A 57,091-nucleotide genomic window follows, 5' to 3' on the forward strand; every position below is an offset into this window, starting at 1 on the left:
CGCCAAGTGCGCCGACCGTCGCCGTCGATCACACAAATTTCCGTCTCCTTTTGCGATACGTCCAAACCAACATAAAGGGTCATCACATGCTCCTCGTTTGCACTGAGGAGAACATTCTGCCTCAGCTTCGCGCGTGCGATTAGGCCATGTGGTTGATCAGATACCCCTCCCGCTTGAGCAGAACATGCAGCCGCTGGTAACAGAAGCGGCGGCGTTCCTGGGCAATCGCCCTCATGCGCTGACGAAGGCTGGCATCGTCAGCCAAGGTCGTCCGATATCTCATGGTCATGCGGCAGCAGCCGATGGCTTTACACGCCCGCCGTTCGCTCATTCCGTGGGCATCCACCAGATGAGCGACAGCTTTCCGTTTCCCAGCGGGCGTCACCACTTCTTTCCCAAGAGGTCCTTCAGCGCCGCATTGTCCAGCATGGCGTCGGCCAGGAGCCGCTTCAGCTTCGTGTTCTCGTCCTCCAGCACTCTCAGCCGCTTGGCCTCGGAGACGTCCATCCCGCCGAACTTGGCCTTCCATTTGTAGATGCTGGCGTCGCTGACACCGTGCTTGCGGCACAGATCGGCCACCGAAACCCCGGCCTCGTGCTCCTTCAAGATCCCGATGATCTGCTCTTCCGTAAAACGATTGCGCTTCATGCTCTGGTCCTCGTCTTGGGCCAGAGCAAACTTCACACTGGATTAAGCCTGTGGGGCAAGGTCACGTGCGCTGAACTCTCTCGAACCGATCGTGTTTGCGATCGCTCGATGGGTGCGCCAAGCAAAGCTGCCGCACCGGAGTGACGTCGGCGCGCGGGGAAGACTTTAGCCATCTCGCTGGCGGAGAGCGCAAGTGATTGTTTTGTTTCAGACAGGGCTTTAGCGGGTAAGCCTGTCGGTGCCACGCAGGGTCAGTTTTATAACAATTCGCATCCTATCAGCTATCTAGCTCTACAGACGTGGGTTTTTGTATTCAACCAGCACTGGCACACTCGTTGCAGACCCCTGCGCAACAGGCGGCTGTCAGCCCTTTGCACGACATGCAGACGGGCAGGCCGCCCCTGATGGCACGCGAGCGAGTAAAGAAGCCGATATGACCAATCGCTGGAGGGCAGGCATGACATCACCGAGACGCGTCTTGGTCAGCGATTCCGTCGACAAATCAACAGCGTCACACATGGTGCTCGCAAGCGCTTAGCCGAGATGAGCTGCAACATCCTGATCGGCCGCTGGATCCGGAAGCCCGCGAAGTTGCGTTCGGTAGGACCGGCCAGGGAGATTTGCACGCTTTACACCGCAACGCCGGATCGGAAATCCGTCGATCTACCGGAAAAGCGTCGCTTCTTCATTTGAGACGACAATGGAAAGGAAATTTGTATGAGCCGATCAACTACCGAAAGCGTCGCAGAGATCAAGGCGCGCAACAAGCAGCTAATTGATGAGGTGTTGAAGGTCTACCCAGAGAAGACCGCCAAAAGGCGCGCCAAGCATCTGAGTGTTCACGAGGCGGGAAAGTCGGATTGTGGCGTCAAATCCAATATCAAGTCCATTCCGGGCGTAATGACCATCCGCGGCTGCGCCTACGCGGGCTCCAAGGGCGTGGTCTGGGGGCCGATCAAGGACATGATCCACATTAGCCACGGTCCGGTCGGCTGTGGTCAGTACTCATGGGGCTCGCGGCGCAACTACTACGTCGGCACGACCGGCATCGACACGTTCGTGACACTGCAGTTCACTTCCGATTTCCAGGAAAAGGATATCGTGTTCGGCGGAGATAAAAAGGTCACCAAACTCATCGACGAGCTGCAGGAGCTGTTTCCTCTCAACAGGGGCATTACCATTCAGTCCGAATGTCCAATTGGTTTGATCGGTGACGATATCGAGGCAGTCTCCAGAGAAAAGTCAAAGCAATATGGCGGCAAAACCATCGTGCCTGTGCGGTGCGAGGGTTTTCGTGGAGTGTCACAATCGCTCGGCCATCACATCGCGAACGACGCCGTTCGAGATTGGATCTTCGACAAGAGCGCCCCAGAAGCCAGCTCTAAATTTGAGCCGACCCCATATGACGTCGCCATCATCGGTGACTACAACATCGGCGGCGACGCCTGGTCGTCACGGATCCTGCTCGAAGAAATGGGCCTGCGCGTCATCGCCCAGTGGTCCGGGGATGGATCTCTCGCTGAATTGGAGGCGACGCCGAAAGCGAAGCTCAACATATTGCATTGCTATCGCTCGATGAACTACATCTCACGGCACATGGAGGAAAAATTTGGGATTCCCTGGTGCGAGTACAACTTCTTCGGGCCTTCCAAAATCGCGGAGTCGCTGCGCAAAATTGCAAGCTTCTTCGATGATAAGATCAAGGAGGGCGCCGAGCGCGTCATCGCGAAATATCAGCCGCTGGTCGATGCGGTGACCGCGAAATACCGGCCGCGGCTCGATGGCAAGACCGTAATGCTGTTCGTAGGCGGCCTACGTCCTCGCCACGTCATCGGCGCGTATGAGGACCTCGGCATGGATGTTGTCGGCACAGGCTATGAGTTCGGTCACAACGACGACTATCAGCGCACCGCCCAGCACTACGTCAAGGACGGCACGCTGATCTACGACGACGTCACCGGCTACGAATTCGAGCGCTTCGTAGAAAAGATCCGGCCCGACCTCGTCGGCTCCGGTATCAAGGAAAAATACGTCTTCCAAAAAATGGGCGTGCCGTTCCGCCAAATGCATTCCTGGGACTACTCGGGTCCTTACCACGGTTATGACGGCTTCGCGATCTTCGCCCGAGACATGGACATGGCAATCAACTCCCCGATCTGGGGGAAGACCAGCGCACCATGGAAGGACGCTCCGCGGCCGAGCCTCATGGCGGCGGAATAGGAAAGCCGACGCTCGGGCCCTTTCTTCCGCAGAGGAGGGAAGGGCAGGAGAACGAACACAAGAACCTGAAGAGTGCCATGATGACACAGAACGCCGAACACATCCTCGACCACTCTGAGCTTTTCCGGGGAGACGAATACCAGCAGATGCTGGCCAATAAGAAGGCGCTATTTGAGAATCCGCACGATCCCGCCGAAGTCGACCGTATCAGAGAATGGTCCAAGACGCCCGAATACCGCGAGAAGAACTTCGCCCGCGAGGCGCTAACTGTTAATCCGGCGAAGGCTTGCCAGCCGCTAGGTGCGGTGTTCGCCGCGCTCGGGTTCGAGCGCACACTGCCGTTCGTCCACGGCTCCCAGGGTTGCGTCGCGTATTATCGGAGCCATTTGTCGCGGCACTTCAAGGAGCCGACCTCGTGCGTCTCCTCGTCCATGACGGAAGACGCGGCTGTGTTCGGGGGGCTCAACAACCTGACCGACGGGCTTGCCAACAGCTACAACATGTACAAGCCGAAGATGATCGCGGTCGCCACGACCTGCATGGCGGAAGTCATTGGCGACGACCTCAACGCCTTCATCAAAACATCGAAGGAAAAAGGTTCAGTCCCCGCGGACTACGACGTACCATTCGCTCACACTCCTGCATTCGTCGGTAGCCACATTACGGGCTACGACAACACGCTCAAGGGCATCCTCGAGCATTTCTGGGATGGCAAAGCCGGCACGGCGCCTAAACTCCAGCGCAAAGCGAACAACTGGATCAACTTCATCGGTGGCTTCGATGGCTACACTGTCGGAAACATCCGTGAGATCAAGCGCATCTTCGAGCTGATGGGGATCGGCTACACGATCCTCGCGGATAACAGCGATGTGTTCGATACCCCCACCGACGGCGAGTTCCGCATGTATGATGGCGGCACCACACTAAAGGATGCCGCGAACGCAGTCCATGCGAAGGCAACCATTTCCATGCAGCAATATTGTACGGAGAAGACGTTGCCCTTCATCAAGGGGCACGACCAGGAGGTCGTCGCCTTCAATCACCCGCTGGGTGTCAGCGCCACGGACGATTTCCTGATGACGCTGTCGCGTATCACCAACAAGGCAATTCCCAATGCGCTGGAGCGGGAGCGCGGGCGTCTGGTAGACGCAATGGCTGATTCTAGCGCGCATGTTCACGGCAAGAAGTTCGCGATCTACGGCGATCCCGACCTCTGCTATGGCCTGGCCGCATTCTTGCTGGAGCTTGGCGCTGAGCCGACGCACGTGCTCTCGACCAACGGAAGTAAGGCCTGGGAGCAGAAGATGCAGGCGCTGTTCGCGAGCTCGCCGTTCGGTAAAAACTGCCGCGCCTTCCCGGGCAAGGATCTCTGGCACATGCGTTCGCTCCTGTTCACAGAACCAGTCGATTTCCTGATCGGTAACACCTATGGCAAGTATCTCGAGCGTGACACTGGAACGCCGCTAATCCGCATCGGGTTTCCCATCTTCGATCGCCATCATCACCATCGTTATCCAGTGTGGGGCTATCAGGGTAGCATGAATGTGCTGGTCAAGATTCTCGACAAGATCTTTGATGAGATCGATCGAAAAACCAGCTCAGTTGGCAAGACAGACTACAGCTTCGACATCATACGTTGAGGCGAGCGCCCCGCCTCATTGTCCGCAGGAACAGCGGCGCTGTGGCGGGGATCCCGGGTTATCCGCCGGACCATCCTCTTGGTCTGTGCGAATGTCTTGACATCCCCGAAAGAGACGCCATGACTTCGCTTCCCACGACCATACAGGACGTCTTTAACGAACCGGGCTGCGCCAGGAACGCGAGCAAGTCGAACGTCGAGCGCAAGAATGGATGCACCAAGCAGCTGAAGCCGGGCGGCGTCGCCGGTGGGTGTGCCTTCGATGGCGCCAAAGTCGCACTGCAGCCCTTCACCGATGTTGCCCATCTTGTGCATGGTCCAATCGCCTGTGAGGGCAATTCCTGGGACAATCGCGGTTCCGCCTCCTCCGGCTCCGATCTGTGGCGCAGAAGCTTCACCACAGATATGAGCGAGACCGACATCGTGTTCGGCGGCGAGAAGCGGTTGTACAGGGCAGTCAAGGAGATCACAGAGAAATACGACCCGCAGGCCATCTTCGTCTACCAGACATGCGTGCCCGCAATGATCGGTGACGACATCGATATGGTCTGCAAGGCGGCCTCCGCCAAATTTGGCAAACCGGTCATTCCCATCAATGCACCGGGATTTGTGGGGTCGAAGAACCTTGGCAACAAGCTCGCGGGCGAAGCACTGCTGGAGCACGTCATCGGTACCGGAGAGCCCGATTACACCACTGCGTATGACATCAACATCATCGGCGAATACAACCTGTCCGGCGAACTCTGGCAGATCAAGCCGCTGCTCGATGAGCTCGGAATCCGGGTCCTGTCGTGCATCTCGGGGGACGGCAAGTATCGCGAGGTCGCTTATTCGCACCGAGCCAAAGCCGCGATGATGGTCTGCTCAAAGGCAATGATAAACGTCGCACGCAAGATGAGGCAGCGCTACGGCATCCCGTTTTTTGAAGGCTCGTTCTACGGTATTGAGGATTCCAGCGATTCACTGCGCCAGATCGCGCGCATGCTGATCGAACGCGGCGCGCCGGCTGAGCTGATGGAGCGCACGCAAGCCCTGATCGCACGCGAAGAGACCAAAGCCTGGGCTGCGATTGAACGTTTCAAACCACGCTTTGCCGCCAAGAGGGTTGTTCTCATCACCGGTGGCGTGAAATCCTGGTCGATGGTGGCCGCTTTGCAAGAGGCCGGGCTCGAGATCGTCGGCACGTCCGTGAAGAAATCGACCAAGAAGGACAAGGAACGTATCAAGGAATTAATGGGCCAGGACGCCCACATGATCGAGGACATGTCGCCTCGCGAGATCTACAAGATGCTGAAGGACGCAAAAGCCGACATCATGCTCTCCGGCGGCAAGTCGCAATTCGTCGCACTAAAGGCGGCGATGCCGTGGCTCGATATCAACCAGGAGCGCTGCCACGCCTACATGGGGTATATCGGGATTGTCAATCTCATGGAGGAGATCGAGAAAGCGCTCTACAATCCGATATGGGATCAGCTCCGCCAACCCGCGCCATGGGATGAGTTCGACCGGAAGCGTCAGGCAAGGACAGTTGCGCAGATGTATGCGCAAGCCGCTGATCCAGTTCGGGACGCGAGCAAGAACGGCGTCAATACGATAAGTTCCTCCAATGAAGGTGAGGCCGGCGGTGGTGAGAGCGCGATTGAGGCGCATGGCCCGAATCTCGCCAAGCCCGCCAGGCCGTGCACCAATTCCACCGCACGGTGCGTTGCTTGTAAGGACATTCGTTCCGATCTGCAGCCCCCGGCACTGCAGGCGGCGGAGTAGGGGAACGACATGGCGATCGTCACGACCTCGAAGAAAGCCTGTTCGGTCAATCCGCTCAAAATGAGCCAGCCGATCGGCGGCTCATTTGCCTTCCTGGGCCTGCGCGGCGCGATGCCGCTTTTGCACGGCCCGCAAGGTTGCACCTCCTTCGGGCTGACGCTGTTCGTGCGCCATTTCAATGAAGCCGTGCCGATGCAGACGACCGCCATGAGCGAGGTTGCCACCGTGCTCGGTGGCCACGAGAATCTCGAACAGGCGATCCTCAACATCTACAATCGGGTCGAGCCCGAGATCATTGGCATCAATTCGACTGGCGTCACCGAGACCAACGGCGATGACGTCGAAGCCTTCATCCGGTTGATCCGACAGAAGCATCCGAAGCTCGAAAAGCTCCCCCTTGTCTACGTCTCGACCCCGGATTTCAAGGATGCCTTTCAGGATGGCTGGGGCAAGACAGTGGCGCGGATGATCGAGGTGCTTGTGGCTCCGGTCGACACAGCGAGACCGCGCGATATCTCCCGCGTCAACGTACTACCTGGTTGTCACCTCACGCCCGGCGATCTCGACGAGCTTCGCACGATTTTTGAGGATTTTGGGCTCAAGCCCTCGTTCCTGCCGGACGTTGCCGGTTCGCTGGACGGTCACATCCCCGACGAATTCACGCCCACCACGATCGGGGGCATTGGAGTGGACGAGATTGCGACCATGGGGCAGGTGGCCTGGACGATCGCGATCGGCGCACAAATGCGCCGTGCGGCCGAGGCCATGCAGGTGCGGACAGGCACGCCGTTCCGCCTGTTCGAGCGGCTCTGTGGCCTTGTCCCAAATGACGAATTCATCGCCTTCCTGAGCCAGATCAGCGGCCGGTCGGTGCCCTGGAAATATCGCCGGCAGCGTGGACAGCTGGCAGACGCCATGCTGGATGCACATTTCCATATCGGCGGCCGCAAGCTCGCGATCGGCGCCGAGCCGGACTTGTTATTCGATCTCTCCAGCTTGCTCCACGAAATGGGCGCACAGGTAAGTGCTGCGGTGACGACGACGAACTCACCGGTGCTCCAGCGGGTCAGGACCGAGGACGTCCTGATCGGCGATCTGGAGGATCTTGAAGAGCTTGCCAGGTCGCGTGACTGCGACCTCTTGATGTCGCATTCACATGGCCGCCAGGCCGCTTCGCGACTCAATGTCCCGTTCTTCCGGGTCGGCTTTCCGATGTTCGATCGCGTTGGCGCTGCGCACCTCACGATCGCTGGCTATCGCGGCACGCGCGATCTGATCTTTGACATCGCCAATCTGATCATCACCGACCGCGAAGCCAACCATGGGCCGACGCCCGACACCTGGCGATCAACCTGCGGCGGGCCGCAGGCCAATCCGCCCCAGTTGCATTGAGCAGGTAGAGAAAACAACCCGGATGAAAGTTGCATTCGCCACTCAGGACTTGAAGCACGTCGATGCCCACTTCGGCTGGGCCAAGAACATCGCGATCTACGAGGTCGACCCGGACGGGCATCGGTTTATTGGGGCGATCCAGTTCGACGGTGACCTCACCGAAGACGGCAATGAGGATAAGCTCGCGCCGAAGATCGAGGCGATCAGGGAGTGCGCAATCCTCTATGTTGCGGCGATTGGCGGCTCGGGTGCTGCGCGAGTCGTCGCCAGGAACATCCATCCCATGAAGGTGCTGCAGCCAGAGCCCATCCACGATCTTTGCGTCAAACTCGAAACCGTGCTGAAGGGGTCGCCGCCGCCCTGGCTGCGGAAGCTGCTCACCAAAAGCCGTGAACGTACGGTGGATTTCGAAGCCTGAAGGAACAAAGATGGCCGATCCGTCTGAAGTCACTCCAGCCGCCGCCGCGGCGGAGGGGCCATTTCTGAAAGAGCTCATCAAGATCTGGCGCGCCCAGGACACCCACGGCGCCTCGGAGGGCAAAACGGATCTCGAGCTGCTCGAACCCTACGTTCTCGACAAGCGCAAGCGCCGTGCGCTGCCGATCGTCGGCAATCCCGACCCGGACACGACATGGCGGCTGGAGCTGTTCTTCGACGCCGTTGCGCTCTCGATCGAGAAGGCGACCGGTGTGATGATCTCGCCAATGCTGAAGATGCATCACGAAGGGTTCGGTCGGATCGTGCTGATCGGCGGCCGGCTCGTTGTCGTGAGCAAGCACCTGCGCGACGTGCATCGCTTTGGTTTCGACCATCTCTCTGATCTCGCCAATCAAGGCGACAAATTCGTCAACAGTGGCGTTCAGATGATCCGTAAGTTCCCGGAAGTGGCGAGTTGTTGAGGCAAGTGTGAGCGACATCGAAATTCTGAAAGCGGAAATAAAGAAGCTGTCGGCCAAGGCGACTCAGGCCAAGATGGACCTCCACGACCTCTCCGAGGAGCTGCCGGTCAACTGGTCGTCGATCCTGAGCGTGGCCCAGAAGGCCCACGCTGCCTTCAGCGAGCTCGAAAGCAAACGCCAATATCTCCAGGCGCTGGACAAAACATAACGGACGGTTAGCCATGTCATTCAGGACCCGCGACGGTCGCAATTGGAGGCCGGACTACCTGGTTGCTATCGATCCCAAGAAGTGCATCGGCTGCGGCCGCTGCTACAAGATCTGCGGCCGTGAGGTCATGACGCTGAAGGGGCTAAGTGAGGGTGGCGAGATCATCGATCTCGACGAGGACGACGATGAGCTCGAAAAGAAGGTCATGGTGCTGAAGGACGAAGGCGCTTGCATCGGCTGCAGCGCCTGCGCCCGGGTGTGCCCAACAAACTGTCAGACCCACACACCACCTGGTTGACTTAGCTTTCTCCGACGAGATCGACGAGCCAGTTGTCAGATAGTAGCTGGTAGGGAACGCCCAGATCCTACCTGTTCTGGCGTGAAGCCGGCAGTTTCCGAATCGGCCGCGACCTCGCATGGGCCCCCGCGGCGAAGGCCGGCAGGATCGTGAAAACGACAACGCCGACACCGTCGTTGAAGAGTGACTCGCCCTGCATCTCGACCTTTCAGGTGCCTTTACATTTTGAGCGTATGACCGCCACCGCATCGGTCAGGCTGATGAGCGCGCCAAACACCAGCGCCCAGGACAGCGGCAGCGACTGACCAAGGAGACCAGCGGCCTGCCAGAATAGAAAGCCAACGATAAACGTCGACGTGATGGTGGCGAAGTGGCAAGCACGATTGCGGGTACGGCGCGGCTTACCAATGTTGCGAGATCGACGTGGAGCGCTCCCGCGAAGAGCTAGAATTCTAGCATCCCGTTCATGACGACCGACGTGAAGTCGATCTGGAGCACTGTCTTTGTTAGCGCTTCGAACAGATGCTGTTCTGGCAACGAACGCAGAGATCCCGCGTTTACCTGACGCTTCTAGCTCGATCGCAAGGCTCGCGAATAGTGATGACGAAACAGTGGATCAGCATACCGTAAACCCTGTGCAAAAAAGCGGGCTTCGTGCCCCAACCATTTATTGGGAACGGCGTGCGTGGATCTCATCATGGCTTGGCTGCAACAGCGGCGAGAGGCCGGATATACTAAGCAACTGGAATCGTCATTCAGGAGAACTGATAAAGAAGGTGTCGCCGGTCTGACGTCTGATGACTATCCGACACTGTCCTGTCGCCTTTGTTGGTCCGCGACACCGGCCTATTTCGCCGAGCTCTTGTCTGGCCTCAGGCTAATCCGCTGAAAAGCAATCACAATCTTTTCTTCTGCTGGGTCGGCCAAATTGGCACGAGTTTTGAAACCCTTCGTTGCGAGCTGGGAGCCGCCGACCGACCTTCATTTCGTGGATGACACCGCGATCGATGGAACGAAGAAAGAAAAGCAAAATGGCAAATCCGCATCAGATAGCATTCTATGGGAAGGGGGCCTCGGCGAAATCGCCCCCTAACAAACAGGCTCGCCGCCCGCACTACTGCATCGTCGTGGCGCTGGCCAGGCTTGAACTCAAGGTGGTGTTCGGTTCGATCTTCCCGCGCTTTCCCGCGCTGCGCCTGGCCGTGGCGCCCGAAGGAGCGAAGTTGCGCAAGGAGATCATCACTGGCGGGTTCGAGGGGTTCCCGGTGCTCTGGTGATGCTCGGACGCCGCCGGGAATCGCGATGTTCTCCGCAATTTGCCGGCGCGCCTGGCGCGCGCCGATCAGATCAGCCAGCCAACAGGTAACCAAGATGGACGTGCAAGAAACCACGGCAGCATGCCGGGACGCCTTCGCCGAACTGGCGTCGCCAGCGCGCATCCACGACCCGTATCCGTTTATGCACTGGTTGCGCGAGCACGATCCGGTGCATCGCGCGGCGTCGGGCCTCTTTCTGTTGAGCCGCCACGCCGACATCTATTGGGCGCTCACGGCCACGGGCGATGCGTTTCGGGCACCGGCGCCGGGCGAACTGGCGCGCCACTTCCCGCGTGCGGCGACCAGCCTATCACTCAATCTGCTGGCGTCTACACTAGCGATGAAGGACCAGCCGACGCATACGCGTCTGCGCCGGCTGATCTCGCCCGATTTCACCATGCGCCAGATCGACAACCTGCGGCCGAGCATCGCGCGCATCGTCGCAGCGCGCCTGGATGGCATGGCGCCCGCGCTGGAGCGCGGGGAGGCGGTGGACCTGCATCGGGAATTCGCGCTGGCCTTGCCCATGCTGGTCTTGGCCGAACTGTTCGGCATGCCCCAGGACGACATGTTCGGGCTCGCCGCCGTCATCGACCCCATTCTGAAAGGCCTGGGCCCGCACGCCAGCGACGCCCAGCTCGCCACGGCGGACGCGGCCAGCGCCAGGGTGCAGGCCTACTTCGGCGACCTCATACAGCGCAAGCGCACCGATCCCCGCCACGACATCGTGTCGATGCTGGTCGGCGCACACGACGACGATGCCGACACGCTGTCGGATGCGGAGTTGATCAGCATGCTTTGGGGCATGCTGCTGGGCGGCTTCGCAACCACTGCTGCGACCATCGACCATGCGGTCCTGGCGATGCTGGCGTATCCCGAACAGCGGCACTGGCTTCAGGGAGACGCCGTGGGGGTGAAGGCATTCGTCGAAGAAGTCCTGCGCCGCGACTCGCCCGTCATGTTCAGCGCCACTCTGCGTATCGCCCAGCGCGACATCGAATTGGGCGGCGTGGTGATCCCGAAGAACGCGGACGTGCGCGTGCTGATCGCGGCCGGCAATCGCGACCCGGACGCCTTCGCCGATCCCGACCGCTTTGATCCCGCGCGGTTCTACGGCACCAGTCCTGGCATGTCGACCGACGGGAAGATCATGCTGAGCTTCGGCCACGGCATCCGCTTTTGCCTCGGTGCGCAACTGGCCAGGGTGCAGTTGGCCGAGAGCCTGCCGCGGATCCAGGCGCGCTTCCCCACGCTGGCATTGGCCGAGCCGCCGACGCGGGAGACCTCCGAGTTCCTTAGGACGTTCCGCGCGCTGCCGGTGCGGCTGCATGCGCAGGGGGGCTGAGATGCGCATCTTGGTCGACCAGGATATGTGCGCAACCAGCGGGCAGTGCGTGCTGACGCTGCCGGGCACCTTTCGCCAACGCGAACCCGACGGCGTGGCCGAAGTGTGCGTGGCGACGGTCCCGCAGGCGCTGCACGCCGCCATGCGACTCGCGGCCAGCCAGTGCCCGGTCGCCGCCATTCGGGTCATCGAAAGCGACGCTGGTGATGACGAGCGCGCCAGCGTCGGCCCTGCGCCTTCTCCTGCGGGGGCCGAGCGGCATGCCGCGAAAGACCAACGCAATCCAGGAGGACACGATGGCACGGTTTGAAGGCAAGGTGGCCGTGGTGACCGGCGCCGGCGCCGTTGGCAAGGCATGCGCCCTCGCCATCGCACGCGAGGGCGGCAGAGTGGTAGTGGCCGACATTGATGGCTCGGCGGCCATCGCCTGCACCGCGCAGGTCGCGGCCGAAGCGGGCCACGCGCTGGCCCTGGCCATGGACATCGCCGATGCGCGCAGCGCTGCTCGAGACTGCGGAGCGGCACTTCGCTGGGGTCGACCTGCTGGTGGAGCGACATGCATCTGACCCCGCGCCACCGTGCGATCCTCGACCTGGACCTGGCGGTCTGGGATCAGAACATGGCGACCAATCTGCGCGCCATGCTGCTCTGCTGCCGGCAGGCCATATGCCCGCGGCGGTGGTGCGATCGTCAACATGTCGTCGTGCCAGGGGCTCAGCGGTGACACCGCGCAGACGTCCTACGCCGCGTCGAAGGCGGCGATGAAAATGCTGTCGGCCTCGCTCGCTACCCAGTACGGTCATGCGCAGATCCGCTGCAACGCGATTGCGCCGGGTCTCGTCATGACGGAGCGTCTCCTCGCCAAGCTGCACGAGTGCATGCAACGGCATCTGCGCCGGCACCAGCTCCTGCCGCGCGTCGGCTGCCCCGAGGGACGTGGCCGCGCTGATGGCATTCCTGCTCTACGACGATGCTGCGTTCATCACCGGCCAGGTCGTGTGCATCGACGGCGGCATGCCGGCGCATGTGCCGACGTACGCCGACGGTGGCAACAGCCGCGCCGCGCGGCCTGCCGGCACACCGCCGAAGCGGCCGCGGCGCCGCGCTGCTGATGGCCATGCTGCTCAACCCGCTGGACCGTCGGCACCGGCTGCGGCACGACATCCCGGTCGTGCCCGGCGCTTTCCCCCTGGTCGGGCATCTTCCCGCCATCGTCTGCGACCTGCCGCGCCTGCTGCGGCGCGCGGAACGGACGCTGGGCAGCCACTTCTGGCTGGATTTCGGCCCTGCCGGACACCTGATGACCTGCGTGGATCCGGATGCGTTCGCACTGCTCCGGCACAAGGACGTGTCCTCGGCGCTGATCGAAGAGATCGCGCCCGAATTGCTTGGCGGAACGTTGGTTACCCAGGACGGCGGCGCGCACCGGCAGGCGCGCGATGCGATCAAGGCGGCGTTCCTGCCCAAGGGGCTGACCCAGGCCGGCATCGGCGACCTGTTCGTGCCCGTCATCCGGGCACGGGTGCAGGCGTGGCGCGACCGCGGCGACGTAACCATCCTGCGCGAAACCGGCGACCTGATGCTCAAGCTCATCTTCAGCCTCATGGGAATCCCCGCGCAGGACCTGCCGGGATGGCATCGCAAGTACCGGCAAGTGGTGCAGTTGATCGTCGCGCCCCCAGTCGACCTGCCCGGACTGCCCTTGCGGCGCGGCCGCGCCGCCCGCGACTGGATCGACGCGCAGTTGCGCCAGTTCGTCCGCGACGTGCGCGCGCATGCCGCGCGCACGGGGTTGATCAACGAGATGGTGAGCGCTTTCGATCGCAGCGAAGATGCGCTCTCCGATGACGTCCTGGTCGCCAATATCCGCTTGCTGCTGCTTGCGGGTCACGACACCACTGCCTCGACGATGGCCTGGATGGTGATCGAGCTGGCGCGGCAGCCTGTGCTGTGGGACGCCCTGGTCGAGGAGGCGCAACGCGTGGGCGCGGTGCCGACCCGGCACGCGGACCTGGCGCAGTGTCCGGTCGCCGAGGCGCTGTTCCGCGAGACGCTGCGCGTGCATCCGACGGCCACGCTCCTGCCGCGTCGCGCGCTGCAGGAATTGCAACTCGGCCAACGGCGCATTCCCGCGGGCACCCATCTGTGCATCCCGCTGCTCCATTTCTCGACCTCGGCGCTGCTGCACGAGGCGCCTGATCAGTTCCGCCTGGCGCGGTGGCTGCAACGCACGGAGCCGATCCAGCCGGTGGACATGCTGCAGTTCGGTACCGGCCCACACGTCTGCATCGGCTACCACTTGGTATGGCTGGAACTGGTGCAGTTCTGCATCGCCTTGGCGCTGACCATGCACAAGGCCGGGGTGCGGCCGCGGTTGCTGAGCGGCGTCGAAAAAGGCCGGCGCTATTACCCGACCGCACATCCGTCCATGACAATCCGCATCGAATTCTCATGAGCTGGCATCGCATCCCCGTGTGGCGAGGCAGCGGCGCCGGCGACGCGCGGCATTGCTGCACTCGGCGCGTGCGCTCGGTGCGACGCCGGCAACACCGCGGCGGCTCGGCGCTCGCCGTGGCCGTGTCAGGTACAAGGACATGAACAACATGCAGACCGGTTCTACGCTACAGGACGACCGAACTGGCGTTTCCGCGCTCGGCGGATTGGGCGCGCAGGTGCGCGGCGCGTCCGGCAGGCTGCTGCCGGAGATCTGGATGCAGGACGGCGCAAAGCGGGTCGAACAGACGCTGGCGCGTCTTCTCTGCGCCGAAGACAACGGTGAGACCGAGCTGATGGCGGCGATGCGCTACGCCACCTTGAATGGCGGCAAGCGCACCCGCGCCTTGCTCTGTCTGGCTGCCGGCGCACTGGCTGACACGCCGGCGCACATGCTCGACAACGTCGGCGCCGCCCTCGAGATGATGCATGCCTGTACCCTGGTCCACGACGACCTGCCCGCGATGGACGACGACGTGCTTCGCCGCGGCCTCCCGACCGTGCACGTCAAGTTCGGCGAAGCCACTGCGATCCTGGTCGGCGATGCGCTGCAGGCGCACGCCTTCCTGACCCTGGCGAGCCTGGATGCGCCGGGCGACAACCGTATCGCGCTCGTGCGCGAACTGGCGCAGGCGGTGTCCGCCGAGGGTGCCGCAGGCGGGCAGGCCATGGATCTGTCGCTGGTCGGAAAGCACGTCGAGCTGGACAGGATCGTGGCGATGCACCGGATGAAGAGCGGAGCGCTAGTGCGCGCGTCCGTTCGCATGGGCGCGCTATGCGCGATCGCGGAGGATGCCGCGCACGCTGCGCTGTACTGTGCGCTCGATCGCTACACCGCCTGTTTCGGCCTGGCGTTGCAGGTGGTCGACGACATTCTCGACGCGACAGCTGATACCGCGACGCTGGGCAAGACCCCCGGCAAGGACGCGGCGGCGCAGAAGCCGACCTGCGCGTCGATCATGGGGCTGCAGGCAGCGCGCCAGTTCGCGCTGGATTTGTTGCGCGACGCCGGGGAGGCCATCGCTCCGCTGGGCCCTCGTGCGGAACGGTTGGCGCAGATGCTGCAGCGGGCCAACGCGTATCTGTTCAAGCACGCGCCATGCGCATGAGCGCGCCCGTCCGCATGGAGTCGCCCCTGCCGCTGCGATCGCCCGGCGGCAGCGGTGCATGCTGCACTGTGTCCGAGTCCGCGGCGCCGATCGCAGCGGTTGCCCAGCACGGCCGCGGCGCGCTGCGCGCAAGCCTATGCGGCGGACCGGCGCCAGCATCGGCGCGTCGCCGCGCCGGAGCAGGGCGACCGTCCGGCACCGCCCATGCGCCGGGCCGCGACGGGCCTGCGGCGACGTGCGCGGCGTCTGCCCGAACCGTCTGCAGAAGGAACATCCCGAGTGAACGCGCTGTCTGAACAGATCCTTTCCGAATTGCGCCACCTGCTGAGCGAGATGAGCGACGGCGGCAGCGTCGGCCCGTCCGTCTATGACACGGCGCGAGCTCTACAGTTCCGCGGCAACGTCACCGGTCGGCAGGACGCATACGCGTGGCTCATCGCGCAGCAACAGGCCGATGGAGGATGGGGAAAATCGGACTTCCCGCTGTTCCGCCATGCGCCCACTTGGGCGGCGTTGCTGGCATTGCAGCGTGCCGATCGTCTTCCCGGCGCTGCCGACGCAGTCCAGGCTGCAACCCGGTTCCTCGAGCGCGAGCCCGATCCCTACGCGCAGACGGTGCCGGAAGACGCGCCGATCGGCGCGGAGCTGATCCTGCCGCAGTTGTGCGGCGAGGCCGCATCCTTGCTGGGCGGCGTGGCGTTTCCGCGCCACTCGGCGCTGTTGCCGTTGCGGCAAGCGTGCCTAGTCAAGCTGGGGGCGGTGGCGACGTTGCCGAGCGGCCATCCGTTGCTGCACTCCTGGGAAGCCTGGGGCACGTCGCTAACCACCGCATGCCCGGATGACGACGGCAGCATCGGCATCAGTCCGGCGGCCACCGCGGCGTGTCGTGCGCACGCCGTGACACAGGGGAGCACGCCGCAGGCCGCGCGCGCCGACGCGTATCTGCAGGCGGCATCGCGGGCGACGCGCAGCGGCATCGAAGGTGTCGTTCCCAACGTCTGGCCGATCAATGTGTTCGAGCCATGCTGGTCGCTGTACACCCTGCATCTGGCCGGGCTGTTCGCGCATCCCGCGCTCGCCGAGGCGGTGCGCGTGATCATCGCGCAGCTCGACGCCCGTCTGGGCGTGCGCGGTCTGGGACCGGCCTTGCACTTCGCGGCCGATGCGGACGACACCGCCGTTGCGTTGTGCGTCCTGCGCCTTGCAGGCCGCGACCCGGCGGTCGATCCGTTGCGCCATTTCGAAATTGGCGAGCTGTTCGTCACCTTCCCCGGCGAGCGCAATGCCTCGGTGTCGACCAACATCCATGCCCTGCATGCGTTGCGACTGTTGGGAAAGCCCGCCGCCGGCACCAGCGCCTACGTCGAGGCCAATCGCAACACGCACGGTCTATGGGACAACGAAAAATGGCACGTTTCGTGGCTGTATCCCACCGCGCATGCGATCGCTGCGCTGGCGCAAGGCAAGCCCCAGTGGCGCGACGAGCGCGCGCTGGCGGCGCTGCTGCAGGCGCAGCGCGACGACGGCGGCTGGGGCGCCGGTCGCGCGTCCACATTCGAGGAAACCGCCTATGCGCTGTTCGCGTTGTACGTGATGGACGGGAGCGAAGAGCCGACAGGGCGCCGGCGCATCGCGCAGGCGGTGGCGCGTGCGCTGGAGTGGATGCTCGCCCGCCATGCGGCGCATGCATTGCCGCAGACGCAGCTGTGGATCGGCAAGGAACTGTATTGCCCCACCCGGGTCGTGCGCGTGGCCGAACTCGCCGGGTTGTGGCTGGCGCTTCGTTGGGGGCGGCGCGTCCCGGCCGGGGGAGCAGGAGCGGCGCCATGATTCAGACCGAACGCGCGCTGCAGCAGGTGCTGGAGTGGGGTCGTTCCCTGACCGGGTTCGCCGACGAGCATGCCGCGGAAGCGGTCAGGGGCGGCCAGTACATCCTGCAGCGCATCCACCCGAGCCTGCGCGACACCAGCGCCCGCACCGGCCGCGATCCGCAGGACGAAACGCTGATCGTGGCGTTCTATCGCGAACTGGCGCTGCTGTTCTGGCTCGACGATTGCAACGACCTTGGCCTGATCGCGCCGGAGCAGCTCGCTGCGGTGGAGCAGGCGCTGGGGCAGGGCGTGCCGTGCGCGCTCCCCGGATTCGAAGGCTGCGCTGTGCTGCGTGCTTCGCTGGCCGCGCTCGCCTACGATCGTCGCGACTATGCTCAGCTTCTTGCCGATACTCGGTGCTACTGCGCGGCGCTGCGCGCCGGACACGCGCAGGCGGCAGGGGCGGAATGCTGGTCCTACGCCGAATACCTGCACAACGGCATCGATTCGATCGCCTACACGAACGTGTTCTGTTGCCTGTCGTTGCTGTGGGGGCTGGACATGGCGACCTTGCGCGCGCGTCCGGCGTTTCGCCAGGTCCTGCGGCTCATCTCCGCGATAGGGCGCCTGCAGAACGATCTGCATGGACGCGACAAGGACAGGTCGGCCGGCGAGGCCGATAACGCGGCGATCCTGCTGCTGCAGCGCTATCCGGCTATGCCTGTGGTGGAGTTCCTCAACGACGAGCTGGCCGGCCATACGCGCATGCTGCACCGGGTGATGGCTTCAGAACGCTTTCCCGCGCCGTGGGGACCGTTGATCGAGGCCATGGCGGCCATCCGCGGGCAGTACTACCAGACCTCGACCAGCCGCTACCGCAGCGACGCTGCGGGGGAGGCCAGCGTGCGCCGGCCTGAACGCGCGGGAGGCGGCGGCGTGCGCGCGCTGCCGTCGGTCCGATCCGACGCAACGCTGTCGCCCGATGCGACGGATGGAGCGAGCATGAGCGACACCGCCCTGAGCCGGCGCAAGGACGACCATCTGGACATCGTGCTGGATCGGCGAACGGCGCCGGCCACGATCGCCGCCGGCTGGGAGTACATCCGTTTCGAACACTGCGCATTGCCCGAGTTGGACCTGACGCAGATCGACCTGCGCGCCTCGCTGCTGGGCAAGACCATGCGCGCGCCGCTGCTGATCAGCTCTATGACCGGCGGCACGTCACGCGCCGAGGCCATCAACCGGCATCTGAGCGAGGCAGCGCAAGTCTTGGGGATCGCCATGTGCGTCGGTTCGCAGCGCGTGAGCCTGCAATCCCGCAACTCCCAGGGGCTGACACGCGCGCTGCGCCGCCTGGCCCCAGACATTCCCTTGCTGGCCAATATCGGCGCTGCGCAACTGCGCGAGACCGACGGCCTGGACCTGGCGCGCCGGGCGGTGGATGCGCTGGAGGCCGATGGACTCATCGTCCATCTCAATCCGCTGCAGGAAGCGGTACAGCCGGAGGGCGACCGCGACTGGCGCGGCGTCCTGGCGCAGATCGCTCGCGCCGCGCGCAGCGTGGGCGTGCCGATCGTGGCTAAGGAAGTGGGCTCGGGCCTGTCCGCCTCGGTGGCCTGTGCGCTCGTCGAGGCGGGCGTGGCGGTGATCGATGTTGCCGGCGCCGGCGGCACCAGTTGGGCCGCGGTGGAGGGCGAGCGCGCCCGCGATGCCGCCGACCGTGCAGTGGCGATGGCGTTCGCCGATTGGGGGATTCCGACCCCGGCCGGCGTGCAGGCGGTACGTCGGGCGCTGCCAACGGTGAAGCTGATCGCGTCGGGCGGAATCCGCGACGGCGTCGACGTAGCCAAGGCCATTCGCCTGGGCGCGGACATCGCCGGGCAGGCGGCCGGCGTGCTGCGCGCGGCTACGGTATCCACCGAGGCGGTTGTCGCGCATTTCGAGATCGTCATCCGCCAGTTGGCCGTCGCCTGCTTCTGCACCGGCTCGGCTGATCTCGCGGCGTTGCGTCAGGCGCGCTTGTTGCCCTCGGCGCATCTGCCCGCCGGTTGATGCCGGCGTCGCCCGCACGTGGCGGCGGGCGCCTAGTCTTACTGAGTCAGAAAGTCGCGGATGCGGGTGGATTCGCGCTGGCGCGGATTTGTTAGGGTGTTGCTTCGTGATCAGGGAAGCGCCCGGCGATGCCCGACTGGACAGCTCAGAGTGAAGCCGCATTTGACGCTTATGTCGATGCTTTGATCGGGGTGATCGGCCAAGCCGAACGAGCTGAGCCCCTGAAGGGGTCGGAACAAGGTGGGCCGGGAGACCGGCAAGGAGTAGATGGTGCAAGTCCATTGCAATGAAGGAGTAGCGATCCACATTGACGCCCGGTCATGCGCGGTCGGTCGTGAGGAGACCGGTAACTTCTCTGGGGTCAAACACGGGTTGTTAGGCTCGAGCAGTCCATCAGCATCGTTTTGAGACAAAGCGATGGCGGTGGAATGGACGCTTACGATCGAGGGCCGGAACGAATTTGGTGAAACATGCCGGAAGGAGGTCCGCATAGACAAGAGCTGGGAGAGCCTATTCGACGGCGACATCGGCTTGTCGATCGGCGATAGCAAGAAGATCATGGCAGCGCTGCAGAACGCGGTCGTGAATCATGAGGCGGAGACGTATGCCCTTCTTCGCCGGGTTTGCCCGGAGTGCCATACGTTCCGACCGCGTCAAGGACTACACGACACGCCCGATCCGAACCGTCTGCGGCACCGTTGAGGTTCGCAATCCCCGGATGCTGTGCCGGGAATGCCGTCCAGGGATGGTCGGTGCTTTCCGCCGCCGAAGGAAATTTGTCCCGATCGAGCGACACCGGAGCTGATGGAACTGACGGCGCGGCTAGGAAGCATGCTGCCCTACCGGCAGGCGCCGAAGGTGCCAGACTCAATTGAGCTAATATGCGACGAGAGCGGCGAGATGAACAGTGGCCAAGAAATTCCCGGCCAGCTTGTCGTATCGGGTGGCGATGCGGCGGAAGTCTTTGAGCCTGCAAAAACAGCGCTCGATGACTTTCGGCCTTTGTAGGCGCGTTTGTTGAAGCGATGGATGACAACGCGGTTGGATTTGTTAGGGATGACGGGCGCCGCGACGAACAATTTCGCCGCGAAGGTCGACGCCGTCATACCCTTTGTCAGCGAGGAGCGCGCTCATGGGCCGCCCGAGCGCCAGAACATCGGGCGCCGCCGCGATATCGGCATTCTGGCCTCGGGTCAGATGCAGCACGACCGGCCGGCAGAGCGGATCGCTCAGCGCATGGATTTTTGTCGTGCGGCCTCCGCGCGCGCGGCCGATTGCTTGATTGTGCTCCCCCCTTTTCCGCCGGAGGCACACCGGTGAGCTTTAATCGAGGTCGAGTCGAGCGACAGCACGACGCCGTCTTCGCCGGGCTTGGCCAGCGCTTCGAAGATTGCGCACCATCGCCCGCGCTTGGCCCCGCGGTTGAAGCGATTGTAGACGGTCGTGTAAGGGTCGTATTCACGCGGGCAGTCGCCCCATCGCGCACCCGACTGCAGCGTGTGAATGATCCCGGGTCGTCGTCCCGATCCGGCCCCGTCAGTCCCGTCGGCAGATGAGGCTCGATACGTCCCCATTGCCAATCATTCAGCCAAAACAAACCCGCGCGCATTCTCTCGCCCCCGAATCAAAAACTCGCAGGAGAGGGAATCACCTGGCGCTATTTAGGTACAGGTCCTGGGACAGCTTCGGTTGCGGCATTCTGCATAGCTTCGCTTCGTTCTCACATCATTGAGGACGTGCGGCCAAGTCTGCTCAGCTATCGCTTGGCTTGGCTCGATCGACCGGCACCCCGCCGTCGCATTTTGAGGCTCTGCGGAACTGCATGTACGAGGCAAACCGCTCGACGCTGGCTCGCTGGGTTCTCTCGAGCGATGCAACCTGCGCGTTACCCAATCCCCGGGTCGGTTTCCATCGTCCATGGGCGCAGCTCGTCGACAACTGTCGGCTGGCGAGCATCGACGCGCGACATCTCTGCGCCACGCAGGCTGGCAAAGGCCTGGCGCACAGCGCGAAAGCCGATCCATACATCGTCGATCCGCCCTCTGAAATGTGACCGCGATCATGAACCGATGAGCACTGGAATGTCCGGATCCCCATGGATGCGGTCAGCCGGACCGTCGCGGCCAGCCGCTCCTCGGTGCAATTGACGACAGTGCTCTTGACCAACACACGCTTAGCAGAGTGGCGGTGTGTTCTCTCCCGAAAGGTAGGCACCAGGGCTTGTCAGAGCCAGTCCCGGCGAAGCGGGTGCAGTGACTCTCTCTGCGGCATACTCGTCGAGCTGGCGAGAGAGAGGGTCTGAGGCGATGCCTCAGACGGGGCGGTTTTCGCTTCTGTTCTTCACCGGCTCCATTTTGGCCAGGCCGTCCTCGTATGAAATTTCCGTGTATGATCCACCGATGTCCTTGGCCGCGTCGAGCAAGTAGTCGAGCCTACCGGCCGTACCGAGCTTCTTGATGTCATTCTTGTCGACGCCGGCGAGGTCCATCATCTCCTTCCATACAGTTGATTCGTCGCAAGGCAGAATGCGGAAGGTGATGTCGCCTATCTTAGTGCGGTACTTCGCGAGCAGATCAATGTTGTTGCAGAACATGAAATAGCTGCCTTTGGGGCTCAGCCTGCCATCCAGAACCTTTGCGGCCTGAGGTAGATAGGCGAAGGAATGCAGATATCCGGCAAGGACTGGGATGGTCGGTTCGCCTTCCTGCGCGATTGCAAGAACTTGTTCGATGGAATAGTCCGGCGGTCGTTTTTCGTCGGCGAGCTGGGCTTGGAACTTCAGCGCGATGTCGCCCCGAAATCCAAATCGCCCCGACTTCGTTGTCTCGCTCTTAAGCACCGCATTCAGCAACCGCCCCTCCTTGTCCAACTGGCCAAGAGCGGTGTTGTCGATCGACGTCATGGAAGGCTCCTCAATCTGTCGTGTACATTCATCGCCGAACGCGGCGTGTCCGCTAACCCTATGCAAGTTGTTTGCCGTGCGCCTATGTCTGCAGCGACGCACAGCGTAAGCGGCGGCTTGGCGCAATGTGCATGAATACGTGCCGGCACCATCACGAGGTCTCGGCCGGATGAGGTCGGGACGCCGGAAAACCGCCTGTCGCAAAGCCGACAGGGTCGCAAATCGTATGGTCGCCGCCTGCAAAACCAATTGATTTCAGCTGCATCTCGACTGGCATGGGATTTGCGAATTGTGCCTCGCGACAGAAACTGAGAGCGAGCCAGAAATGATCAACCTAACGGATAGCGCCATCAACGCACTGAAGGCCGCAATCTCCTCGACAGCCCAGCCGGCAAGCGGTTTGCGGGTCATGGTCGAAGGCGGCGGTTGCCAAGGGTTCACATACAAAATGGGTCTTGCCCATGAGCCGGTCTCCGATGAGCCCGTGTTCGAGCAAGACGGGATCAAAGTCTTCGTCGACAAGGCGAGCCGGGCGCATCTCAACGGCACCACGATCGATTTCGTGGTGTCGCTCGAAGGATCAGGGTTCCGCTTCGATAACCCAAATGCCAAATCGAGCTGCTCCTGCGGCAAATCGTTCAGCTGAGCCGCCTTCGGACCATTCGCAATGGAAGGAGCATCGAACATGGGCCTGAAGGCTGAACGAACGAAGCAATCTTCGACTGCAGAGCCTTCCGATCGCGAGCGGATTGTCCGCGCCGTGCTCGATGAGAGTCGGCCAAGGCTCAGGCGTGATCGTGGGGATTGTGAGCTCGTCGAAATCGAAGGCAACAAGATCATGGTCAGGCTCACCGGCGCCTGCATGTTATGCAAGCTTGCGGGAACGACGCTCGCGGCCATTCAAGCGCGCCTGATCGAGCGGCTCGGCGAGTTCGTCCGCCTGATCCCGCTCCCCGGAGCTGCCAAAGTGGGGCCTTAAGTGCAGAGCGGACAGTCCGTGCGGCAGATCTACCTGGATAACAACGCGACGACCCGTGCCCATCCTTTGGTGGTCGCGGCAATGCTGCCGTTCTTCTCTGGGCAATTCGGCAATGCGTCGTCCGCGCATGTATTCGGCATTGAGGTTGCGCCCGCATTGAAGCAAGCGCGCCAGAAGCTGCAGGCCCTCGTTGGCGCGGCATTCGATCAGGAGATCGTCTTCACGTCGGGCGCGACTGAATCCGACAACACAGCGATCCTGTCCGCGCTTGCCGTGCAGGAGGGGCGCGACGAGATCGTCACAACGGCCGTTGAGCATCCAGCCGTGCTGTCCCTTGCCGAGGAGCTGGGCCGACGAGGAATCAAGACCCATGTCATTCCGGTCGATGCAAGCGGCCGATTGAACATCGAGGCTTATCGCAACGCATTGTCGAGGCGCACGTCAATCGCCTCGGTCATGTGGGCCAATAATGAGACCGGTACGATCTTTCCGGTGAAATCCCTCGCCAGGATGGCGCGCTCAGTCGGCGCGCTCTTTCACACCGACGCGGTCCAGGCGGTCGGGCGGATTCCGATTGACCTGAAGACTACGGACATCGACATGCTGTCGCTCTCCGGCCATAAGCTCCATGGTCCGAAGGGGATCGGCGCGCTGTATGTGCGCAAGGACATCAAGTTCCGACCGCTGATCTTCGGCGGCGCACAGGAGCGGCATCGCCGCGCTGGCACCCAAAACGTTCCGGGCATTATTGGGCTCGGCAAGGCGGCGGAACTCGCTGCGGCACACCTCGTACAAGAGCAGATGCAGATTGGCGTCCTTCGCGACCGGCTGGAGCAAGGCATTCTCGCTCTCGGCTGTTGCATCGTGCTTGGTCATATCAAGAACCGCTTGCCAAATACGTCTAACATTGCATTCGAGCATCTCGAAGCAGAGGCCATCGTCGACCACCTGAACCGCAACGGAATTGCCGTCTCACTCGGTTCAGCCTGCGCGTCCGGCTCGATGGAGCCGTCCCATGTCCTGCGCGCGATGAGAGTACCACCGGCCTTTTTGCGCGGTGCGGTTCGCTTCTCGCTGTCGCGCGAGACGGCGGCGGATGAGATCGATCGTGTCCTGCAAGTCCTGGCGGACATCAATGCCAAACAGAGAGCCTTGTGGCGTGCGTGTCAGGAGCGCGCGGGCGAGAGATCACAACTTGCGGAGCTCCTATGAAGGTCATGATTCGCCGTTCGCCCGAGACGGGACTTTCGATTTATGTGCCCAAGAAGGATCTTGAGGAGTCGATTGTCGAATGTGAGCACGAGACGCTGTGGGGTGGTTGGATTCGAATCGCGAATGGCTGGGTGCTCGACCTACCCGCGATGGCGAGTGACACCATCCTTCCAATCACTATCAACGCCAAGAAGCGCGGCGGCGAAGCAACCGAATGATGAATGCTGCGACTCCACAGAACCTCGCCAAACCGGCGGATGCGGAAGCTATTCTTGGCGGAGCGGTTTGGCCCCTGCGAGGAAGGCCACATCATTCTCTGGCTTTGGCTTGGCGTGACCGAAGGTTCCAGCCGAGCGTGCCGATGACTCCGGAAGCGTTCGAAGCATTCTTGGGAACCAAGAAGGCGCCGACGCGCGGTGCCACACGCAATATCTCGGCCTAGGCCAGCACTGAGGCGTTGGGCCAGCGAGATGGCGTTGGTGGGAAGGCCCTCGCGAGGGCCCATTGTGCTGACATCGCCAGCCCGGTCGTTGCATTCCGCACATCTTAACAGCGTCAGGCCAATTGCTGCAACTCCGCAAGATTCAGTTTCGAGAGGATTGAATCTCGGGCCAGCTCGTAGCTTGCAAATCTTGATGCAACGTTCGCGATGCAAATCCTTGAATCAGTCGAACTACGCGTCAAGACTAAGGTTGTAAATGAAGCATGGTCAGACAAGGAGCGTCGATGGCGCGCGAACTGGAAGGCCAACGCCCTCCGCTCCTGACGATGATCCCTATCTATGGTTGGAACAGATCGAAGGCGCGCGGGCGCTGAACTTCGTCGAGCGGCAGAATAGCAGAACCCTGGAGGTGTTTGGCGGACCCGCAGCCGAACGAGACGGAGATGCGCTGACAGCGATTTACGACCGACCTGACAATATCCCCTATGTCAGCCGGCGCGGCGGGTATCTCTACAATCTGTGGAGGGACGCCACTAATCCACGCGGCCTCTGGCGGCGAACCACTCTGAAAGAGTATCGCACGCTGAAGCCGTCATGGGACATTCTGCTGGACCTCGATCAACTTGCCGTCAGCGAAGGCAAAGACTGGCTTCTGAACGCCACGGCCGCACCGCCTGGAAATCACTCGCGATGGATCTTGAGTCTATCGCGCGGCGGAAGCGATGCCGTCACTTTGCGTGAATTCGATTCAGACACGAAGCTCTTCATCCACGATGGCTTTATCTTGCCGGAAGCCAAAGGCAGCGGCGTATGGCTCGATTCCGATACGCTGGTGTTGTTAAGCTCCCATGGCGATGGCATGGCCGCGACCACCGGCTATGCGCGCACGGTGAGGCTGTGGCGGCGTGGTACGCATGTTGACAAAGCGGCAGTGATCTTTGAGGCCAAGGCCGCTCATGTGTCCGTCGGTTGCAGTGTTGACGACACTGTCGTGCCGCCCAGGATCTGGTTCCTCGATGCGACAGACGTCTCCAATTGCGTGGTCTGGCTGGGCGATGAAACGGGCGCCAAGACGAGGCTCGACTTGCCAAGTAACATCTGGATGCGGTCGCATCGCAACTGGCTTGCCCTGAAGCCGCGCGAATCCTGGTCTGTGGCAGGGCAGACCTATGCCGCGGATACGGTGCTCGTCATCCCGCTGCCGGCATTCCTGGCGGGCAGCCGCCAGTTCGAGATTCTCTTCGAGCCGGGGCCGCGCCGTGCGCTGCAGAGCTTCTTTTGGAGTGCGGGCAAAGTTGTGCTTTGTATTCTCGACGAACTCCGGCCAGTCTTCGAGATCTGCACGCCATCCGATCATGGCTGGATCCGCGAGCAATTGGGCGGGCTTCCTGATCTTGGCGTGGTCGACATCTGGTCTCTCGATCGCAATCCGTCCGAGAGCAATGGCGACTTGCTGGCTCACGTCGAGGATCCGCTCACCCCGCCGTCCCTCATCCTGATGGAGCGGGGCGTTGGCAGTCCCGCCGTGCTGAAGCAGGCGCCGAAGACGTTTGCCGCGGAGCACTGCGTGGTCACGCGGCACGAGGCCATCTCGATCGACGGTGAGCGAATTCCCTACCTACAGACCGGCCCGGTCAGACAGACCGGCAACGCGCCGGTCCATCTGAGCGGATATGGCGGGTTTGGGATCTCCGTGAAACCGTATTACAATTCCGCGCTCGGTAAGCTTTGGCTTGAATGCGGCGGCACCACGGTTCAGGCAAATTTGCGCGGCGGCGGTGAGTTCGGCACGCGCTGGCACGACGCCGGCCGGCTGGCCGGCAAGAGATTGTCGCATGACGATTTCGCAGCCGTCGCCGCCGATCTCGTTAAGCGCGGCGTGACACAGGCCAAGCGGATCGGGGCCGAGAGTGGATCGAACGGCGGCATCCTCATTACCAACATGCTCACGCGATATCCCGGGCTCTTTGGCGCACTGTTCTGCACCGTCCCGCTGATCGACATGCGCCGCTACACCAAATTGCTCGCCGGGGCGAACTGGCTCGCCGAATATGGCGATCCCGACAACGCTGGGGAGTGGGAGTGGCTGAAGACCTATTCTGCCTATCATGCCGCAAGACCCGGGCAGTCCTATCCACCGATCCTGATGGCCACCAGGCGGCGGGACGATCGCGTCCATCCCGGACATGCGCGCAAAATGGCAGCGAAGCTGCAGGCGATGGGCTATGAGGCTTATTTCTACGAGCATGCCGCCGGCGGCCACGGCTATGGCAAGGACAACAGGGAGCACGCCAGCTTGTTGGTGCTGGGCCTGCGTTTCCTGAAGAGCAGGATCGGCTGGCTGGATACCGAGACGTCAGCGACGTAGTGTAGTTGTTGGACGGCAGTTCGTGCGATGTCGACCGAGGCGGCTGCAGCCTTACGAATCTGATCGGCGTCCAAACCCGCACGACCTTTTCGAGATGCCAACCAACGTTTGGACGCACGGTCCAATTCATGGCCGTCGGCACCCTGGCCACTCGCGTTTCTCTTCACCCCGACAATGCCTTCCGGAGTATCAGGGCAGGGGCCCGCGTGATCTTCACGACATAGGTCGGCAACAGGGGGCTGCTTCTTGTCTGCATCTACGTAGGATCGCCGGTTCAAGTTGTCCTTCAAAGCGTCCGGAAACGTCTTTTGCGGATTGTGCTTTGCATACGCGTCACATTTCGGCGACAAGATCAACTTTCAACGACACCAGCCGCCATGCTCTTGGCCCAAGGGCATAGATGAAGCAGCGTACCCGCCGTCATCATAGCGCGGCCAGCGCTCTTGTGATCGCAATTTCTGTCAGCTTTCCAACATGAGTTGATAAAACGGACATTCGAGCAGGCGTTATCTAACTGCTTGAAGCGAACCAAAAATTCGTTTGTGGCAGGTATGGCACGCCAGTTGCTCTTGGCTTTTCAGAAACGATTCTGGGGATGCTTGCCTGGAAGGATTCGACTTGCGAAGAGAATTGGAAAAATGAGTAGTTCAGCGCAACACCAGGTATCCTGCGGCGGCGGCGAGATCAGCGAGACCATGCAAGTCATGGCTAAGCACAAGAGCTGCGGTACGGTCGGTGGAAGCGGCAAGGCGAGCTGCGGATCTCAGGCCGGCATCGGCAATGTGCCAAATGAGGTCTGGGAAAAGGTGAAGAACCATCCCTGCTACAGCGAGGAGGCGCACCACCATTATGCCCGCATGCATGTCGCGGTCGCGCCCGCCTGCAATATTCAGTGCAATTACTGCAATCGTAAATACGATTGCGCCAACGAATCGCGCCCCGGCATTGTCAGCGAGAAGTTGACGCCGGAGCAGGCCGCCAAGAAGGTGCTGGCGGTCGCTTCCGCGATCCCTCAGATGAGCGTGGTCGGCGTTGCTGGCCCTGGCGACCCCCTGGCGAATCCGGACAAGACATTCAAGACGTTCGAGCTCGTCAATAAACTCGCGCCAGATCTCAAGCTGTGCCTCTCGACGAACGGCCTGGCGCTAGCTGATCATGTCGACACGATCGCAAGACTCAAGGTCGATCACGTGACGATCACGATCAACATGATCGATCCCGATATTGGCGCAAAGATCTATCCCTGGATCTTTTACCGCCACAAGCGCTACACAGGCATTGAAGCTGCAAGCATCCTCAGCAATCGGCAGCTCCAGGGCCTGGAGATGCTCACCGCGCGCGGCATCCTTTGCAAAGTCAACTCGGTGATGATTCCCGGGATTAACGATCAGCATCTGGTTGAGGTTAACAAGGCCGTGAAGTCGCGCGGCGCCTTCCTGCATAACGTGATGCCGCTGATATCGTCGCCCGAGCACGGCACCGTGTTCGGTCTCAGCGGGCAACGCGGCCCGACCGCACAGGAAGTGACAGCATTGCAGGATAGCTGCGAAAGAGAGATGAACATGATGCGTCACTGTCGCCAGTGCCGCGCCGACGCCGTCGGACTACTCGGGGAGGACCGCGGCGCGGAGTTCACCATGGAAAAGATCATGGCCATGGACATCAAATATGATGAGCAGGCCCGAAAGGAGTATCAGGCCAAAGTCGAGAAGGCGCGCATTGCAAAGCTTGCGGCCAAGCAGGAGCAGGTTGCGGGGCTCGCCAGCGCGTCCAGCGAAATCAAGGTGCTGGTGGCGGTTGCAACCAAGGGCTCGGGATTGATCAACCAGCACTTCGGTCATGCCAAGGAGTTCCAGATCTACGAGCTCTCGACTTCAGGCGCAAAATTCGTTGGTCATCGTCCTATTCATCCCTATTGCCAGGGCGGCCATGGCGAGGACAGCAAGCTCGAAATCGCCATCGGCGCCATCAACGATTGTCATGCCGTGTTCGTGTCAAAGATCGGCGGCTGCCCGAAGGCCGAATTGATCAAGGCCGGAATCGAACCGGTCGATCAGTATGCCTACGAGTTCATTGATGGCTCGGCGATCGCCTGGTTCAAACTCTATCTCGATAAAGTCAATGAGGGGAAGATCAAGCACATTGAGCGGGTCGATCCGGCGGTCCACCGCAATGCGCTGATTTCCGCCGCCTGAGAGGATGGGTTCAGACAATGCCGTTCAAGATCATCGCCTCGCAATGCACGGGCTGTTCGGCGTGCGAAACGCAGTGCCCGAACTTCGCTATTTCCGAGCGAGCCGGCGTTTTCCTGATCGATCCTGAGAAATGCACCGAGTGCGCCGCCTACTTTGATGAGCCGCAATGCGTGGCGGTTTGCCCGGTTGACAATACATGCGTGCTCGACACGGCACTGCCGCGTCACCAGGAGCCTGCTTGAGGGCTACGATGGATGTCACTACGACACTAAAGGTTCAGAAACTCGGGCGGATGATGCTCCGCCTTGACGAGGCGCCGGTCGCAGCTTTCGCCTTCTCTGACCAGGTGGACGGCTCGCCCTGGTCGCAAACGTTTTCGCAAGTTGCCAAGTCATATTCTGGCGACGCGCACGTCGGCGGGAGCGCGTCGAGCTATTCCTGTCGGCCCCAAGGCCTCCGTCTTGAGCGTGGAGGATCGATTTCGCCGATGGGCCCACGAAGAGCGGACGCGTCTTCCGCGACATCAATCCAGGCACCTGCAGCCATTGTTGATGAGGCGACATTCATGCCCGAGGCCTTCTTCAGTTGGTCATCCGAAAGAGGACGTCCTCGCCGAGTCCTGTCTTGGTCGCACGGTGTCGAGCCGGCCGAGCATCATCCCAGGGCGACAGGGCTATCCTATCACCTCGATGAAAGTGCAGAAAGTACACCTGCGCCACGCCAAGGCGTTCGCACCCGATCACGTGATGCGGAAACGAATTTCCTGCCACCGGTGCGGTGGGCGCCACCAAGCCGGAATTCGGCTGCTATGAGAGCACCTCGTGTGGGTCTTCCTGTTCTCGCTCAACGCATATTGCCGACTTGCAGATGCGCCTCGGGCAACTCGGGAAGGACGGCAGCTGTCGGGCGACTGCTGGGGCTTTGTCCCGCGGACAAGGCTGGCGCCAAGGTGTTGTTGGGCACGCTCGAGCGTATGGGCGGGACCGTGAGTGATGACGTCCACAATGCCATCGGTTGCCGGGGTAATCAGGTCGACTCTGTCGGCTGTGCGCATCCCGCGCTGAAGCACGCGCCTCGCCGCCGGCTCAAGCACGACTCCCTCGATGGCAGACGCGCGTGCCGCGTCGATGGCTTCTTCAACATCAACCATGGGCTCACGATAGTCTCGAGCATCTGGAGTTTAGGTTGCGGGCGTTGATGTTGCTGCACCGGGATCCCGACAGGCTCATGCAATCCGTGATCGCAAGCGCCGCCGTGCGGGAATGGAGGGGGTTGATCGAGCATCATGATAGGGTGGTCCGTAAGGCCGGGCGCCTGCAAGGCGCGGTACAATTTGAACTATGGAACAGGGACGGCAGCATGAGCAACATCGCCCGTGACAGTGACATCGTCGAGCTGACGGACGCCCCCTTCTTTGATTATGGTGACAACGTGCGGGCCAACCGCACCATCCGTAACGACGGCACCTATGTGGGCAAGGACATCGGTGAGGTTCTGGTCAAGAAAGGCGAGCTTGGCTATGTCATCTCGATCGGCACGTTCCTGCAACAATTTTATATCTATGGAGTCGAATTCCTCGGCTCCGGCAATCGCGTCGGCATGAAATGCAAGGAGCTCGATCTAGTCACGCCAAGCCACGAAGGCGAGGAGCCGTTCTTGCCAGGAGCGGCACCCCAATGATCGAACCAAGATCGCCAAAATACCGGTCAGGCCAACGTGTCAAGGCGGCAATCGATCTGCACAACGACGGTTCCTTTCCCGGCGCGTCGGCGGAAGAGTGTCTGGTCAGCGTCGGGTACATTGGTGAGATCGTCCAGGTCGGTCGCCATACGGAAGCGAACCTACCCATTTATATGGTCGACTTCGGCAAGCACTTGGTGGTTGGCTGCCTCGAGGCAGAAATCTCTGCAGTCTAGGATATCGCGCAATGAACGCCGCAATCATCAGACGACATCATTCCGGATTGCCTGCGCATCCCAACGAGCTCGACCGGTGGCGGATCGTGCGCGCGCTGACGAAGCGCGAGCACTACCGATATGTCTCGCCAAAGGTGACAGCGGTTGCTGGCGGCTATCTGGTCGAGAGCCCGTGCTGCTCAGGCAATATCAATGCGGAGGGCGACCTCGTCGACGTCGCGCTGCTGCACCACGATAGGACTGGGGCGGCATGGCAGCTGCTCCGCAAAGATCACCGCAAGGGCGTCTGGGAGTGGCATTCGACCCATCAACGGCTTGGCTTGGCGACAGCGGTTCTGAACGCCGACCCTGAACGTTTGTTCTGGCAATAAGGATTGTGGAGATGGTGCTCGAAGGCGACTTGACAGAGATCGAGCAGACGCTCGCCGCTATTGATACAGCCTCTGAGCCCTGCCTGACGCTCCGGCAGAAAGTTCCACATCTTGCCTTCTTGCGAGGCGTCCGACATGACGCAGAGTCCGTTCCGCCGGCTTGGAAAGTTCGACCTGCATCTGCTCAACAGTGGAGATCGCTGTGTACAGATCACGAATGATCCACACCGCGCCGCCGGCATTGTGCTGGCCAAGCGCTCTGGCAAGTCATGATCAAGCAATCGCCTTCCGGTGCCAAGCTCACACAGGACGGCTAGGCCCGCGGGTTGCTTGCCATGCCGTAGTGCCCGGCCCGGGAAATATCACGATCAGGTCGCTCGCTCGTTCATCGGGTCCATGTGACGGGGGCAGGCGATGGTCTCGCAGAAGTGTTCGCTGAGGGCGGAATTGCCTGGGTATCTCAACGTGGCTTATTAATCCAAGGATACTGCGGTAGATCAAATGGGGATGAGCGAACCGTGCTCGATCAGCTGACGAGGAGTAACGGTCAGGCATTGCAAGATTTGGCTTTGTGAGTACTCGCCCTTAAGTCCGCAGGACTTGAGAAAATAGGAGAAGACGTTTGCTCTTCGCGCGGTAACGCCGTGCACTTGCCGTGAAGGCCCGTTGATGCGCGCGCAAAGTGAGGCAGTGCGACTGTCCCGGCCGATCCGCGCTACTCCATCAATAGTATTGGCGCCTGGAAATATCATACTACGAAATTGGTGAGTGAAGTCGGCGCATTCAAGCAAGAAGCGCTTTTCGAGTTGTTTTTCGAAGACGCATCGAGCGTCCCTTCTCTATGGCTTGCTTCCATGTTGAAGGGGCTGACGTGCACGTCGAAAATCGGGTTTGTCACGCGGATAAAGATCCAGAGGACAGAGGACAAATTCGCGTGTAGTTCCAGTCTTATCTCGAAGAGAAAAATCCGCTTGAATAGTTGTCGATGACCATTGATATGGTAATGGGAAGCAGTTGCGTCTTCGCCAAAACAAGACGCTGCAGGCAAATGTGCAAAGCGAAATCGGAGAACACGTGGCAAAAAGCACCAAGCGCAAAGAGTATAGTAAGGATGACGTCAAGCTGCTCAAAGCGCACTCAAAGGCCCGCACCCCTGTAGCTAGGGTTTCAAAGCTTATGAAGCGATCCGAGGGCTCTCTAAGACAGAAAGCACGTACCTTGGGGATTGGCTTGGGTCACCAGCGCTGAGATACGCGTGAATGTTCGGAAATTGACCGGCGTGATGATCGAGACGGCCAGGCGGCTTACGACCCTCGGGCCACCTGATCTTTTCAGGTCCCTGCGCCCGAGGGGCAGCTCGCGCGATGAACGAGCTGACCGGTTTGCTGAGCGGCTTACATTTACTGAGCTGGGAAAATACGGTCCGCAAGCGTGCCGGCGGATCATCATCTCGCCCGGTAGACGTCATTCGGCGCTGAGCCATCTCCCTCTGCCTCGATACTTCTCGAGGCGCGGCGACTGGAACCTAGTTGCCCCCAACAGGGAGCTTGGCACCATTTTTCCGAGTCCGGGGGGCCGACATCGTCGGCCTACAGCATTAGCGGCCGGCGGCTGACGCAGATCGCTCTGATGATGCTGCCGGCCGGCAAGCCGCAGAAAGAAGGGAATAGCCGCGATCCGGCCTACGGCGACAACATAGGTAGTCCGGCAGGAGATGTGCAGACAGCAGGCGCAGAAGCGTACAAGCATTTTGTATGTTCATGCGGAGCCGCGCCGGCATCCTCTTGTATGCGGGATTTGTTGTGAGGTGAGCAAAGCAGTTGTGAACATTGTTCATCGTTATCATCGAGACCGTCGATTTCGCCGCCGCGAGTGCCGCGCGCGGACAGCGCGGCGGCCGCGGCAGACTCCATGTCGGCAATGAGAATTGAATTGCGGGCCGCACTCGCTAGCAGCAGGCCGCATTTGCGGTAAGATCGTCTCATCTCGTATCCCACAAACGATTGAATCTGACGTCCTTCGAATGCGGGAGCTGCTCCTTGCTGCACTTTCGATATGTTGCCTCAGGCAATTTTAAGCGTGTCGCCGCCGATTTCGCGGTTGCAAGGGCAGAGCTCATCAGTCTGTATCGCATCCAGAACGCGTAACGTGTCAGTCGGGCTGCGGCCGACATTGAGGCTTGTCGCATAGACATGCTGGATCGTGTTCTCAGGATCGACGATGAAGGTGTAGCGATGCGCGATGCCATCACGCGATCGCACTCCAAGGCCATCGACCAGTGCGCCCTTGGTGTCGGCAAACTGCCAGATCGATAGACGGTGCAGATCCTTGTGCTCACGCCGCCAGGCGAGCTTGCAGAACTCGTTATCGGTCGAGCCACCAAGCACGACTGCATCGCGATCGGCGAAATGCTTGGACAGGCGAGCAAACTCAGCGATTTCGGTTGGGCAGACGAATGTGAAATCCTTCGGGTAAAAAAAGATGACTTTCCATTTTCCGGGGAAACTCCTCTCAGTCAGCGTCTCGAAGGCGCTCTGCCCGTTCTCCTCTTGCAGGTGAAAGCCGGGCTTCACGCCTGTGATGTCGAACGGCGGCAACTTACTTCCAATTCCAGGCATATTGTCCTCACAACATCGCGTTACACGGAAACAGCGTTCCGCGACTGGCAAAGCAAGCGATATGCCACCCATCTGCCGGCAAGTACCCATCATGCCGGTCGTGGAACATTCGCCTTTGATGCTGGCGTGTCCTCGAACCCCATCTGCACCGGATGGTCCTCAATTGACTTGGCCCGGCATTCCCCGTTCCGCGCTCTTTCGCCCGGCACTCGTAGTGGAATCCACGCGCCGGCTTTGTCGGGTTTGTCTCAGAGCTCTTGCCGCTGTCGGGTCCGCCACAGCATCCAGTCTCGGACGCTGCGCTATTAGTCGAGCCTAGTCAGATGCTTAACGCGCGTGCGAACGAATGGCACGCCAGTTGCTAACTGGATGCAGCAACAACGAGTGAGGGCTGAGGGCACGCCGACGCCGATGGCGAGCGATGGCCTCCTTCCCGAAACCCGTGTGCCCACGTTTCTGAGAGAGAGAAACAGCCTCGCGCGTTCCGCGCGAAAAATTGGCAATCGGTTGATGGAGAGCAACATGTCTTCGCTGAGACAAATCGCGTTTTATGGCAAGGGTGGCATCGGTAAATCGACAACGTCGCAAAATACGCTGGCGGCTCTTGCTGAGCTGGGTCAAAGGATTCTCATCGTTGGCTGTGATCCCAAAGCGGACTCGACTCGCCTCATCCTGCACGCCAAAGCGCAGGACACCATTCTGAGTCTGGCGGCGAATGCCGGCAGCGTTGAGGACCTCGAAATCGAGGACGTCATCAAGCTCGGCTACAAGGACATTCGATGCGTCGAGTCCGGCGGTCCAGAGCCGGGGGTGGGGTGCGCCGGAAGAGGCGTGATCACTTCGATCAACTTTCTGGAGGAGAATGGCGCCTATGAGGACATCGACTATGTCTCTTACGACGTGCTCGGCGACGTTGTCTGCGGTGGCTTCGCGATGCCTATCCGCGAGAACAAGGCACAGGAAATCTACATCGTGATGTCCGGCGAGATGATGGCGATGTATGCCGCCAACAACATCTCCAAGGGTATTCTGAAGTATGCGAATTCCGGCGGCGTGCGCCTCGGCGGCCTGATCTGCAACGAGCGGCAGACGGACAAGGAGCTGGAGCTGGCAGATGCTCTTGCCAAGAAGCTCGGCAGCCGGCTGATCTACTTCGTGCCACGAGACAATGTCGTGCAGCACGCGGAGCTGCGCCGCATGACTGTGCTGGAATACGCGCCAGAGTCCAAGCAGGCGGATCACTATCGCAATCTCGCGACCAAGATCCACAATAATGCAGGACAAGGCGCCATCCCGACGCCAATCAGCATGGACGAGCTCGAGGATATGCTCATGGAGCACGGCATCATCAAGCCTGTCGACGAGAGCCTGGTCGGCAAGACCGCCGCCGAGCTCGCCGCTGTTTCGGCATAGTTGATGTTGTCGGCCTTCTCGACCGGGGAAGGCCGACATCGTCCACTCAGAAGCTGGGGGACCTTCATGATTGGCACACAAAGCAAATTGGCCGATACGATGTCATCTCCTGTATCAGCAGCTCACATCGCCGAGCAGCGCGACGCAAGTGAGCTCTACGGGCTTCTGACCGGGCGCCATCCAACAGAAGTCGACATCAGCGACGATGACGATTTCGATCGCCATGTGCTCGCTTGCGTTCTCGCCGCATCCGCTATGGATGGCGGCCAACTTCCCGAACGGGCTGGCTTGACTAACCAGGAGCTCGATGCGCTCTTGGTGCAATACTTCCCATCCACCCCAGTCAGGAGTTGTACCTGGCGCGAACAGTCCGCGTTACCGGCTCCTGACGAGACGATTATGGTGCGCGACCTCCTGCTTGCGCAACGTTCCACTCATGGCGAGGTCGGCGGTTGGCTCGCGACGATGATCGCGCGGCGCGCCATGGAGCCTAATCACCTGTGGGAAGATCTCGGTCTGCGGGAGCGGGACGAATTGTCCCGCCTCCTGATGCGCCATTTCGAGCCGCTGGCGGCTCGGAACACCAAGAACATGCGCTGGAAGCGCTTCTTCTATCGCACGCTATGCGAAGATGACGGTCTGGTGATGTGTACCACGCCGGTCTGCACGGAATGCAATGATTTTGATCTTTGCTTCGGCGAGGAGAGCGGGGAGAGCCGGATGGCCGGACGCCGGCGGGATCATCTGCGTCGTCTCGATGACTCAGTCCAAGCCATCCCAAGTTCGCAAGACTGAGCTCATAATGGATGCCCCCTCCAGGCGCGAGTCCCGGTGTATCGGACGAGCTTTCGGCTAGCTGTCACATGACGAGACGGGTTTGAAAAGACACAAACAACTTCGCGCAGGCGGCCTAAGCAGGACGCGGCGGCGCCTGATGATCGCGGCTTGATAACTGGCGGAGGCGACCGTCACATTTACCGCCGAGATGTTCTATGTTGACGCGACGATCGACGCCAACATCCGCCTCTTGATCGCGCCCCGCTGAATTTCTTTACGAACACCGACTTGTGGTTGGACCGAACCCGATGGCTCAAAAATCTTCTTCGATAAGCGCCGGAATGCACGCGCCTTCCCCGAAGTGCTGTAGCTTGAGGTGAGGCCCGAACCGTTGGCCGGCTAGCAAGCTTCCAAGCTCGGCGCCTGCCTTCAGCTCGGTCGCAAACGCACCGAACCTGGCGCTCCGCCGTTTCCACCCTGTCGGATTTGCGACACACCCGACTAATCTGAAATTCGGCGTCATTCACAGGTTCTTGGGAATTCGAGCGGGTTGGCACAGCAGTTGCTGAACAGCTTCCGGAATAAACATACGGAGCCGCTGATGGCGTTCGCCGCCGCAATCACCGGGCCCGACAAAGATCGGTCGAGGTCCATAGTCCTTAACGACACCACCTTGCGCGACGGCGAACAGACACCCGGCGTGGCCTTCACGACACCGGAAAAGGTCTCGATCGCGCGTGCGCTGGCCGCGGCCGGAGTCACGGAGATCGAGGCCGGAACGCCGGCGATGGGTCAGGAAGAGATTACCGCGATCCGAGCGGTCGCCGAAGCGGGCCTTGCGGCCACGATCATCGGCTGGTGCCGGATGAAACCCGCGGACGTCGATGCGGCGATCGAGGCCGGTGTTTCGATGGTCAGCCTTTCGATTCCATCGTCCGACGTGCAGATTGCAGCGAACTCGGTGGCGGCCGCTTGGCCGCGCTGGAGCGGGTGATGCGCGTCGTGGCCTATGCTCGCAACAAGGGACTGTATGTCGCGGTGGAGGGCGAAGACTCCTCGCGTGCCGATGTCAACTTCCTGATCGACCTGATCGCAATCGCCAAGGCGGCCGGCGCGCGGCGCTTTCGTGTCGCAGATACGCTGAGCGTGCTCGATCCCGACGCGTCCTTCGCGCTCGTGGCCGCACTGCGCGCCAGCACCGATCTCGAGCTCGAATTCGACGGCCATGACGATCTTGGGCTAGCGACGGCTAATACGCTGGCGCCGATCAAGGCCGGTGGGACGCACGCCTCTGTGACGGTCATTGGACTGGGCGAGCGAGCCGGCAATGCGCCGCTGGAGGAAGTTGCCGTCGCAGATAGGCAGCTCTACGGCCGTGATACCGGCGTGCTGGTATCTGAACTGGAAAAGCTCGCGGCCGCCGTTGCAGCCGCAGCGTGCCGCACCATTGCGCTCAACAAGGCGATTGTCGACGAGCATGTCGTTACCCATAAACCCGGCATCCACGTGGGCTCTCAAAAAGACCGGCCCACCTACCAAGCGCTCGACCCGGAGTTACTCGGCCGCTCCCACCGCATTGTGATCGGCAAGCATTCAGGCCTTGCCGCTATCACTTCGCTCTTGTCCGAGTTGCAGGTTTCGGTCACCGCCGAGCAAACCGAAACCATTCTCGCGCGCGTCAGCAAGCATGCCATCGAGCACAAAGGCCCAGTTTCCCAGAAAACGGTGGTGGCATGGCTGACCACCCGATCGCCCTCGGTTGACGAGCGATCTCTCGTGAATGTCGCGCCAGATCGTGCGCATCGCGCGATCAGGTTGGACCATTCGAGCCAGGACGGTTTCTCGGCGCGGATCTAATGGAGGTTGAAAATGACGACGGACGGGATCCTTTCGCAATTGAACAAGGCCTCGGCGGCAGAGGAGTTTTTTGCACTGCTCGGCGTCGAGTACGATGCGAAAATCATCGACGTGGCGCGGCTTCATATCCTGCGTCGCATGGGTCAATATCTCGCCGGCGAGGAGTTTACCGGTGCATCAGATCCTGACATCGTCTCGCGTTGCAAGGCCACGCTTGAGCGCGCCTATGCCGACTTCGTCACGTCCTCCCCGATCGAACAGCGCGTGTTCAAGGTCCTGAAGGATGCGGCCGCACCACAACCGAACAAGCATCCAGCATTGGTGCAGCTCGGTTCTTTGGAGTGAATTGAGTTTATATCTCGTGCTCTGGAGCGTGAAGGTTCAGAGAACCTGCCAACGACCCAAGTTGCAGTTACGGCCTCGCGGATCCGCAGCTTGGACACTCGGCTCCTTAAGGTAATCACGGCTCAGCCCGGATATTTCCGTCGTTTCAAGCTGGTCTCATGGTGCAGCTATCTCCTGCAATGGTACGCCGGCAGCGGGGAGCGCATATTTGGCGAGGAAAGCGCAGCAAGGTTCGGATGACTGTCTTCTGTCGCATTCCGGACACGGGTCAGCACGGTTTCGAATGTTCCGATCCTCGTGAGAGGCTGCCAATCCGATTTCCTTCAGTATGATTCTGTATTGGCGGTCAATTTTCATCGTCTGCGCAATTGGTACGACAATTGCTGACATATGCTCAGCTAGTCTGGAGAAGCGAATGCACATCTTGGTCCGCATCGAGTTTGTTTTGGACGCCACGCAGTTTCGCGCGCGCTGCCTGTCGGCATCATGATGCGTCACGACGCCAAAGCGATGGTTGCATATTCCGGCCTGGCTGAGCTGAAAGCTGCGCTTGATCCGCGCCAAAGATTCGTCGACGAAATCACTCCCGTTGGCCGATCTATGGCCGAGACTTCCCGGGGGGACCCCTTGCTCTCCAGCGCCGGCCGCGCGGCGCCGTTGACGGGCGGCTTCACCGCCGGCCCTCGTGCCCTCGCCAGGAGTTGCGGGCGTGTCGCTGCAATCGGCAAGATTGCGAGGGCATTCAGAGTAATGGATCGCGTTTTCACCGGCAAGCTCGCGGCCGACAATGGCACCAGCCGAGCCTCTGGTAGGTCCTCGATCTGTTCCAGCTCGGTTGCATCTCGAAGATGAGGGGGACCAATCGATCGGCTCGCGTGACCGCGCGGTTGCGTGCCTCACTAGTTGCCAAATGGTGGCCCCAGAATGCCGAACCCGGAAAGAGCCCGAAGCGCGTGCTTCCGGGCTTGTCGACAAAAGTCCAGCAATGGGTGTCTCGGCCCCGCGCTGCTGCCAGGCGGTGTTGACAAAATGAAGGCGGGCACGCGGCCGAACGTTAACTGAAGCAATCTTCACCCGCGAAGTCAAAGCTGGAGGCGGAGCACGCTTCGCTGGCGAGCCGCTACTGAACACGGATGGGAGTACAGATGATGAGCACCGCACCCAAAAGCGCAGCTCCGGCCGCGGGTGGTGGTCGCGCGGCGACCAAGAGGGAGCTGCCCGAACGATTCAAAGCGTATAAGCACGTCTGGGTCTTCATCGAGCAGGAACGCGGGATAGTACACCCCGTCTCCTGGGAGCTGATGGGTGCCGGCCGACGGCTTGCCGACAAGCTCAACGTTGACCTCGCCGCGGTTGTCATCGGCCCAGTCGGGGAGACAACGCAGCAGGCGGTCGCCGAATCCTTCTGCTACGGCGCCGACCTCGCCTATATCGTCGCGGATGATCTCTTGGCCGATTATCGCAATGAATCCTACACCAAGGCCCTGTCAGAGCTGGTCAATACGTACAAGCCGGAAATCCTACTGCTAGGGGCAACTACACTCGGCCGCGATCTCGCCGGTTCAGTGGCCACCACACTGCTCACCGGCCTAACTGCCGACTGCACCGAGCTCGATGTCGATGCCGACGGCTCGCTTGCAGCGACCCGGCCGACGTTTGGCGGCTCACTATTGTGCACGATCTACACACTGAACTACCGTCCACAGATGGCAACCGTCCGTCCGCGCGTGATGCCGATGCCCGAGCGCATGACCGGCGCGGTCTGGCGCGTCATCTCGCATCCGCTCGGGCTTGTAGAAGAAGATATCGTCACAAAAGTGCTGTCGTTCCTGCCAGACCGCGATTCTAAAAAGTCCAACCTTGCCTATGCCGACGTGGTCGTCGCTGGGGGGCTCGGTCTGGGGTCGCCTGAGAACTTCCAACTGGTACAGCAGCTCGCGGACGTGCTTGGCGCCGAATATGGCTGCTCGCGGCCGCTGGTCCAGAAGGGCTGGGTCACCTCGGACCGACAAATCGGCCAGACCGGGAAAACCATTCGGCCAAAGCTCTATATCGCGGCCGGTATTTCCGGCGCGATCCAGCATCGCGTTGGCGTGGAGGGGGGCGACCTCATCGTTGCCATCAACACCGACAAGAACGCTCCGATCTTCGACTTCGCCCATATCGGCATCGTCACCGACGCCATTCGACTGTTGCCCGCATTGACCTCTGCATTCCGCGCGCAGCTGTCGCCGCACTCGCACGACCGCATCGCTGGATAGGGGAGCTTGTTATGATCGAGGAAAGATTCGACGCGATCGTCGTCGGTGCTGGCATGGGCGGGAATGCGGCAGCGCTGATCATGGCCGAACGGGGCCTAAAAGTGCTGCAGCTGGAGCGCGGCGAGTATTCGGGGTCGAAGAACGTGCAAGGCGCCATCCTCTATGCCGATATGCTGGAGAAGCTGATCCCGAATTTCCGAGAAGATGCACCGCTTGAGCGGCATCTCGTCGAGCAACGCTTCTGGATCGTCGACGAGCGTTCGCACACGGGGATTCACTATCGCTCCGATGATTTCAACGAGGAGAAGCCGAACCGCTACACCATCATCCGCGCCCAGTTCGATAAATGGTTCTCCCAGAAGGTCCGCGAGGCCGGCGCCACGGTGCTGTGCGAGACCACGGTGACCGAGCTCCTCCAGGATTCCCATGGGAGGGTCGTCGGGGTGCGCACAGACCGAGATGGAGGTGAAATCCATGCAGATGTCGTCGTGCTGGCCGAGGGGGTGAACGGAGTGCTGGGGACGGGTGCGGGCTTAAGAGGGCGGCCGAAACCGGACAAGGTCGCACTCGCGGTCAAGGAGATGCATTTCCTATCGCGCGAGACAATCGATGCTCGCTTCAATCTCAAAGGCGACGAGGGGCTCGTCATCGAAGCCGCCGGAACCATCTCCCGCGGCATGACCGGTATGGGCTTCATCTATTCCAACAAGGAATGCATATCGCTCGGTATCGGCTGTCTTGTTGCCGACTTCCAGCGTACCGGCGAGACGCCTTACGGCCTGCTCGAGGGCTTCAAGCGTCACCCGTCCGTCGCGCCGTTGATCGAGGGTTCGGAAGTAAAGGAATATTCCGCGCATTTGATCCCCGAAGGTGGATACAAGGCGATCCCGCAGCTTTGTGGTGAGGGCTGGGTCGTTGTCGGAGACGCCGCCCAGCTCAACAACGCCATCCATCGCGAGGGGTCCAATCTGGCGATGACGTCGGGCCGTATCGCCGCGGAAGCGATCTGCCTTATCAAATCGCGAAATGATCCGATGACGGCCAAAAATCTTTCGCTTTACAAAAAGCTGCTGAATGATTCGTTCGTGATCAAGGACCTGAAGAAGTACAAGGATATGCCGGCACTTATGCATACCCACTCGCAGAACTTCTTTCTCACATATCCGCAGCTCTTCTCCAAGGCGATGCAGGATTACGTGCGCGTCGACGGCACACCAAAGCTTGAGAAAGAGAAGCTGATGCTGAGCTCGTTCATCAAGGCGCGGTCGTGGAGTGGACTGTTCAGCGATGCCCTGCGCATTGCCCGGGCCTGGCGGTGATCACAAACCAAAGACAACGACGAACGACGGAGCCAGAAACAATGCCGAGCGAGCCATCCCGACGTGTCGAGGACAAACTGTTCTACAACCGCTATCTCGTTGATTCCGGCCGCGCCCATATCAAGGTGCGGCCGCACACCACACCATCCTCGCGGCTCTTATCGATGCTGAAGGCCTGCCCTGCACGGTGCTACGAGCTCAGCGATAAAGGTCATGTTGAGGTGACAGTCGACGGATGTATCGAGTGCGGTACCTGCCGGGTGATCTGCGAAGAAAGTGGCGATATCGAGTGGAGCTACCCACGTGGCGGTTACGGTGTGCTATTCAAATTTGGTTAAAGCTTCGGGGTAGCGGCTGATTGGCAGGCTGCGGCGTTCTCGCGATACAACGAGATCACGCGCGAAATTGAGATTTCATCTGATTCAATCGAGTCCCGATCTTTCCATCTACCGGGCGGGCCCTTGCCAGGTTCCGCTATAATATGCCCCGGAGATAGGCAAAGCGAGCGGATCCGAAACAGGGCGCAACGCATTGGCGGCATTAGCTCGTCCACCTCGGATCTGTCGACCAATCCTGGTTCTCTTCCCCAATATCTGGCCGGTTTCGTCCTTCTTGGAGTTCGCGGCGATCCGCCTGCCGCCACTGCCTCGCGACGCTGCCTATCACCTACAAACGGAACGCTGGAATCAGGACTTCGCTTCGCCATAGCCGCCGGCCCCACGAACGTGCCATCGAGCGCCTTGTAGACAGACAGGCACGAGCGGATCACGAAATTAGCGCTTTGTGACTCCTTCGCGCGACCGCCGGCTGCGCGTTCGTCAGGCGGGCTGCGCACGCAGCACACAATTTTGCACTTTCATTCGCCTGTATCGCCGGGATATATGATCGGCCGGAGAGCATGACGATGGTTCGATTACAAAAGAGCAGGGCAGCCGCTAACGCGCGGCGAGCAGAGGCACGCCGTGAGAGTTTGGTCCGCGACATCCAGGCCCGCATAGCCGAACTGAGAAGCTTGCCGCGCGAGAAGCTCGCGGATGCGGTGTTCATGCTCTCGATGAATGCAAGACGGCAGGGCGAGTTGATACGACATGCGATCGAGAAGCGCGCCGAGGTCGACTTGGACTTTGAAGCGCCGCCGAATGCTGATTTGGCGACCTATCTCGCGAATGATGTGGTCTCGACCTTACGCCACCACGTCGCTGACTTTCCGACCTTGCTGGACCTGTTGGTTGAGCGAGCGCCTGACGTCTGCTTCACCGTGGATCGGGAGGAGGCCGTTTCGCTGCTAGCCGCAATCGTTCGCGAACAGCGGCTCGAAGGAGTCCTTGAAGGCCTCAGGCTCGCCGGGCTCCTGAACCAGCCAGCGAAGGATCGCCATGCCTGGATCGGTTCGGAAGCGGATTTGAGAGGAGCTGCCGAGCGTGCGTGAGTGTCCAGGGGGCTTTGAGGGACAGTCCTGCAAGATGGAATGTCCAGAGCGGATGGGGACGTCAGAAAATCTCGGCGCATGCTTGCGAGCTCAAAACCGCATCGAAATTCGCGGCGTAGTTCCTTTGTCATCCGTTTAGTATTTATCGCTGACGCGGAGCCGCTATGCACGCCCGGTCGCAGTCCCCGGCCGCGTCAAGCTCGGCGACCTTCGCGTTAGCGAGGGCGAGATCCGCAGTTCTGAGCTTTCATGTCCAGTTGCAGCGCGCGTTTTCGCGCTGGCGGATCATGCAAGCGTTCGCTAACAGCCGCGCAAGGGAAATCACGGCAGGACACGTCGACCGAGCCGCAGCGATGTGGCAAAGCGGCGAAAGGCAGTCGCTCAACCCAGTGAGGCGTCCTGGTGAAATCGACCGACCTTGTTTCGGTAGTCGCTGGCTGCGCCTGGCCGGCGGGGCAAGGCCTGGCAAGTATTCCGCGACCAAGTCGAGAACAGCAGAGAAGCTGAGTGGCGGCCCGCTGCAAATTGGGCAAAAGGGCCTTCTTGGGTGGCGCTGGATCGTCGACATGAACGCTCCGCCGCGCGTCTGCCATACACCCCCTATCCTTGCTCGATCCTCGGGGAAACGAACTCGCCTCGGCTATTTGCTGTGTTCGCGAGCGCACCGGGATTTCGCCGAACCTCGCCTCCACGAGCACGGCGAAGACATAGCCGAAATCCGCAGCTGAGTGCGGCCGAACGGCGCGTCCCACGTCAACGCTTGGTCAGGTCGGTCAGTAGGCCCGCTCAAACCCCACGAAGGCGCCTCCACGCGCTACGGCCAGCCGCACTCAGTGAGCTGCTGTAATAATCTGAAAGCATCCGATCGCAACTTCCATCACGATCAGCACGACTATAACGCACTCAAGACGCAGCGAGCGCCGTGTGTCGATGATGTCCGTCAGTGCGTTAGCCGTTCCGGATATGGCCGACAGCTTGCGCTCAAGCATCTCAAGACGCTCCTTCAGTTCGGTTTCGTCTTTCAGACGCGAATAGAGCCGCTCGAGTTCCGGCTTCTCCCAGAGTGCGTCGGGCTTTTCGGCAATGGCGACGCGGCCCGCGACGCGCTGCTGGACCAGGAGCGCATTGCCGATCAGTTGGAGAATGCCCTTGCGGCCCCGCGGCGTCCGGCCGCGCTCGGCTAGTTCGCGTGCAAAGGGTTCGATCACGTCGAACACCGCGGCGACACGGCGCTCATCTCGCTCCAGCGCCGTGCTCTTGGCTAGCGTATCGGCGATCAGCAGCAGCCGATCGTCGCTAAATTCTCTGAGACAAAATCCGCCCGCCCGGCAGGATGACCTCGGCGCTCTGGTCGTTGCAGAGCTGCGCCTGCGCGCTCTCCTCCTCATAGGAGCTGAGTTCACCGATGACCCGCGATATCAGGGTTTCGATCAGAGCGGTTCCTTCCGAGGGCGACAATCCGATGAGCACTACAACGCCATAGCGGAAGATCACGACAAGGCCCGCATGAATGCGGAAAGCGACCGGCGTCGAGGACACTAGCGTTCCGATTTCGAGAGCCGACGGGCTGATGCGATCGCCCAGCATGACTGCGCGAATGCTCAGCATCGAGGCGGCCGCGGTCTGTTCGGAGACGGCAGGCTTACCGGGCGTAAGTTGATCCATGTTCACTTTAGCATCCGGTTTGACTGCGACACGATAGCGTTCCCCCGGGACCTTCAAACACGTCCAGAACTTCGTCGCAGATCGTGCAGCGGAATTTGCCGGGCGCGTCGCTGAGAGATGATGCTGCGATCCAGAAAATGCCGGCTCCAAGTTTGGATGGGTGCGTCGCCATTTCCATGTTCGTGCATGCTTGACCGCAAGGTCAATCGAACGACCCAGCAAGCTCTTGGAGGATTTCGACGACCCGGGCCGCCAAACATTTGGCTGCGCCATAGGCGTCGTCCTCGAAACAAGGTCGAGCAAGATTGATGCCGAACCGGTGTCTTCGCGCCAACGGCGTCAGGAGTTTCCGCTTCAATGGGCGAGCGAAAATGATTGTCTGAAACGGCAAAGGTTGACCAAAGACTGGCCGCGATGTGTGTTCAATTTCCTCCAGAGCATGTCGGCTACAGAACACGGCGAATCCTGCGCGCCGCCGGATGCTTCAAGGCAATCAGAGCCTTAACCGCCGCAGCGGCGCTGGCGTAGCTGTTGCTATGAAATGTCGCAATGACCGAGCGAAGGCGGAGTGCACACCCGGTCCGATCTGGCGAAAACAGGACGTTACCAGTGGACCGAGGGTGGCGAAGGTGAAGTGCCGTTTCCAACCGTTAGTCACACGACAGTCCCGGCAAATTCTAGAGCGAAGGCCCGAGTACAACGGCAGAAAGGACTCGAGACCGTGCATATCGAACCCGGAATAGTAACAGACGCCAAGCTCGTGTTGAGGTACGCGACAGGCATTGCGACGGGCTGCGTCATCGCCAAGCTTGTGGTCGAGACCATACGCGAGCGGGGCGCAATGTCATTTGCTGTGCAAGCCATCGCCGCGACGGGCCTTGTGTTCACGTTTTTCGAAATCCTGCCGCACTTTGCGGTTGGGGTCTCCGAAGTGCAATTCGTCCTGCGCTCGACGCTGTCACTGTTGTTCGGCGCGGCGCCGGCTGCCCTTGGTCTTGCGCTCGGCCTTTTGCTGCAAGGCGTGCTCTTTGTTCCGACCGACCTGCCGCAATATGGTATGAATGCCACGACGCGTCTAGTGCCGCTGTTTGCGATCCGGGCGCTCGCCAAGCGGCTCATTCCATCCAAGGCTGCCTATCGCGATCTGCAGTACAGTAATGCGATTGGGCTCTCGACTGCGTATCAATCTGCTATCGTTGTCTCGGTCGCGTTTTGGGCGCTTTATGGCGCGGGCTTCGGCGCCGCCAACCTCGGTGACGTCGCATCGTTCGCGGTTTCCTATGCAGTTGTGGCCTTGGTCGAGCCGGTGGCTGATCTGGTTGTGCTGGCGCTCGCGAAACCAATTGGGCGGCGTGAGTGCGAGGGCATCTGTCGCCCACCGCTCTTAAAAGGCATGTTGCTGTTGATAGCAACGATGGCCGTCATGTCGCCCGTTTTGCTCAAGCGATGCGTACGCTTTCCCCGATAGCAGCCGGCTGCCGCGATCCCGGGCGACGCGCGCTCGCTGCTATCCGTGGCAGCGAGGGGGCTGAGCTTATGCTCATTCCGCACAAGGCGACCAGGAAATCATATCTCGACGACTTGCGGCCGGCCGTCCGCGTCGGCCCGGTCGCTAGTGAGCGGACGCGCACTACCGAGTTCGACCGGCTGGTGCGTGATGCGGCCAAAGCGAACTGCCGCAATGACCTGGAGGAATGGCGGGATGCGGTCAGCGCAGCAGCCTGGTCGCAGAGCATCCGGGGCGAGGTTGGACGCGAGGGGAGTCTTGCACTGCTGATACACGGGGATTCATCCGTCGAGCGAGCTTACCCATGCAACATTAACGACCTCCTGAGCACAGCCGCGATGGAGCGCCGTTCGGCGGTCTCCCATGCTCTGCTGCACTCGGCCGGAATGTTCGCAGTTCGACAAAGAAGATCGCCATGTATGGATTGATCGTGGTGTTGACCATGCTCGCACTGTGCAGCATCGTGTTTGCCGGCGAATTGACGGGGCCGGCAAAGGTCATCAGCACCGACACTCTTGAAATTCACGGGACACGCGTTCGGCTCTGGGGCATCGACGCGCCGGACAAGACGCAAATGTGCCGAGATATCAACGTCAATCCATATCGATGTGGCCTCAGGGCCGCGAGCGAGCTTGAAAGCTTCATTGCAGAGCGCGAAGTCAGTTGTCTGTCAGTCCTGGAGGATGAGTGTGGACGGACGATGGCGATCTGTTCAGCTGATGGCATCGATCTCGCAGAATGGTTGGTGCGTAACGGTCTGGTGCTCGATTGGGCGCGATACTCCAGGGGACGATACCACGCTCCGCAACGCGCGGCCGATCGTGCCGGACGGGGCTTGTGGGCGGGCAGCTTTGCCGTACCTTGGCTATATCGAGCGTGCATTCGGTTAGGTGGTCGACCAGCCAGCTGTTCTGACGACGCGAATGCACACCCTTGACTCGTATTCCCCACACCAGAATATATGCCAGAGTCGGTTCCGCACAGAGTGGCAGTCACGGGCGAGCTGGCCTCGACCGGCAGTGAAGCTTACCACTGCCGCCCAACCATGCTCAAAGAAGTAGGATGGTCTCAAGCTCTCGTAAGCGCGAAAGTCGCAAGACAGAAAATCGCAAGCTCCGCAGGAACGCCATCGTTCTCGGCGTAATTCTTCGGAACCATGGACTCGCGGTCATGCCAAGGCGGCGCCTTTTCGAGTTCGAGAGAGAGCCGCATTTACTCGGAAGAATGGCGGGCTCTCCGGAGCCTAAACAAGACAAAGGCGTGGCACGGAACAACAATCAGATTCCGCTGGGTACAGGTTGAGCGGAAGAAAGAAGGCTACTGGCGTTCAAGGCACCACTGGGCGAGGTAGGCAACACGAATGAGGCTTGGGATGCAGCCTACCTCCACTCCATTCGCCTCAAACTTTCAGGTTTTGACATGCCCAGAGCTCGCAGCTCGATTCCCAGAGGTCGCCAGATGCTGTCCCGCCAAAACTCATACACTCGCGCTCAAATCTGATGGACCAAGCAGGTGCGACGCTTGCTCAACGCCGCCTCCCAGGGGCCATCGAAACGACGGTAGTCGAATTGCGCCCTTTGCCGCGGGAACGCCGCATAGGTACCTTTCCGGACTTCGCTGCTGTTGGCGATATCGGCCACGACTGCCTTTTCAAGCCACGGCTGCTCCGACATAGGCCAGCATTTGCCGGGCGGGTAAGAAGCCTAACACCACATGAGCGGTTTCGGTGACAAAGACGTGTGGACCTGCCTTGCACGCGCCGATCACAACAATGCCACAGAAGACAATGCAGCTGTTCGTTCGGTTGGAAACAGCATGGCTCGCTGACAAGTGGCTGGAGATCCGCTGAATGAGCAACACCGCATGCGACGAGCGCAATTGCTGCGGCAGCCCGAACAAGAACGTCAGATCGCATATCGCCTCCCGAACACGAAGTGCGCGCCTTCCAGAACGAAGCGTGAGTCACTGAACTCGCAGCGTCGCTCCCATGCCCTCGTTGTGTGCAGACTCTGTGCCGACGGGCACGATGCAAGCTCCCGGCGTTTTTCAATCGCGATGTCGTCCACGCGACAATAGCGGTCGTTGTTTAAACAAGCCGCGGGTCTGAGGTCGAACACGAATCGAATGCCGTGCGCCGGTGATTTCATGAACGCTCCTGCGAAAGAGATTGGGTGATGGAGCTTCTTTGGAACCACACAATGAAGTCGCACCGGTAATTCGAGGAACGGAGCTGAGCTCACTCAGAGATCGCAAGCTCACCTGACTGCGATCAGCTGGGTTCATTGCCGTTCTATTCGCACGGCGATCTCGGCAGCGAATTCTTCGTGCCGTTCTGGGTGGTGCTATTGTGCCAGACCGATGCCGGTGGGACCCTGATGGGCGGCTGGCGTATCGTGCGCTAGGGCTTTCGCGTCACGACCAGGTCGCGGCCAGATGGTCTCGGCCCAGAGGCCTTGCATCAGCATCTTGTGCTTGGCCACTTTCCTCGCCATTATCGGCGCCGCGCCCCTCAGCGGTGCGCTTGAACGTGGCCAGCTCGATCGTCTATGCCTGCAGAATGACGTGCCGGCCTCGGCGATCGTTGCGGCGCTGACCTGGTGGGGTCAATGCTTCCGATGTTTTCGTCAGGACACGAGCTTCAGCCCGACAATGCCGGCGACGATCAGCCCGATGCTGGCAAGGCGAAACGCGGCGGCCGGTTCTCCGAACAGGATGATCCCGAGCGCTGCGGTGCCGACCGCACCGATGCCGGTCCAAACCGCATAAGCAGTTCCAATGGGCAGCGTCTTTAGCGCAAGGCCGAGCAGGATCACGCTGCCGGCCATGGCCGCGAGCGTGAGCACGGACGGAACGGGCTTGGTAAAGCCCTCAGTGTATTTGAGGCCGATTGCCCAGGCGACCTCCAGCAGGCCGGCGACCAACAAAATGCTCCAGGCCATGGCGGCCCTCCGTTTATGGCAGGGTCGTCCCGCGGCTGATGTGGTGATGAGCTGGAAGGCCACCCTTGCCAGGGCTCGCGATTCGCTTCGAGGGGTCAACTTCTCTCAAGGATCAGCATTCCGACGTTATTGGTTCGGCGAATTCACACGATCGACAAAGTAGAAAGCCGTCCGTTCCGTTCATGCGATCGGCAATCTTGCAAAAAGCTGCCCCTTCGAAGAGATCCTTGTACCTGTCGCGGAGAAGGTTGCCCAGAACGTGTCGTCGCTCAAAATCCATGCAGCAGAAAGTAACGTCGCCGTTTGGGAGAAGAACATTACGATATTGCCGTTCGTCAGGGCATGTCAGTGCTCCAACGATTGGCTGCCGCGCTCCAACCATCTTCTCGCTGCTGCCAGCCCTGCTGCCCGGCGGACGCGAGCGAACCAGCGCTTCGTCAGGAATTATGCCGACAAGTTCGGGATGCACCTCGCCCATGACTATGAAGAGCAACGATGAAATCTCGGCATCGACAAGTTGGCGCATCAAATCGACATAGTTGCGCCTGACGAGACCACTATCCATGTGCGTGCCGTCATCAAAAACATGCACCAGGAAAACGCGGAACTGCAGCGCACGCAAGCGTCTTAGATCCCGCCCGTTCATCCCTACTAGGGTTGTGAAAATTCGGATTCCATGGCCACAAGCATAGGCATGCTCAACCATTTCGGTGCAAGCCGGATTGAGCCAAGGCTCCGAATACCCGGAAAAGCTGATGTCGACAGCTGCTGGTACGCGCGCCAGACATCGCTTGAAATCTTGGAGAGAAAGATGCTTCACGTCGGATATCGCTCTTTGCCGTTCGGCAAACTTGTCCTGCGGGCAATAAGAACATCCGACGACACAGCCCGTTGTCGTAGTTATCTCCAAGACCCTGCCGCCACTGATTGCGGAGCGCAGCTCCTGTAGAGTCATCGATTCTATATTGTCCACTTCCGCGCTCCGCGTTTGGAACAAAGAGACCTTGAGGGGACCGTCGATTTGCATCTCATGCCGGTTCGCCCATGCATCATTCTCGATTCGTCGTCCATCAGCGCGACACGGCACGGTCGCAAGCGCGATCGCGACAGATGAAGAAAGCGCCACGGCTCTCTCTCCTTAGCGCCCCAGTCCAGCAGGATTGGACGGCTGTCGAGTGCACATGCGTCGATGGGGTTGGTCCAACGTCTCGCTTATTCCAACAAGCATCAGTCATGCCATTGGCGGTACTGTCCATAACTCGACACGTCCGCGATAAATGTCGTCCCAAATGCCGCAACCGAAGCGCAACTCTACGCAATCGATAGCGTACAATATGACGCTACGTGCGATTCAAGCTCTCTAGAATGAGTTGAATGGCAGCTTTCTTATGAAAAGTGACGGTGTAGCCGCCACCCCGAGCGCCACGTCATCATGATCAACGTGGCCGGCATCGACCCGCGAAGTTCCGATTGCGAGTGCCATTGGTCCCGTCGAGAATGCAAAGCGAATTTCAACAGTTGAAAACGCTACTCACCATAGGAGTGAGCGGGCGCGATTTGCGCGAATCGGGACACGGATTAGCCTATCTCCGGACGAGGTGCCGATACGGCCGGGAAGTCCTCTCTTCAGCAAGCTAACACAGATTGTGAGCTCCGCATGTCGCGAGCCACCCGTCGAGTTTTGCGATCGAGAGCTTTCACCAGCCGGGAACCACTCATCCTTTCATCATCGACGCCTGCCTGGTATGTGTTTGGCCTCAGGCCGCGGTAATATCATGATCGCGATGACAATCTCGTCATCGAGCCTGACCTACAGGCCATTCACAAATTCCAGGAAAAGCAGAGCCCCTCGGGCTTCTCTTTCCAGCCTGCTGCGTGGCGCATCTCCGCGGCATTGTTCAGCAATAGCGGCCCCGAACCTAAATCGCATGGGAGGAGGGGCATTCGCAATGGTGCTCGGATGATCCACGAGACAACATGCCATCGCCACGACGGCCATCACTGTGGCTGCACTTTTTTGGCTTGCGCTGCTGGGTGTACGGTTCTGATTCCTGGTGGAGCGAGTAGGACCCGAATCTGCAACCAGACCGTTATGAGCGGCGGGCTAACGGCCGGCTTCGTTGATTTTGCTATCCTTTTTTTTAAATCCGATCGCGTTCGTTGCGCTTCGGTTGAGTCGTTTCTGGTGCGTAACTGGTGCAGTAACGCCCGCTCATGCAGGCGAGCCGGGATTGACAACCGGAGGGCTCTATCGCCGAACTCTCTTCTTGATCATCAAGCGGATCGGCTTGGCCCTCCCAAGGCTGAAACAAGGGTTCGATTCCCCTAGGGAGCGCCAGCGGCTCTAGAAGCGCTGAAATATCAAAAACATCACGCAAATCATGGCTTTGGCTGCGCACAGGTGGTAGCAGTAGGTCATAGCTTTGATGCGCGCGTTGATGGGACTGATAAAGGACAGACACGGGACGTACTACGCTCAGCGGAAGGTGCCTGAGCGCCTCCAAGAAGCCGTCGCGCGTGTCCTCAACTCCGAGAAACCCAAGCAGGTCTACCTTAAGAAGTCTCTCGGCACGAAAATGCTGAAGGAGGCGAACGTCGCCGCGACGCACGTCCTAGCTGACTTCAATCGGACCCTGGCGAGCGCGGAGGCCCTGCTCAAAGAACGCCCTGTGGTCCCGTCGCTCACTGACGCGCTGATCAAGCGAATGGCTGAGTATTACTACGCTTCACTCCTCGCCGTTGATGATGAGCTGCTGCCGGTTTGATGGACACCAGGTCAAGCTAATCCCACCTTGCGCTCGAACTCAACCGGGCTGAGATACCCGATGGTCGAGTGCCTGCGGATCGTGTTATAAAATCTTTCGATATAGTCGAACACATCGGCTCGTGCCTCGTCTCTGGTTCGGTAGATCTTGTTGGCGGTCCGTTCGGTCTTGAGCGACGAGAAGAAGCTCTCCATCGCCGCGTTGTCCCAGACGTTGCCGGAACGGCTCATGCTGCAGAGAATGCCGTGGTCGGCCATCAAACGCTGGAACTGCTCGCTGGTGTACTGACTGCCCTGGTCGGAGTGGTGCAACAGGGCGTCCGGCTTGCCGCGTCGCCAGACGGCCATCAGCAGGGCATCGGTTACCAACTGAGCTGTCATGGCGGCGCTCATCGACCAACCCACCACCCGGCGTGAGAACAGGTCGATCACCGCTGCGACGTAGAGCCAGCCCTCGGCCGTCCAGAGATACGTAAAGTCGGCGATCCACTTCTGGTTGGGCCGCTCGGCGGCGAACTGCCGGTCAAGGAGGTTCGCCGGCACGGTCTCGATCTGTCGATCGCCGCTGTCCTTCGGCAAGCGCCGGCGTCGCGGCCGCGCCCGCAAGCCTTGCAGGCGCATCAGCCGTTCGATTTGGTGCAGGCCACAGTCCGCCCCATCGGCGAGCAGATCACGCCACACCCGGCGCGCACCGTAGGTGCGGTCGCTCGCCATGAAGCTGGCCTTCACCTTGCCGCCGAGCTCTTCGTCGCTGCGGGATCTGGCGCTGGGCGAGCGATTCAGCCAGGCATGGAAGCCCGACCGCGACACCCCCAGCGCATCGCATAGCCATGCCACCGGCCAGATCGCCCGGTGCTTCGCGATGAAGACGAACTTCATGTCGCTTCCTTCGCGAAGAAGGCTGCGGCCTTCCTAAGAAACAGCCGGATTGGCGTCCCCCGGAATGGCCTGCAACAGGAAGCCTAGCGATTTGGCCCTCCGCTGAAGGTTGGCGACGACGCGGCTGCGATATTGTTGCTCATATTGGTTGGCACCCGGATCGCTGTAGCTCATGCCGTGCCGGAGCGTGTTGTAGAATAAAACCGCAATCTTGCGGGCGGTCGCCGTTACGGCCTTCGACTTACCCGCCCGTGAGGACAGCCGACGATAGAATGCTCCCAGCGCTGTATCACTTCGACCGACCGTTGTGGCCGCCAACCGCAACAGTGCGGCTGCCCGACTGGAGGATCGTCGCGTACGCGAAGACAGCACCTTGCCGCCGGAAATCTTGTTGCCCGGTGCGAAGCAGAGCCAGGAGGTGAAGTGCTTGGCGCTCGGCCATGCCCTCAGATCTGTGCCGCACTCGCCGATGAGCTTCAAGGCGAGCGACGGACCCAACCCATGGATCTCGGTCAGATCGACGCCGAGCACACCATACAGCGCGGTCCTGACATCGAACGTGGGTGTGTTGACCTGCTTGGTCTTTATGCGTGGCCAGGGTAACTTTCTGCCCGGTTTTGTCCCTCTGTTGCCTAACGCAGCGATCAAGACTTCGAGCTTGCGATCGCAGTCCAGCATCTTCGCCTGGTAGACGTCGCAGAGTTCCAGCGATTGGGTCAGGGCGAAGACATGTTCATGTCGGTTGTTGCCCACCAGTGCGGCGCGGATCGTCTCCATGGAAGAATGGCAGCGTGCATCCCGGTAGGTCGCCAACACGTCGGGATTGCGTTCGCCCGCAACAATAGCTCGGATGATCCGCATGCCAGTCGCGCCCGTGATATCCGAGACCACGTGATGGAGCTGCAGGTTCATCTCCATCAGGGCCTTCTGCATATGCTGGATATGGGCAGCGGCATATTCCACCAACCGCTCCCGCTGGCGCAAATAGGCGCGCAGGGTTGCAATCTCGGCATCAGGTCGGAAGCTGCCGCGTAACAGGCCATAGGAATGAAGCTGGCGCAACCATGCGGCATCGCTGACATCGCTTTTGCGCCCGGGCACGTTCTTTGCGTAGCGAGCATTGACCAGAATGACCTCAAACCCGCGCTGCTCCAGGATCTCGTAAACCGGGATCCAATAGACCCCGGTGGATTCCATCGCGACACTCGTCACGCCGCAGGCCTTAAACCAGTCTGCCAGATGATGCAGGTCTTCTGTGAATGTGCCGAACGTGCGCACTGGCATATCAGTGCAGGCTGGGTTCACCGCAGCCATGTGCATCTTTGATCCGATGTCGATGGCGGCCGCGCCGACATTGACCGGCTTCAGCTCCGGGCGGTCACCAGTCGTCCTCTTGGGCATAAGCGGGTCCTCCATTTAAAAATGGGCAGGAGGGTCTGGGTTATGCCAATCGTCATCTTCCTAATCGGGATCGCCGCCGGAGCAGCGTCACCACTCCCAAGTCCGCATGCACCCATGGACCACGTTTTTTTTAACGGGGATTCTGCCTCCAATAAGCTGACGGCCGCTACCCTCCTAGCCAAGAAGATAGCACAAGGCTGTTTCTACCCCGCGCAGGCGCGCCACAACGCTGGACAGTTTTTTAGGATATCCCGCTCGGCCTTCAACCTGGCGACCTCACGGCGCAACCGCTCGATCTCCTGCTGCTCCGGCTTCATCTGCCCGTGGCCGGGAAAGGCCTGCACCGGATCGGAGCCGAACTCTTTCACCCATTTGCGCAGAACGTTCTCATGAACATCCAGGTCGCGCCCGGCCTGCGCCACCGACACCCCACGCTCCCTAACCAGCTTGACCGCCTCGATCTTGAACTCGCGACTGAACTTCCGTCTCTTCATCGCCCACCTCCGGCTTCATGAAACACCTAATCTCGGTGTCCATCAAACCGGCAGCAGCTCACTCATCGTCCCTCAGAGCAGGGAGGCGGTAGCCGTCAACATCCTTAGAGAGAAGTTCAGTGCCGAGACCGGAGTAGTTCCAAAGCTGGGGGTAACTAGGCGTGAGCCAATAGGCTTCTAAGGAGAAACAAGGGACACCAATAGGGATGATATCTATGTGGAGTATTCCCCCTTACTCCCCTCTCAACTACCCCCCCAACCCCCCATCGCCAACCTTACCATATCGTGGAACGAATGTTTGCAGGGTGATGCTAAAGGTCCTTAGGTTTCCGGTGTAACAATATTACATCGCGGTGGGAATAAGCGCGCTCATGAGCCCAAGCCGACCAGGAGCCCCCAAAACGGCCAGAAATGACTCTGGATTCGTTTTCGGCGCGAGCAAGTCGGTCGGGGGCCCCGCGGTTCGGACTCACCAGTGACTCTCCTAGGGCTCCTAGCGGCCATGGGCCACCACCGGCCTCGCTAGAGGCCAGAGGTCATCGAGGGGCCGGCCGAGACCTGGGCGCGAAGTCAAAGGGCGCCATCGAGCGGGGGCTGATCGGGACGCTCAAGGATGCCCATTGGAGGTATTCTCCTCATTCGGCCGTTTTCCATAACTTCGACCATGCGCGTAGCCAAGGCGGAGCCGCGCTCGGTGAGAAATACATAGCGATGACGAAGGTCTTGGGTGCGTTCATCCTGGACAACCAGAAGATCGAGGCCATCGACACCGCGGATATTTCGAGAAGTTAGGACCCGAAGCTGATGGGAGATGGCCGAGGGCTTGACGCCGCACCGGCGCGCCAACGTGGACACATTCAGTCCCTCTTCGGCCCATACCGCGAGGAATGTGGTCGCCTGCGGAATGGTCAAGCGATCATAAAGCTCAAGCAGCACATGTATCGCTGTGGCAAATCGGACCACTAGAGTTCGCTCCAAGGACTCTAGTTGACGGAATTGTTCTTGAAGGTTGTCTGGCACTCCATGCTCCTCATCGAGAGTGATAGATGATGAGTGAAGCACAGCGTCCTGCCGAATAAAACGAACGGGGTGGCAGCTGATTTACAAGTGTCAAATGATTGCGTTGGCGCAACTGCTCTTGACATGGAGCACTATCCACGCCCCTCCCTGAACATAGAACCACGTAACAGCCGAAACATTCGGATGGTGCGACTAGGAGCGGCGCGTTCCTTTGCTCAGCCCCTTGAACGAGCTGGCGCGGAGCAGCCCCTCAGAGGTGATGTCCCGATACTCGACTTCGGCGTAGAACTTTGGCTCGACCCAAGTGGCCTTAGGCTTCTTGATGGGCTTGGTGAGCTTCTGCTTTGGGCTGATGACGGTATCCAAGGCTTTCCGGATCTCCGCCGACTTCGTCCTATTCCAGCCCGTCCCAACCTTGCCCATGTAGCGCATCTCTTTCCCTTCCAACTTGCCGAGGTAGAGGGCTGCGACGCCGGCCGGGTCTTTGATGAAGCCGACTACTGGGAATTTATCCCGCTGGACCGCCTTCACCTTGAGCCAGGCTTCGACCCGCTCCGAACGGTACGGCGCATCGACACGCTTCGAGACGATCCCCTCATAGTTGAGCTTACTGGCGGCTTCGAACAGCGCCTGCCCGTCCCCTTCGTGATGCTCGCTGTAGAAGATGGGCTGCTCCAGCTCGTTTCGTTCGATGAGATCCTTCAACAGCCTCTTACGCTCAATCTGCTGTCAATCGGCGTTCGACTGGGACCCCCTATCGGCATCCAAAAGGGGCTCTGACGCAATTTTGGTGCAGCTCCGATTATTCTGCCCCGATTAATCTG

The 57,091-nt window shown here is 60.6% G+C and carries 48 protein-coding genes and 9 pseudogenes; 43 read left to right on the plus strand and 14 right to left on the minus strand.

Going from position 1 to position 57,091, the window contains the following annotated elements:
• Nucleotides 1–148: 148 nt before the first annotated feature.
• Nucleotides 149–648 (minus strand): annotated as a pseudogene (locus IVA78_RS23105) (transposase); the annotation flags it as partial.
• A 717-nt stretch (nucleotides 649–1,365) separates the two neighbouring features.
• Between IVA78_RS23105 and nifD the strand changes: the two are divergent.
• The 18 genes and pseudogenes from nifD to IVA78_RS23195 all read left to right on the plus strand — a co-directional run bounded on the left by nifD (nucleotide 1,366) and on the right by IVA78_RS23195 (nucleotide 19,896).
• Nucleotides 1,366–2,868: a nitrogenase molybdenum-iron protein alpha chain gene (nifD, locus tag IVA78_RS23110; protein ID WP_247279036.1), complete on the plus strand. Its 1,503-nt coding sequence runs from the start codon at nucleotides 1,366–1,368 to the stop codon at nucleotides 2,866–2,868.
• A gap of 80 nt (nucleotides 2,869–2,948) precedes the next feature.
• Nucleotides 2,949–4,508 (plus strand): nitrogenase molybdenum-iron protein subunit beta, encoded by a 1,560-nt coding sequence (nifK, locus tag IVA78_RS23115; RefSeq protein WP_247279069.1) that lies wholly within the window; start codon nucleotides 2,949–2,951, stop codon nucleotides 4,506–4,508.
• Between the two features lie 119 nt (nucleotides 4,509–4,627).
• Nucleotides 4,628–6,271, plus strand: a complete 1,644-nt coding sequence (gene nifE / locus IVA78_RS23120; RefSeq protein WP_247459022.1) for a nitrogenase iron-molybdenum cofactor biosynthesis protein NifE — start codon at nucleotides 4,628–4,630, stop codon at nucleotides 6,269–6,271.
• Between the two features lie 9 nt (nucleotides 6,272–6,280).
• Nucleotides 6,281–7,663, plus strand: a complete 1,383-nt coding sequence (gene nifN / locus IVA78_RS23125) for a nitrogenase iron-molybdenum cofactor biosynthesis protein NifN (RefSeq protein ID WP_247459006.1) — start codon at nucleotides 6,281–6,283, stop codon at nucleotides 7,661–7,663.
• A 22-nt stretch (nucleotides 7,664–7,685) separates the two neighbouring features.
• A complete protein-coding gene (gene nifX, locus IVA78_RS23130) occupies nucleotides 7,686–8,081 on the plus strand; it encodes a nitrogen fixation protein NifX (protein ID WP_247459005.1) in 396 nt (131 codons plus the stop codon).
• A gap of 10 nt (nucleotides 8,082–8,091) precedes the next feature.
• Entirely contained in the window at nucleotides 8,092–8,562 is a 471-nt protein-coding gene (locus IVA78_RS23135; RefSeq protein WP_247468124.1) for a NifX-associated nitrogen fixation protein, read from the plus strand.
• Nucleotides 8,563–8,569: 7 nt separating this feature from the next.
• Entirely contained in the window at nucleotides 8,570–8,770 is a 201-nt protein-coding gene (locus IVA78_RS23140; RefSeq protein WP_247437403.1) for a CCE_0567 family metalloprotein, read from the plus strand.
• Nucleotides 8,771–8,783: 13 nt separating this feature from the next.
• Nucleotides 8,784–9,068, plus strand: a complete 285-nt coding sequence (gene fdxB, locus IVA78_RS23145) for a ferredoxin III, nif-specific (RefSeq protein WP_247279041.1) — start codon at nucleotides 8,784–8,786, stop codon at nucleotides 9,066–9,068.
• Between the two features lie 1,109 nt (nucleotides 9,069–10,177).
• Nucleotides 10,178–10,345 (plus strand): annotated as a pseudogene (locus IVA78_RS23150) (cytochrome); the annotation flags it as partial.
• Between the two features lie 94 nt (nucleotides 10,346–10,439).
• Complete coding sequence (locus tag IVA78_RS23155) at nucleotides 10,440–11,729, plus strand: cytochrome P450 (RefSeq protein ID WP_247279042.1); 1,290 nt, start codon at nucleotides 10,440–10,442, stop codon at nucleotides 11,727–11,729.
• A 1-nt stretch (nucleotide 11,730) separates the two neighbouring features.
• Complete coding sequence (locus tag IVA78_RS23160; protein ID WP_247279043.1) at nucleotides 11,731–12,039, plus strand: ferredoxin; 309 nt, start codon at nucleotides 11,731–11,733, stop codon at nucleotides 12,037–12,039.
• A pseudogene (locus tag IVA78_RS23165) lies at nucleotides 12,026–12,841 on the plus strand (SDR family oxidoreductase). Before IVA78_RS23160 ends, IVA78_RS23165 begins: the two are co-directional and overlap by 14 nt.
• The gene (locus IVA78_RS23170; RefSeq protein ID WP_247279044.1) at nucleotides 12,841–14,184 is read left to right on the plus strand and encodes a cytochrome P450; all 1,344 of its coding nucleotides are present in this window, start codon (nucleotides 12,841–12,843) and stop codon (nucleotides 14,182–14,184) included. The pseudogene IVA78_RS23165 and the gene IVA78_RS23170 overlap by 1 nt, the downstream one beginning before the upstream one ends.
• Before the next feature lie 148 nt (nucleotides 14,185–14,332).
• On the plus strand, nucleotides 14,333–15,331 hold the full coding sequence (locus IVA78_RS23175; RefSeq protein WP_247279071.1) for a polyprenyl synthetase family protein: 999 nt from the start codon (nucleotides 14,333–14,335) through the stop codon (nucleotides 15,329–15,331).
• Nucleotides 15,332–15,610: 279 nt separating this feature from the next.
• On the plus strand, nucleotides 15,611–17,161 hold the full coding sequence (locus IVA78_RS23180; protein WP_247468127.1) for a hypothetical protein: 1,551 nt from the start codon (nucleotides 15,611–15,613) through the stop codon (nucleotides 17,159–17,161).
• A pseudogene (locus tag IVA78_RS23185) lies at nucleotides 17,158–18,059 on the plus strand (hypothetical protein). Before IVA78_RS23180 ends, IVA78_RS23185 begins: the two are co-directional and overlap by 4 nt.
• Nucleotides 18,060–18,144: 85 nt before the next feature.
• The gene (fni, locus tag IVA78_RS23190; protein WP_247334075.1) at nucleotides 18,145–19,194 is read left to right on the plus strand and encodes a type 2 isopentenyl-diphosphate Delta-isomerase; all 1,050 of its coding nucleotides are present in this window, start codon (nucleotides 18,145–18,147) and stop codon (nucleotides 19,192–19,194) included.
• Nucleotides 19,195–19,611: 417 nt separating this feature from the next.
• The gene (locus IVA78_RS23195) at nucleotides 19,612–19,896 is read left to right on the plus strand and encodes a hypothetical protein (RefSeq protein ID WP_247334074.1); all 285 of its coding nucleotides are present in this window, start codon (nucleotides 19,612–19,614) and stop codon (nucleotides 19,894–19,896) included.
• A 174-nt stretch (nucleotides 19,897–20,070) separates the two neighbouring features.
• Here IVA78_RS23195 and IVA78_RS23200 read toward each other — a convergent pair.
• Nucleotides 20,071–20,822, minus strand: a pseudogene (locus IVA78_RS23200) (IS5 family transposase).
• A gap of 194 nt (nucleotides 20,823–21,016) precedes the next feature.
• Between IVA78_RS23200 and IVA78_RS23205 the strand changes: the two are divergent.
• On the plus strand, nucleotides 21,017–21,247 hold the full coding sequence (locus IVA78_RS23205) for a hypothetical protein (RefSeq protein ID WP_247297526.1): 231 nt from the start codon (nucleotides 21,017–21,019) through the stop codon (nucleotides 21,245–21,247).
• Between the two features lie 258 nt (nucleotides 21,248–21,505).
• Here the strand turns inward: IVA78_RS23205 and IVA78_RS23210 are convergent, their stop codons facing one another.
• The gene (locus tag IVA78_RS23210; protein ID WP_247334070.1) at nucleotides 21,506–22,096 is read right to left on the minus strand and encodes a hypothetical protein; all 591 of its coding nucleotides are present in this window, start codon (nucleotides 22,094–22,096) and stop codon (nucleotides 21,506–21,508) included.
• 325 nt (nucleotides 22,097–22,421) lie between these two features.
• On the opposite strand from IVA78_RS23210, the gene IVA78_RS23215 reads away from it, so the two are divergent.
• The 12 genes from IVA78_RS23215 (at nucleotide 22,422) to IVA78_RS23270 (ending at nucleotide 32,827) form a co-directional block, all read left to right on the plus strand.
• Nucleotides 22,422–22,742: an iron-sulfur cluster assembly accessory protein gene (locus IVA78_RS23215; protein WP_247279072.1), complete on the plus strand. Its 321-nt coding sequence runs from the start codon at nucleotides 22,422–22,424 to the stop codon at nucleotides 22,740–22,742.
• 39 nt (nucleotides 22,743–22,781) lie between these two features.
• Entirely contained in the window at nucleotides 22,782–23,075 is a 294-nt protein-coding gene (locus IVA78_RS23220; RefSeq protein ID WP_247468129.1) for a NifU family protein, read from the plus strand.
• 18 nt (nucleotides 23,076–23,093) lie between these two features.
• Nucleotides 23,094–24,287: a cysteine desulfurase NifS gene (nifS, locus tag IVA78_RS23225; protein ID WP_247468131.1), complete on the plus strand. Its 1,194-nt coding sequence runs from the start codon at nucleotides 23,094–23,096 to the stop codon at nucleotides 24,285–24,287.
• Entirely contained in the window at nucleotides 24,284–24,505 is a 222-nt protein-coding gene (gene nifT / locus IVA78_RS23230) for a putative nitrogen fixation protein NifT (RefSeq protein WP_247279050.1), read from the plus strand. Before nifS ends, nifT begins: the two co-directional genes overlap by 4 nt.
• A 480-nt stretch (nucleotides 24,506–24,985) precedes the next feature.
• On the plus strand, nucleotides 24,986–27,097 hold the full coding sequence (locus IVA78_RS23235) for a prolyl oligopeptidase family serine peptidase (protein ID WP_247468132.1): 2,112 nt from the start codon (nucleotides 24,986–24,988) through the stop codon (nucleotides 27,095–27,097).
• Between the two features lie 638 nt (nucleotides 27,098–27,735).
• Entirely contained in the window at nucleotides 27,736–29,292 is a 1,557-nt protein-coding gene (nifB, locus tag IVA78_RS23240) for a nitrogenase cofactor biosynthesis protein NifB (RefSeq protein ID WP_247468171.1), read from the plus strand.
• A 17-nt stretch (nucleotides 29,293–29,309) separates the two neighbouring features.
• Nucleotides 29,310–29,534, plus strand: coding sequence for a 4Fe-4S binding protein (locus IVA78_RS23245; protein ID WP_247297545.1), 225 nt, complete (start codon nucleotides 29,310–29,312; stop codon nucleotides 29,532–29,534).
• A 1,117-nt stretch (nucleotides 29,535–30,651) separates the two neighbouring features.
• Nucleotides 30,652–30,972 (plus strand): nitrogen fixation protein NifZ, encoded by a 321-nt coding sequence (locus tag IVA78_RS23250; protein ID WP_247468174.1) that lies wholly within the window; start codon nucleotides 30,652–30,654, stop codon nucleotides 30,970–30,972.
• Entirely contained in the window at nucleotides 30,969–31,208 is a 240-nt protein-coding gene (locus IVA78_RS23255) for a nitrogen fixation protein NifZ (protein WP_247468134.1), read from the plus strand. Before IVA78_RS23250 ends, IVA78_RS23255 begins: the two co-directional genes overlap by 4 nt.
• Before the next feature lie 11 nt (nucleotides 31,209–31,219).
• Entirely contained in the window at nucleotides 31,220–31,579 is a 360-nt protein-coding gene (locus tag IVA78_RS23260) for a hypothetical protein (protein ID WP_247279055.1), read from the plus strand.
• A 135-nt stretch (nucleotides 31,580–31,714) separates the two neighbouring features.
• Nucleotides 31,715–31,852, plus strand: a complete 138-nt coding sequence (locus tag IVA78_RS23265; protein ID WP_247468137.1) for a hypothetical protein — start codon at nucleotides 31,715–31,717, stop codon at nucleotides 31,850–31,852.
• Nucleotides 31,853–32,629: 777 nt separating this feature from the next.
• The gene (locus IVA78_RS23270) at nucleotides 32,630–32,827 is read left to right on the plus strand and encodes a hypothetical protein (protein ID WP_247419259.1); all 198 of its coding nucleotides are present in this window, start codon (nucleotides 32,630–32,632) and stop codon (nucleotides 32,825–32,827) included.
• Between the two features lie 815 nt (nucleotides 32,828–33,642).
• Here IVA78_RS23270 and IVA78_RS23275 read toward each other — a convergent pair.
• Entirely contained in the window at nucleotides 33,643–34,197 is a 555-nt protein-coding gene (locus tag IVA78_RS23275; protein ID WP_247279058.1) for a peroxiredoxin, read from the minus strand.
• A gap of 522 nt (nucleotides 34,198–34,719) precedes the next feature.
• On the opposite strand from IVA78_RS23275, the gene nifH reads away from it, so the two are divergent.
• The 8 genes and pseudogenes from nifH (at nucleotide 34,720) to IVA78_RS23315 (ending at nucleotide 43,598) form a co-directional block, all read left to right on the plus strand.
• Nucleotides 34,720–35,610, plus strand: a complete 891-nt coding sequence (nifH, locus tag IVA78_RS23280) for a nitrogenase iron protein (protein WP_026233535.1) — start codon at nucleotides 34,720–34,722, stop codon at nucleotides 35,608–35,610.
• 99 nt (nucleotides 35,611–35,709) lie between these two features.
• Nucleotides 35,710–36,405 carry a nitrogen fixation protein NifQ gene (locus tag IVA78_RS23285; RefSeq protein WP_247468177.1) on the plus strand — a complete coding sequence of 232 codons (696 nt, stop codon included), beginning with the start codon at nucleotides 35,710–35,712 and terminating at the stop codon, nucleotides 36,403–36,405.
• 583 nt (nucleotides 36,406–36,988) lie between these two features.
• Nucleotides 36,989–38,124 (plus strand): annotated as a pseudogene (locus tag IVA78_RS23290) (homocitrate synthase); the annotation flags it as partial.
• Nucleotides 38,125–38,256: 132 nt separating this feature from the next.
• Nucleotides 38,257–38,589, plus strand: a complete 333-nt coding sequence (nifW, locus tag IVA78_RS23295) for a nitrogenase stabilizing/protective protein NifW (RefSeq protein WP_247468141.1) — start codon at nucleotides 38,257–38,259, stop codon at nucleotides 38,587–38,589.
• A 1,148-nt stretch (nucleotides 38,590–39,737) separates the two neighbouring features.
• Nucleotides 39,738–40,850, plus strand: coding sequence for an electron transfer flavoprotein subunit alpha/FixB family protein (locus IVA78_RS23300; protein WP_247459020.1), 1,113 nt, complete (start codon nucleotides 39,738–39,740; stop codon nucleotides 40,848–40,850).
• A gap of 11 nt (nucleotides 40,851–40,861) precedes the next feature.
• Nucleotides 40,862–42,169, plus strand: a complete 1,308-nt coding sequence (locus IVA78_RS23305) for an FAD-dependent monooxygenase (protein WP_247279061.1) — start codon at nucleotides 40,862–40,864, stop codon at nucleotides 42,167–42,169.
• A gap of 41 nt (nucleotides 42,170–42,210) precedes the next feature.
• Nucleotides 42,211–42,507, plus strand: a complete 297-nt coding sequence (locus tag IVA78_RS23310) for a ferredoxin family protein (protein WP_247279062.1) — start codon at nucleotides 42,211–42,213, stop codon at nucleotides 42,505–42,507.
• Nucleotides 42,508–43,067: 560 nt separating this feature from the next.
• A complete protein-coding gene (locus IVA78_RS23315) occupies nucleotides 43,068–43,598 on the plus strand; it encodes a hypothetical protein (RefSeq protein WP_247468143.1) in 531 nt (176 codons plus the stop codon).
• Nucleotides 43,599–44,428: 830 nt separating this feature from the next.
• Here the strand turns inward: IVA78_RS23315 and IVA78_RS23320 are convergent.
• Nucleotides 44,429–45,206 (minus strand): annotated as a pseudogene (locus IVA78_RS23320) (RMD1 family protein).
• 778 nt (nucleotides 45,207–45,984) lie between these two features.
• On the opposite strand from IVA78_RS23320, the gene IVA78_RS23325 reads away from it, so the two are divergent.
• Together IVA78_RS23325 and IVA78_RS23330 are read left to right on the plus strand one after the other, a co-directional pair.
• Complete coding sequence (locus IVA78_RS23325) at nucleotides 45,985–46,731, plus strand: energy-coupling factor ABC transporter permease (protein ID WP_247468146.1); 747 nt, start codon at nucleotides 45,985–45,987, stop codon at nucleotides 46,729–46,731.
• Nucleotides 46,732–47,185: 454 nt separating this feature from the next.
• Nucleotides 47,186–47,707: a thermonuclease family protein gene (locus IVA78_RS23330; protein ID WP_247468149.1), complete on the plus strand. Its 522-nt coding sequence runs from the start codon at nucleotides 47,186–47,188 to the stop codon at nucleotides 47,705–47,707.
• 713 nt (nucleotides 47,708–48,420) lie between these two features.
• On the opposite strand, the gene IVA78_RS23335 is transcribed toward IVA78_RS23330, so the two are convergent.
• Both IVA78_RS23335 and IVA78_RS23340 read right to left on the minus strand, forming a co-directional pair.
• Complete coding sequence (locus IVA78_RS23335) at nucleotides 48,421–48,669, minus strand: hypothetical protein (RefSeq protein ID WP_247468152.1); 249 nt, start codon at nucleotides 48,667–48,669, stop codon at nucleotides 48,421–48,423.
• 5 nt (nucleotides 48,670–48,674) lie between these two features.
• Complete coding sequence (locus tag IVA78_RS23340; protein WP_247468154.1) at nucleotides 48,675–48,917, minus strand: hypothetical protein; 243 nt, start codon at nucleotides 48,915–48,917, stop codon at nucleotides 48,675–48,677.
• 135 nt (nucleotides 48,918–49,052) lie between these two features.
• On the opposite strand from IVA78_RS23340, the gene IVA78_RS23345 reads away from it, so the two are divergent.
• On the plus strand, nucleotides 49,053–49,172 hold the full coding sequence (locus tag IVA78_RS23345; RefSeq protein ID WP_247334058.1) for an inorganic phosphate transporter: 120 nt from the start codon (nucleotides 49,053–49,055) through the stop codon (nucleotides 49,170–49,172).
• Between the two features lie 222 nt (nucleotides 49,173–49,394).
• Here IVA78_RS23345 and sugE read toward each other — a convergent pair whose 3' ends face one another.
• Entirely contained in the window at nucleotides 49,395–49,709 is a 315-nt protein-coding gene (gene sugE, locus IVA78_RS23350) for a quaternary ammonium compound efflux SMR transporter SugE (protein ID WP_247279066.1), read from the minus strand.
• A gap of 112 nt (nucleotides 49,710–49,821) precedes the next feature.
• The gene (locus tag IVA78_RS23355; protein WP_247468157.1) at nucleotides 49,822–50,835 is read right to left on the minus strand and encodes an SPASM domain-containing protein; all 1,014 of its coding nucleotides are present in this window, start codon (nucleotides 50,833–50,835) and stop codon (nucleotides 49,822–49,824) included.
• A 1,312-nt stretch (nucleotides 50,836–52,147) separates the two neighbouring features.
• Between IVA78_RS23355 and IVA78_RS23360 the strand changes: the two genes are divergently transcribed.
• Nucleotides 52,148–52,474 (plus strand): DUF6538 domain-containing protein, encoded by a 327-nt coding sequence (locus IVA78_RS23360; RefSeq protein ID WP_247468160.1) that lies wholly within the window; start codon nucleotides 52,148–52,150, stop codon nucleotides 52,472–52,474.
• 11 nt (nucleotides 52,475–52,485) lie between these two features.
• Here IVA78_RS23360 and IVA78_RS23365 read toward each other — a convergent pair.
• The 5 genes and pseudogenes from IVA78_RS23365 to IVA78_RS23385 all read right to left on the minus strand — a co-directional run.
• A pseudogene (locus IVA78_RS23365) lies at nucleotides 52,486–53,385 on the minus strand (IS3 family transposase); the annotation flags it as partial.
• Complete coding sequence (locus tag IVA78_RS23370; protein ID WP_247468162.1) at nucleotides 53,386–54,753, minus strand: IS110 family transposase; 1,368 nt, start codon at nucleotides 54,751–54,753, stop codon at nucleotides 53,386–53,388.
• Nucleotides 54,754–54,992: 239 nt separating this feature from the next.
• Nucleotides 54,993–55,247 (minus strand): annotated as a pseudogene (locus IVA78_RS23375) (transposase); the annotation flags it as partial.
• Between the two features lie 570 nt (nucleotides 55,248–55,817).
• A complete protein-coding gene (locus tag IVA78_RS23380) occupies nucleotides 55,818–56,267 on the minus strand; it encodes a hypothetical protein (RefSeq protein ID WP_247468165.1) in 450 nt (149 codons plus the stop codon).
• A 192-nt stretch (nucleotides 56,268–56,459) separates the two neighbouring features.
• Nucleotides 56,460–56,972 carry a hypothetical protein gene (locus tag IVA78_RS23385; RefSeq protein ID WP_247468168.1) on the minus strand — a complete coding sequence of 171 codons (513 nt, stop codon included), beginning with the start codon at nucleotides 56,970–56,972 and terminating at the stop codon, nucleotides 56,460–56,462.
• Between the last annotated feature and the right edge of the window lie 119 nt (nucleotides 56,973–57,091).

The organism is Bradyrhizobium sp. 137 (assembly GCF_023074095.1).
In the GTDB taxonomy this organism is placed as follows: Bacteria; Pseudomonadota; Alphaproteobacteria; order Rhizobiales; family Xanthobacteraceae; genus Bradyrhizobium.

Bases quoted from the DNA above. Each gene is read 5' to 3' on its own strand.
- IVA78_RS23275 (WP_247279058.1), bottom strand. From the start codon at position 34,197: ATGCCTGGAATTGGAAGTAAGTTGCCGCCGTTCGACATCACAGGCGTG.
- nifK (WP_247279069.1), top strand. From the start codon at position 2,949: ATGACACAGAACGCCGAACACATCCTCGACCACTCTGAGCTTTTCCGG.
- IVA78_RS23220 (WP_247468129.1), top strand. From the start codon at position 22,782: ATGGGCCTGAAGGCTGAACGAACGAAGCAATCTTCGACTGCAGAGCCT.
- IVA78_RS23285 (WP_247468177.1), top strand. From the start codon at position 35,710: ATGTCATCTCCTGTATCAGCAGCTCACATCGCCGAGCAGCGCGACGCA.
- fni (WP_247334075.1), top strand. From the start codon at position 18,145: ATGAGCGACACCGCCCTGAGCCGGCGCAAGGACGACCATCTGGACATC.
- nifT (WP_247279050.1), top strand. From the start codon at position 24,284: ATGAAGGTCATGATTCGCCGTTCGCCCGAGACGGGACTTTCGATTTAT.
- nifW (WP_247468141.1), top strand. From the start codon at position 38,257: ATGACGACGGACGGGATCCTTTCGCAATTGAACAAGGCCTCGGCGGCA.
- nifD (WP_247279036.1), top strand. From the start codon at position 1,366: ATGAGCCGATCAACTACCGAAAGCGTCGCAGAGATCAAGGCGCGCAAC.
- IVA78_RS23330 (WP_247468149.1), top strand. From the start codon at position 47,186: ATGTATGGATTGATCGTGGTGTTGACCATGCTCGCACTGTGCAGCATC.
- IVA78_RS23300 (WP_247459020.1), top strand. From the start codon at position 39,738: ATGAGCACCGCACCCAAAAGCGCAGCTCCGGCCGCGGGTGGTGGTCGC.
- IVA78_RS23175 (WP_247279071.1), top strand. From the start codon at position 14,333: ATGCAGACCGGTTCTACGCTACAGGACGACCGAACTGGCGTTTCCGCG.
- IVA78_RS23215 (WP_247279072.1), top strand. From the start codon at position 22,422: ATGATCAACCTAACGGATAGCGCCATCAACGCACTGAAGGCCGCAATC.
- IVA78_RS23210 (WP_247334070.1), bottom strand. From the start codon at position 22,096: ATGACGTCGATCGACAACACCGCTCTTGGCCAGTTGGACAAGGAGGGG.
- IVA78_RS23315 (WP_247468143.1), top strand. From the start codon at position 43,068: ATGACGATGGTTCGATTACAAAAGAGCAGGGCAGCCGCTAACGCGCGG.
- IVA78_RS23305 (WP_247279061.1), top strand. From the start codon at position 40,862: ATGATCGAGGAAAGATTCGACGCGATCGTCGTCGGTGCTGGCATGGGC.
- IVA78_RS23370 (WP_247468162.1), bottom strand. From the start codon at position 54,753: ATGCCCAAGAGGACGACTGGTGACCGCCCGGAGCTGAAGCCGGTCAAT.
- nifB (WP_247468171.1), top strand. From the start codon at position 27,736: ATGAGTAGTTCAGCGCAACACCAGGTATCCTGCGGCGGCGGCGAGATC.
- IVA78_RS23205 (WP_247297526.1), top strand. From the start codon at position 21,017: ATGTACGAGGCAAACCGCTCGACGCTGGCTCGCTGGGTTCTCTCGAGC.
- nifH (WP_026233535.1), top strand. From the start codon at position 34,720: ATGTCTTCGCTGAGACAAATCGCGTTTTATGGCAAGGGTGGCATCGGT.
- nifN (WP_247459006.1), top strand. From the start codon at position 6,281: ATGGCGATCGTCACGACCTCGAAGAAAGCCTGTTCGGTCAATCCGCTC.
- sugE (WP_247279066.1), bottom strand. From the start codon at position 49,709: ATGGCCTGGAGCATTTTGTTGGTCGCCGGCCTGCTGGAGGTCGCCTGG.
- IVA78_RS23360 (WP_247468160.1), top strand. From the start codon at position 52,148: ATGGGACTGATAAAGGACAGACACGGGACGTACTACGCTCAGCGGAAG.
- IVA78_RS23245 (WP_247297545.1), top strand. From the start codon at position 29,310: ATGCCGTTCAAGATCATCGCCTCGCAATGCACGGGCTGTTCGGCGTGC.
- IVA78_RS23160 (WP_247279043.1), top strand. From the start codon at position 11,731: ATGCGCATCTTGGTCGACCAGGATATGTGCGCAACCAGCGGGCAGTGC.
- nifE (WP_247459022.1), top strand. From the start codon at position 4,628: ATGACTTCGCTTCCCACGACCATACAGGACGTCTTTAACGAACCGGGC.
- fdxB (WP_247279041.1), top strand. From the start codon at position 8,784: ATGTCATTCAGGACCCGCGACGGTCGCAATTGGAGGCCGGACTACCTG.
- IVA78_RS23250 (WP_247468174.1), top strand. From the start codon at position 30,652: ATGAGCAACATCGCCCGTGACAGTGACATCGTCGAGCTGACGGACGCC.
- IVA78_RS23195 (WP_247334074.1), top strand. From the start codon at position 19,612: ATGGCGGTGGAATGGACGCTTACGATCGAGGGCCGGAACGAATTTGGT.
- nifX (WP_247459005.1), top strand. From the start codon at position 7,686: ATGAAAGTTGCATTCGCCACTCAGGACTTGAAGCACGTCGATGCCCAC.
- IVA78_RS23260 (WP_247279055.1), top strand. From the start codon at position 31,220: ATGAACGCCGCAATCATCAGACGACATCATTCCGGATTGCCTGCGCAT.
- IVA78_RS23265 (WP_247468137.1), top strand. From the start codon at position 31,715: ATGACGCAGAGTCCGTTCCGCCGGCTTGGAAAGTTCGACCTGCATCTG.
- IVA78_RS23310 (WP_247279062.1), top strand. From the start codon at position 42,211: ATGCCGAGCGAGCCATCCCGACGTGTCGAGGACAAACTGTTCTACAAC.
- IVA78_RS23255 (WP_247468134.1), top strand. From the start codon at position 30,969: ATGATCGAACCAAGATCGCCAAAATACCGGTCAGGCCAACGTGTCAAG.
- IVA78_RS23170 (WP_247279044.1), top strand. From the start codon at position 12,841: ATGGCCATGCTGCTCAACCCGCTGGACCGTCGGCACCGGCTGCGGCAC.
- IVA78_RS23135 (WP_247468124.1), top strand. From the start codon at position 8,092: ATGGCCGATCCGTCTGAAGTCACTCCAGCCGCCGCCGCGGCGGAGGGG.
- IVA78_RS23155 (WP_247279042.1), top strand. From the start codon at position 10,440: ATGGACGTGCAAGAAACCACGGCAGCATGCCGGGACGCCTTCGCCGAA.
- IVA78_RS23235 (WP_247468132.1), top strand. From the start codon at position 24,986: ATGAAGCATGGTCAGACAAGGAGCGTCGATGGCGCGCGAACTGGAAGG.
- IVA78_RS23340 (WP_247468154.1), bottom strand. From the start codon at position 48,917: ATGAAATCACCGGCGCACGGCATTCGATTCGTGTTCGACCTCAGACCC.